Raw genomic sequence first — 57,671 nt, forward strand, 5'->3', positions numbered from 1 at the left:
AGCCAAAGCCATCTTCATCGGGATCCCAGGCAATGTGTCCATAGCAATACTCGCTGTGGATGGGGCCACTTTCCCTACTCCAACCAGGCATGCCCTGTGCGCCAAACGTGGTGTCTCGCATCATCGACTCCCTTCTCGCAACCAAACGGGAGAGCGATGATGACAGCGAGAGCTTGCAAGTATCTGACGATGCGCGGACATCGACCTGGCATGCAGCCGACGGTTCAACGATGCCTCATGAGAGAAGACCAGCTTGCTACCATCGAATTCGCCAGCCTAGGGAAATCCTTCAAAACCAAAGTGCGGAGTGAGATTTTTTCTAGAGAGATTTGTGCTGAGAAATCCTAGAAAAGCGGAGGCGTCTCGAGGAAGTTCCCACAGAACGAAACGCGATGTATGGGAGTAAGGCCATGCGCGCGTATGGCAGCAATGTGCTCGGGAGACCCATAGCCCTTGCACTCGGCAAGATGGTATCCGGGATACTCCTCTGCGAGCGAGACCATCAGGGCGTCTCTTGTCACCTTGGCCACAATGGAGGCAGCCGCAATACACGAGACGCGAGCGTCTCCTTTAACGAGCGTAACCTCCTTGGGGCTCACGTGTACGGGGTTGCCGTCAATGAGTACGGCATCGGCATCAACGCCAGCATCCTCAATCGCGCGCTTCATGGCCATTCGAAGAGCAACTGCCATGCCAACGGCATCGATTGATTCCGGCTCTATGTGCGCGATGCCAATGGCAAGGGCAACGTCTGCAATACGCGCGGCAAGCACCTCACGCTGGGCAGGCGTAAGCTGCTTGGAGTCGTTTATGCCCCAGACGATTGGATCGTCAGGGAGCGCCACCGCAGCCACAGTGAGAGGCCCCGCCAGCGCGCCACGCCCCACCTCGTCCACGCCAAGCACGAGACCCGGCCCGCCGAGCTCACGAGCCTTTGCATACATTCCCAGCACGCGCTCGCGCTCTCTCCGCTCGCGGGCAAGACGCCTCTGGGCAACCTCACGAGCGTGCTGCACCTGCTTGCGAGGGTCATCGGCATATCGCTGGTCAAGGCGGTCAAACTCGTCCTCGTCCGCACAGGCAAACAACGCCGCCACCTCATGTGCCGTCGCCGAAGACCTTGCCATGGGACCCCTCTCAACGAGCGCCCAGCCAATCCAGGAGTAGGACGCACTATGCCTTCATAGCGAAGAGGGGCCACCCGCATTGGGCAGCCCCTCCATACAGAACGATCGTAAAACCTAGCGCTTCTCAGGAATGCGAGCAGCCTTGCCAACTCGATCGCGGAGGTAGTAAAGCTTGGCACGACGCACGTCACCATGACGCACAACCTCGAGCTTGGCAATCTTGGGGCTGTGAAGGGGGAAGGTGCGCTCCACGCCAACGCCAAAGCTGATCTTGCGGACGGTGAAGGTCTCGCGGGACCCGGCACCGCTCATGCGGATGACATCGCCCTGGAAGACCTGCTCGCGGGTGCGGTCACCCTCGATGATGCGATAGTGGACCTTGACGTTGTCGCCAACCAGGACCGTGGGGATGTCCTCACGAATCTGCTGACGCTCGATGGCGCGAATGTAATCCATGTTCTTCCTCATCTCTAGACTAGAGGTGCCGACGCACGTGCGAACGACACATAGGCTTGCACACAAGCGAGAATTATAGAGCACAACGACCTGTCGGACAAGAACTACATAACTTGATGGGAGTCCGACCTTTGCGCATCAATCCCGGCACCTCGTACAGGCATACCCTAGATGCAGAATCCCGCAACTACACCAGACGTCGAATCCGCCTGCCCGACCGAGGAAGGAAATCCTGTCTCGCTAACCCTGAAGAAGTACGAGCTGGAGCTGGAGTCAGCATAGTTCAGGGGATAGGCGGAGCGATACCACCACGAGCGAGCGGACCCTCTGTACGAAAGGGCAAGCGCGCCCCCAGAGCCCCCCGTTTCGTCTGTGACGCCTTCGGAAGCAAAGTACGGGTACTGCGTCCCCTCTGCATTGAGGACGGCATCAAGGCCCGCCGTATAGGAAATCTCGGAGGCAAACTCGTCCTCGAACCATGAGATTTGCCCGCAGACCTCAACTGCAGAGAACGCCCACAGGGAATCAGAGGTCTGGGTCACTGAAGCGGAATCCGCCGTTATGCCCGCATTGTTGGTTGCCTTTGCAACGCTCACGATATGCGTCGCAAGGTCGTCCGGAAGAAGAGCCATGCCGTCACCTGCCAGCCACGACCTCAGGGCGGAAGACTCCCAGCCTCCCTCGTTGGTGTTGGAGGCCTCCATGGGCTGCTCAGAGAGCATTGACACCATGAGCGTCATGCCCGCAATGCCCGAGCCATCGGCGCGCTGGTCATGCCTGAACCCCACGATACGCGCATAGGCAAGGGTATTGTCGTCGAGAACCACCTCACGCATCTCGTTGACAGGCACCCCTGTGGCATCTGCCAGGTTGTACTCGCGCGCAATCTCCAGGCCCTCATTGTCCGTGTCAGCAGCGGCTATCTTGGCAGAAATCTGCGTGAGCTCGTCCCAGCTGTATTCAGAGAAGGACTTGGGTTCCAGCACCTGCGATGTAGCTGTGTCTGAGCTTGCGTCCTGCTGTTGGGTTTGGACGTCTGGCTTCCCCGCTAAGCCAGGAGCCACTTGCTCCACAAACGGGCGAAGCCGACCGGTCACGGCAAGCACGAGCACCCCAACGGCAAGCACCACGAATATGCAGGCAGCGACGAGAAGCCCCCGTCCCGTGCCTGTCTCGGTTTTTCGGCTATGCTTTGGAGCCATACTCCCCTCCCTGCTTTTGAGCAAGACTTCAAAAGCGTAGCAGAGATGCGCACCAAGTAGCCCAAGCTCTCAGCGACCACGCGCCATTACGCCCTTCCAAGATCGGGGCACCATGAGGTCCTCAAAGACGCGAACGGCATAGCGGTCGGTCATGCCAGAGACGTAATCGGCCACCTGCACGTCCGGATGATCGGAGTCATGCTTGAGATACTCCTCCGGAACCTCATCCAGGTGGTTCACCAGGTGGTCGAAGAGAAGCTCGATCATACGCGTGGCCTTGGGTTCCTCCTCCTTGGCGTCTCCCTTGGTGTACAGCGACTCGAAGAGGAACGAACGAAGCTCCATCATGGCGCCCCAAACGTCATCGGACATGCGGATGTCCCCGGCCGCAGCGCTGCCCGCGCAGATGTCCCGGACCATAACGTCTATGCGCTCCGAAGAGCTATCGCCAAGAAGTTCGCGCGGACGTTGGGGCAGGTCATTCTCGGTAAGAAGACCCGCACGCTCGGCATCATCGATGTCATGGCAGACATAGGCAATGCGGTCCGCGCAAGCCACGACCCTGCCCTCAAGAGTCTGAGCACGCTGCGAGCCCGTATGGCAGAAGATGCCGTCACGCACCTCCCAGGTGAGGTTGAGACCACGACCGTCCTTCTCAAGGAACTCCACGAGCCTCACACTCTGCTTGTTGTGGCGAAATAGGTATCGTCCCTGCTCGGACTCAGGGTCGATTCCGCGGTAGCGTGCCATGGCACGCGATAGGGCACGCTCTCCGCAGTGGCCAAAGGGTGTGTGCCCAAGGTCGTGGCCAAGCGCAATTGCCTCAGTCAGGTCCTCGTTCAAGCCAAGCGCACGGGAAATGGTGCGGGCAATCTGCGCCACCTCAAGCGTGTGCGTAAGCCGCGTGCGGTAGTGGTCGCCTTCGGGCGCAAGGAAGACCTGGGTCTTGTTGGCAAGGCGCCTGAAGCTCTTGCAGTGAAGGATGCGGTCACGGTCGCGCTGGTAGCAAGGCCTGAGGAAGTCCTCCTCCTCGGGCATGTCCCTACCCCTTGTCCGCGAGCTCTTTGCCGCCTGCGCAGAGAGGGACTCTTCCTCGCGGGCAATCTGGTCACCTCTGTCGTGAACCCTCATGGACGCCTCCAACAAGACCGGGTCTAAAAACAGGGGGAGAGGCTCAAAGCCCCTCCCCCCTTGTGAGCTAGACGTGCATCAACGCCAGAATGCTAGGCGACCTTAGCAGGACCGCCGTTGGAGTTGATCTTTGCCTGTGCGGCCGCAAGGCGGGCGATGGGCACGCGGTACGGCGAGCAGGACACGTAGTCGAGACCGAGGTCATAGTAGACCTGGATGGACTCGGGGTCGCCACCGGTCTCGCCGCAGACGCCGCAGACGATGTCCGGGTTGGCCTTGTGGCCACCCTCGACGCCCATCTGAACGAGCTTGGCGACGCCGGGGTCGACGGTCGCGAACGGGTTGCGCTTGACGATCTTCTTGTCGAGGTAGAGCGGCATGAACGCGGACTCGACGTCGTCACGGGAGAACCCGAGGCAAGTCTGGGTGAGGTCGTTGGTGCCGAAGGAGAAGAAGTCGGCGTGCTTGCCAATCTCGTCGGCGGTGATGGCAGCGCGAGGAAGCTCGATCATAGTGCCGATGGGGATCTCGAGCTTGACGCCCGTCTCCTCCTCGACCTCCTTCAGGGTCTTCTCGACGCCGGCGCGGACGAGCTCGATCTCGGACTCGAAGGCAACGAGCGGGATCATGATCTCGGGCTTGGGGTCGAAGCCCTCCTTCTTGAGCTCGGCAGCGGCCCCCGCGATGGCACGGACCTGCATGACGTTGAGCTCGGGGTAGACGATACCCAGGCGGCAGCCACGAAGACCGAGCATGGGGTTGGCCTCCTGGAAGGAGTCGAGCTTGGCAAGCAGGGCGCGCTTCTCGGTGCAGTCCTTGCCGGCGCACTCCTCCTTGGTGATCTCGACCTCAAGGTCGCGCGGGTTGTCGAGGAACTCGTGCAGAGGGGGATCGAGCAGGCGCACGATGACGGTCTTGCCGTCCATGGCCTTGAACATGCCAAGGAAGTCACCCTTCTGGGCCTCTCCCAGCTTCTTGAGGGACTCCTGCTTGACGTCGTCCGACTCGGCGAGGATGAAGTTCTGGATGAGCTGCTTGCGCTCGCCCAGGAACATGTGCTCGGTGCGGTCCAGGCCAATGCCCTCGGCGCCGTTGTCGGCGGAGAGCTGCGCGTCGGCCGGGTTGTCGGCGTTGGCGCGGACGCCAATCACGCGGCCGCGGGCGGGATCCTTGCGGACCTCGTCTGCCCAGTCGAGGATGGTCTCGAGGTCGCCGCCGAGCTGCGGACGAACCAGGGGCACCTCGCCCAGGATGACGTCACCCGTGGTGCCGTCGATGGAGATGATGTCACCCTCGTGGAGGACAACGTCGGTGCCGGCAACCTTGCACTCCTTGTTAGGAGCGTCGATGTGGAGCGCCTCGACGCCGCAGACGCAGGGGGCGCCCATGCCACGAGCGATAACGGCCGCGTGGGACGTCTTGCCGCCGTGAGAGGTGAGGATGCCCTCAGCAGCAACCATGCCCTTGAGGTCGTCGGGCGTGGTCTCCCAACGCACGAGGATGGAGGGCTTGCCGGCCTCCTTGAAGGCCTCGGCGTCAGCGGACGAGAACACCACGGCACCGGTGGCAGCACCGGGGGAGGCGTTCAGGCCCTTGGCAAGGACCTCGTACTTGGCCTTGGGGTCGAACTGCGGGTGCAGGAGCTGGTCGAGCTGCTCGGGGGCAACGCGCATGACGGCGGTCTCCCTGGAGATGCGACCCTCCTCGTACATCTGGATGGCAACCTTGAGCGCGGAGAGAGCGGTGCGCTTGCCCACGCGGGTCTGGAGCATCCAGAGCTTGCCCTCCTGGATGGTGAACTCGAGGTCCATCATGTCAGCGTAGTGGTCCTCGAGGATCTCGAAGACGTGGTAAAGCTCCTTGCCCGCCTCCTCAAGGCCCGGGGTCTTGGGCAGATCGGCGATGGGCTGGGTGTTGCGGATGCCGGCCACGACGTCCTCGCCCTGGGCGTTGACCAGGAAGTCGCCGTAACGCTCGTTGGTGCCGTCGGCGGGGTTGCGCGTGAACGCGACGCCGGTGGCCGAGGTGTCACCCATGTTGCCGAAGACCATGCACTGGACGTTGACGGCGGTGCCCAGGTCATCGGGGATCTTGTTCTGCTTGCGGTAGAGAATGGCGCGCGGGGTGTTCCAGGATCCGAAGACCGCCTGCTCGGCAAGGCGCAGCTGGAGGTACGGATCGTGCGGGAACACGGGCTTGCCATCAACGACGACCTCGGGGTACTTCTCGGGGTCAACGTTGTCGGAGAAGATCTGCTTAAACGTGACGACGAGGTCCTTGAGGTCATCAGCGTCAAGCTCGGTGTCGAGCTTCACGCCGCGCTCTGCCTTCTTGGCGTTGATGGCATCCTCGAAGAGCTGGCCATCGACGCCCATAACGACGTCCGAGAACATCTGGACAAAGCGGCGGTAGGAGTCGTAGCCAAAGCGGGGGTTGCCGGTCTTCTTGATGAGGCCCTGGACGGAGTCATCGTTGAGGCCGAGGTTCAGGACCGTGTCCATCATGCCGGGCATGGAGAAGGGGGCGCCGGAGCGGACGGAGACGAGCAGCGGGTCGTCCTTGTCGCCAAGCTTCTTCCCCATGCGCTTCTCAAGGTCCTTGCGGTAGACGTCGATCTCGTCAAGAACGCCGTCGGGCCAGACGTTACCAGCGGACGAGTAAGCGACGCAGGTCTGGCAGGTGATAGAGAATCCCGGAGGAACGGGAAGGCCGATGTTGGCCATCTCCGCCAGGTTGGCGCCCTTGCCGCCGGTGATCCACTTCGCCTCGTCAACGGTAGCGCCGGCAACTTCGGTCACGTTGTTGCCGTTCTCGTCCTTTCCGAAGCGGTACACGTGCTTCTCAGACATTTCACTCCCCTGTTCGAACAACCTGACACGCCTTGCGGCGCGCACTCACATCACGGTCCCAGGTTCATGGCACCGCAACGCCCAATTCTAGACAGACCTATTTTTGGAAGATGCCAAAATCAAGCGGTAACCGGCAGACGGAAAAATACGCCGGCGAACGTAACAAAATTGGGGCCAGACGTAAGTCTGGCCCCCTGAACGGACAAGGAAATTGAACCTATGAGCTACTCGTTGCTAACCGGATGCTCGGAGTACGTAGCGCCAATGGCATGGCTCGGCTCCTCGCCGGTGAGCGTGGAGATGACCGTGACGGCAGGCCCAAGCAGGTCGATAGAGGGAATGCCCCTCCTGTCAAGCTCACGGCGAATCTCGCGGCGGAGCTGGCCGTTGGCAAACGTGTGGAAAACGGCGCTTGGCCTGTCCGGGTCAAAGTTCTTGTCGAAGTAGTCTCGGACCTGCTCGACGCTCTCAACACCGGACACGCGGATGATCTCGACGGAGCCGTCACCAAACTGAGCGGCAGCAGCCTCCACAACGGCCTTGGCGGTCTCGCCGCGAGCGTCGGAGAGCACGTAGATGGCAGGGACAACGTGGCCGAAGACGTCGTCGTCCAGATCAAGTTTCCTCATAGTCAATCCTCCCAAGTAACGCAATAGTGCGGGGACGTTGCTGCAAGTGTAACCGCTCTTACCCTACTTTCGCTTCGAAAGTACACCAATATCGGCGACGTCACCAAAGACGCCAGCGAAACGGTTAAGAAGTCGCAACCTGTTGTCCCTCACCGAGGGGTCCGGATCCATGACGAGAACATCGGTGAAGAAGCGGTCGATTGGCCCGCGAAGGCCAGCGAGAGCCTCGCAAGCGGCATCAAAGTCACCGGAGGCAAGAGCAGCGGAGACGGCCTTCTCGCCCTCCTCGCAAGCAGCGAGAAGCGCCTTCTCCGCGTCTCCCAACATGCTTGCGTCGACGTCCGTACCAAGCGAGGCATCGGCAAGGTGAGCGGCGCGCGCGTAGGCGGTCGCAAGGTCCTCGAAGAGCTCAGGGCTCTCGGAGCGAGCGCGGTCAAGGGCGGAAGCACGGCGGACGAACTCATCGGGGTCGATGACGCCCACGGAGCCCACGGCCTCGATGGCGTCGGGAGCGATTCCCTCGTCCTTGGCGATGGCCGCAAGGCGACCCTGGAAGAAGGAGGCAACCGAGGAGGCAACGCCCTTGGCATCAAACTCGATGCCCTGCTCGGCGTAGGACGCAAGAGCAAGGTCAATGAGCGGGCGCAGGTGGACGGAGGGAAGCGTACGCAGCATGGCGATCACACCGATTGCCGCACGGCGAACGGCAAACGGGTCGGAGGAGCCAGTGGGCGGCTCGTCAATGGCGAAGATGCCACACACGGTGTCGAGCTTGTCGGCAATGGCCACGCACTTGCCAACCAATCCGGACGGAAGCTCGTCGCCAGCAAAGCGCGGACGGTAGTGCTCGCGGATGGCGTCGCAGACCTCTTGGGGCTCGCCCGCCGCCTTGGCGTAGTAGCCGCCCATGACGCCCTGCTGGTTGGTGAATTCGACCACGGCCTGGCTCACAAGGTCTGCCTTCGCAAGGTGAGCCGCACGCCTGGCAAGTTCGCACGTGCGCTCGTCTGCGCCGGCCGCCTTCGCCACGGCCTCGGCGAGCACCTCCATCCGCGTGACCTTCTGGCGGACGGTGCCAAGCTTCTCCTGAAAGACAACGGTGCCCAGGCGCTCAACGAACTCGTCCATGGGGACCTTCAGGTCCTCCTCGTAGAAGAACTTGGCGTCATCGAGACGGGCACGCACGACGCGCTCGTTGCCATCGACCACAGTTGCGGAGACCTTGGGGTCTGCGTTGGAGACCACAACGAACTCGCGCGTGAGGTTGCCCTCGGCGTCATAGACGGGGAAGTAGCGCTGGTTGGAGAGCATGGACTCGCAGATGATCTCGTGCGGGACCTTGAGGAACTCCTCGTCGAAGGTGCCAACCAGGACCGTGGGCCACTCGCAGAGGTTCACGACCTCGTCAAGCGTGCGCTTGGGGGTGTCCACTCGGCAACCGGGACGCTCTGCCTCGACCTGATGAATGCCCTCAAGGATTGCGGCACGGCGCTCGTCCTCGAGCAGCACGCCGTTCTCGCGCAGCACGTCGGCATAGGCGGCAGGGCTCTCAACCTTGTGGTCGCCAGCGCCAAGCACGCGGTGCCCGCGCGTGGTGCCAGCGCTCGTGACGTCGGCGTAGCTCACGGGCACAACGTCAGACCCGAGAAGGGCGCAAATCCAGCGGATGGGGCGCACGAAGGTCTGGTGCTCGGAGCCCCAGCGCTGGCTCCTGTAGTTGGGCCACTCGATGGAGCCGATGACCTGCTCGGAGAGGGCGGAGAGGATCGGCGTTGCGGGGCGAGCGTCAACGTGCTTCTCGGCAAAGACGTACTCTCGGCCGTCAGAGTCCACGCGGCGCGCAAGCTGGGAGGCATCGACGCCAAACTTGCGGGCAAAGCCCTGGGCCGCCTTGGTGGGGGCACCATCAGCATCGAAGGCGATGCTGGCGGCCGGCCCACGCTTGACCTCGTTGAGCTCCTCGGTGGCGAGGGCCACATCATGGACGTAGGCGACGAGCCTTCTCGGCGACTGATGGGTCTCAACCTTGCCGTGCGCGAGGCCGGCATCGTCCAGCCCCTTGCGCACCAGCTCGCCAAGCTGCACAACCGCATGGTTGAGCGGGGCGGACGGCATCTCCTCGCAGCCAATCTCGAGCAGGAAGTCCCTTGTCTCGGCCATCTAGGCCACCTCCCCCTTCGTGGTTGCGGCATCCTTCTTACCAGCGACCTCGGCGAGGTAGGCCTCGCAGCAGTCCTTGGCGACGGTGCGGACGCGCAGGATGTAGTTGGCACGCTCCGTGGCGGAGATGGCGCCGCGGGAGTCGAGCAGGTTGAACGCGTGGCTGCACTTCATCACGCAGTCATAGGCGGGAAGCGGCAGGTGGGCGTCAAGGCAGGAGTGGCACTCCGCCTCGTACTCGTCGAACTTCTCGCGCATGAGGTCAACGTTGGCGACCTCGAAGTTGTACGCAGAGAACTCGCGCTCGTTCTCGAGGAAAACATCCCCGTAGGTCATGGGGGTGCCGTCTGGCAGGTAGCTCCAGACAATGTCGTAGACCGAGTTCACGCCCTGGGCGTACATGGCAATGCGCTCGAGGCCATAGGTGATCTCGACCGGGACGGGGTCTACCTCGATGCCGCCGACCTGCTGGAAGTAGGTGAACTGCGTGACCTCCATGCCGTCCATCCACACCTCCCAGCCAAGGCCCCAGGCGCCCAGCGTGGGGCTCTCCCAGTCGTCCTCGACGAAGCGGACGTCGTGCTCGGCGGGGTCTAGGCCAATGGCGGCAAGCGAGCCCAGGTAGAGGTCCTGGGAATCCACAGGGGAGGGCTTGAGGAGCACCTGGAACTGGTAGTAGTGCTGCAGGCGGTTGGGGTTCTCGCCATAGCGACCGTCAGCGGGACGGCGGCAGGGCTGCGGATAGCAGGTGCGCCAAGCCGCCGGGCCAAGCGAGCGCAGGAGGGTGGCCGTGTGGAACGTACCCGCACCCACCTCGGAGTCGTACGGCTGCATCACGGTGCAGCCCTTGTCGGCCCAGTAGTGCTCAAGGGCAAGAATCATGTCTTGGAACGTAAGCGGACTTTCGCTCATTTCCGTCCTTCCTCCGGGAGGAGACGCCAACGCGGCCGCTAGAGGGCCTTTACGTCGGAAATCGGCCAATAGATGCAGAGTATCTTCGACGTCACCGAGCTCACCCTCACTGGCCCAAAGTAGCGCGAGTCGAGGGAGTTGGTGCGGTTGTCGCCCATGACCCAAATGTAACCGTCTGGGATGGTGTACGGGTAGCTAATCCCCGCCGAACCAGCCTGGTCCGAGAGCGAGTAGCTGGGTTTGCCCAGGGTGTAGGAGGACTCGTCTAGCTGGACGCCATCCACGTAGACGTTGCCATCACGCAGATCGACGGTCTGGCCAGCAACGGCAATGACGCGCTTCACAAGCGTGGTGCCGGGCTCGCGCGGGCTCTCGAACGTCACGACGTTGCCCGCCTTGGGGGACTCCCAGTTAAGGGTGACCTTCTCACCTAGGAGCAGGTCACCCTCCTGAATGGTCTCGAGCATGGAACCCGAGGGGACCTCATAGACTCCCACCACAAAGGTGCGAAGGAGCAGCGCGACGCCAAGTGCCACGAGGATGGTAACAACGACGTCGAGAATGCCGCCCTTCTTCTCCCTATCCGCCTTGCCCTTGGCCATGCTATTCGCCTCCCGTCGCAGAATGCTCGTTGCCGGCTGACCCACGTTCGCGGCTCTGCCCCATCACCTTGCGCGCAAACTCCCACTCCTCAGGAGAAAGACGTGCCCCGTCAAGCAGATCGGGGCGCCAGAGAGCGGTGCGTTCGATGGCACTTCTCCTACGCCATTCGTTAACCGCTCCGTGGTCTCCGGAGAGAAGTACCTCAGGCACACGCTGTCCATCATAGTCCGCCGGCCGCGTGTACTGCGCGTACTCCAGAAGGCCATCCGAGAAAGACTCGTCGCGCGCACTCATCTCGTCCCCAAGCGCACCGGGAAGGAGACGAACCACGGCATCTATGACGACGAGCGCGGGAAGCTCGCCGCCAGTAAGGACGTAGTCGCCCAGGGAGAGAACGTCGTCTGCAAGATCATAGACGCGCTCGTCCATGCCCTCGTAGCGCCCACAGACAAAGAGCAGGCGCTCCTCGTGCGAAAGACGCTCCGCCACGCCCTCGTCAAAGCGATGACCGCAAGGCGAGAAGAACACCACATGCGGGGCACACGCGCCGCGTGTGGAGATGTCACGGATAGCCTCGAAGATGGGGGCTGGCTTCATGAGCATGCCCTGCCCTCCCCCAAAGGGGGCGTCGTCAACCGTGCGGTGCCGGTCGTGCGTCCAGTCACGAAGGTCGTACGCCTCGAACGAGAAGATGCCCTTCGCCTGGGCACGACCCATAATCGATGCGTCGAGGTAAGACGAAAAGACGCCTGGGAATACCGAGAGCGTCTCGACAATCACTGGTCCCCACCCCCGTCGATAAGCCCAGAGGGCAAGCGTACGGCAATGGGGCCATCATCTGGAACTTCGGTGACCACATCTTCAACGACGGGCAGGAGCACCTCGCCAAACGGGCCCTCGACGACCCAGACGTCATTGGCGGGACCAACCATAACTTCCTCGATTGTGCCGAGATAGCCGAGGCTCTCGTCGCTAACCTCGCGACCAAAGAGCGCCTCAGCGTCGTGGAGCGTCACATCATCAGGCAGGTCCTTCTCGCGGGCAAGAAGGTAGCGGCCGCGAAGACCGTCTGCCTGGTCGATACCCGTTACGCCCGAGAGCGAGACCAGTTGCCCGCGAGCGCCCTCGGTGACATGCGTGACCATGAAGGACCTTGGCCCCTTGAGACGCGGAGGCACCACGAAGACCTCGAGGCCCTCGCGAACAAGAGGGGGAAGGCCGTGAACGGCAACCGTCACGACCTCCCCCGTTCTTCCGTGTGACTTCTCGACACGGGCTATGACTCTGTAGCGATCCCGCAAGGTTGCCTAGCCTACGACCTCGACCTCGACAGAGGTCCCCACGCGCTGCCCAAGGGCGCGCGCGAGAGTGCGAATGGCCTTAATGGTGCGGCCCTTACGGCCAATCACGCGGCCGGCATCGGCCTCGGCGCAGCTGACCTCAATGAGCGAGCCCTCGTCGCTATCGGTAACGTCAAGCGATACGGCACCCTCATCGTCGACAAGACCACAGACGATGTACTCGACAAGGTCTGCCACCTTGTCGGAGGGCATCTCCTGCTCCTCGTCGACCTCGTCGTTAATAGTGTCTTCCATAGAGGAGCCCCTACTCGGCAGCAGCCTCAGCAGCCTCCTCGGCCGCCTTGGCAGCCTTGGCAGCGGCCTTCTTGGAGATCTTGGTCTTCTTCTCGACGACGGGCTGGCCGTTGCGGACAACGTCGATGAGGTGAGAGACGGAGTTGGTGGGCTGAGCACCCTTTGAAATCCAGGCATCGACCTTCTCGAGGTCAATCTCGATGGTCTTGGGGTTGGTCAGGGGGTTGTAACGGCCCACCTGCTCGATGTAACGGCCATCGCGAGGCATGCGGCTGTCAGCGACGACGATGCGATAGTACGGACGCTTCTTGGCACCGTGACGGGCCAGACGAATCTTAACTGCCAATGAAAACTCCTCCATACGAGCGGTGCCCTGGTGTAGTGTCATGGCTGCACCGCATAGCCACATAGCAACTAGACATTCTACGCCCACGCGGGATATGCGCAAGTTGCAGATTTTGTGAACCGTGCTGTTATGCGCTGCATCATCTTTGCGTTTAAGCGGGATTTAAGACTCACAACGTACGATTGTGCTGGGAAGACGCAATTAAAGGAGGAACTCTCATGAACGTTCTCGTTGTCGAAGACGAGCGAAACCTCGCCGACGCCATTGTCCGCATACTCTCCGACGCAGGCTACAACGCCGAGGCCGTCTATGATGGCACGTCCGGCCTCACGAGCGCAAAGAGCGGCCTCTATGATGCCATCGTGCTCGACGTGATGCTTCCTGGCATGAACGGCTACGACGTGGTCCACGAGCTGCGCCACGCCAACATCTCGACCCCCGTGCTCATGCTTACGGCGCTCAACTCCACCGAGGACAAGGTCGAGGGCCTTGACTCTGGCGCTGATGACTACATGACGAAGCCCTTCGAGGCCCAGGAGCTTCTCGCCCGCCTGCGCGCCATCACCCGCCGCAAGGGCGAAGTCATGATCGACGAGATCAAGTTTGCCGACCTGACCCTCGACCTCACCACGCACGACCTCTCGTGCGGCGAGAAGAAGATTCACCTCTCCGGCAAGGAGTTCGAGCTCATGCGCATGCTCATGAGTGCATCCTCACGCGTGATCTCTAAGCAGGACCTTCTCACGAGAGTCTGGGGCGCCGACGCCGAGGCCTCCGAGAACTCGGTGGAAGCGTACATCTCGTTCCTGCGCAAGAAGCTCGCACATGTTGGGTCCAAGGTACAAATCACCACGCTCAGGATGCTCGGCTACAGGCTGGAGCTTTTCGAGGACTAGCGGGCACCCGCTGGATCTTGTTGGGGGAGGTGCCCCGGATGCTGCAGAAGCTTCGCAGAGAGTTCGTCGTCATCACCATGGCTCTTGTTGGACTGGTGCTTGTGGTTGCTCTTGGATCTACGCTGGTGAGCAGCTACATGAACCAGTCCAGCATCGTGTATTCGGCCTTGACCCATGGGCTCAAGGAGGACATCGACTTCACGCCGCGCTTTGGTGACCAAGGCGATGGGGATGAGCCCCATGGGCCAAACTGGCTCACGCTCTCTGCGGACGTCTCAACAGACGGAACCATAATTGCGAAGAGCTCCTACTACATCGATCCCGACGTCCTCACGCAGATAATCGCCGAGGTGCTCTCATCGAGCGAAGACTCGGGCCACGATGCGAACTTGCACCTCTCTTGGATGCGAGCCCAAAACGAGACCGGCTGGCGCATCTCGATCGTTGACACGCAATCCGTTGACTCCTCGCTTGCCCGACAGACCATGACGGACGTCGTGATTGTTCTGATGGCCATGGCCGTACTGTTTGCAATTGTCTGGGTGATATCCGCCTGGATCATGAAGCCCATACAGAAGTCTTGGGACTCACAGCGCCGTTTTGTCTCTGATGCATCTCACGAGCTCAAGACGCCTTTGGCGGTTATCCTTGCAAACACCCAGATACTCCTCGAAGACCCAAACGTCCCCCCAGACACTCGTACGTGGGTCGAAAGCACCAACGACGAGGCAAGCCACATGAAGGCGCTTGTCGAGGACCTGCTCACGCTTGCACGAACAGACGAGGCGCAGGCAGACGGAGCCAAGCGGGTTCTTGCCCTCGAGGACATCGACTTCTCGGAGCTTGTTGACGAATGCGCCATCGAGTTTGATGGCGTGGCCTTTGAGCGGGGGTGCTCGATTGAGAGCAAAATCGAACCCAACATACGCCTGCAGGCAGACCGCACGCAGATGGCGCGGGCGGTACGCACCCTTATCGACAACGCAACCAAATACGCAACCAAGGGCACTGCCGTTGACGTGCGTCTCAAGAAGACCGACAAGCACGTGGTGCTTACGGTGCATAATGCCAGCGCTCCCATGGACCCCGAGGACCTCGAGCACATCTTCGACCGCTTCTACCGCTCTGACAAGGCACGCAGCCGCGAGGAGACCGGCGGGTTTGGGCTAGGGCTTGCCATCTGCAAGGGGATCATAGACGCCCACGGTGGCACCATTGTGGCCACAAGCACCGCCGAGGAGGGCACCACCTTCACCGTCACCCTATAATCGGGCCATGGCAAAGAGCACACATGACATCCTCGAGTGGGACGGGCCGGCAATTGGCCTGCTTGACCTTGATGCCTTCTTCGCATCGGTCGAGCAGCTCGATCATCCCGAATGGCGCGGAAAGCCCGTGATTGTAGGCGGCTCTGCCGACCACCGCGGCGTTGTCTCAACCGCATCGTACGAGGCAAGGCGCTATGGCGTGCACTCGGCAATGCCTTCTGCCCAGGCAAGGAGGCTCTGCCCCAACGCCATCTGGACCCATGGCAACTTCACCCGCTACCGCGAGGTAAGCGCCGCAGTCATGGACATCCTCTCCGCCGAGACGCCGCTTGTGGAGCAGGTCTCCATCGACGAGGCCTTCTTCGACGTGACTCCCGGGCGCTTCTCGCGCGAGAACCCCATCGAGATATGCCGCCGCGTTCAGGAGCGCGTTGCCACCCTTGGGGTGAGCTGCTCCATTGGCCTGGGCGTGAACAAGACCGTTGCCAAAATTGCCTCCGAGAGGGACAAGCCACGCGGGCTCACCGTGGTATTCCCTGGAACAGAAGGTACGTTTCTGGCTCCCCTACCCACTGACGCTATGAGTGGCGTTGGCCCAGCAACAGAGAGGCGCCTTGCCGCCATGGGGATTCACACGCTTGGAGACCTGGCGCGGGCGGACGCCCAAGAGCTGCGTACGTCCCTTGGAGTGATGGGCCCCCGGCTTGTGGAGCGCGCAGCTGGCCTCGAGAGGAGCCGCGTGGCCGAGCGCGCCGTACCAGATGAGGTCAAGTCCGTCTCGAACGAGCGGACCTTCGACCACGACCTTACAACCAGTGACGAGGTTCGCGCAGCGGTGCTTCACATAGCCGCAATGACGGGGAGAAGACTGCGCCGCAAAGGCCTTGCGGGGAGCACCGTCACCCTCAAGCTCCGCTACGCAGACCTCCACGCACGCACTGCCCAGCGACAGCTCACCTCGCCCACCAACGACGAGCATGTCTTTGGTCCCGTTGCTGTGGACCTCCTAGGAGGACTCTGGCACGAGGGAACGCCGGTACGCCTTGTGGGCGTGGGAATCTCCGATTTCTCGGACGGCCAAGGCCAGCAGTTGGGGCTCTTCGACGAGACGGCCAACGAGGAAGGCACCCACCGTGACCAGGCAGCCCTCTCGAAGCTCACCGACGCCCTGCGTGACCGCTTCGGCGACGACGTGGTGAGCTATGGGCGAGACCTGCGCTTTCGCGACCACACCACGGGCACCGCGCCCATGGGCAAGAACGACGGATGAGACAAAGGGAAACTCCCTTTGTCTCATCCAAGCGCTAGCGATCTTCTCGGAAGTACGGCAATCCAAGACTTTCCGGAGGTTGGTTCTCTCGCTTGTTGCGCATGCTCGTAATGACGAGCACAACTATGGTAACCACATAGGGGAGCATCTTGTAGAGTTCCTTTACGGCTAGGTCTGTACCCGTGGGGATGAAGAGGTACAGGATGTACAGGCCACCGAAGAGGATCGAGGCGAAGATGCTCACGTTGGGACGCCAGATGGTGAAAATGACCAACGCAATGGCAAGCCACCCGCGATCGCCAAAGGCGTCGTTTGACCATACGCCGTTTGCGTAATCCATCACGTAGTAGAGGCCGCCAAGTCCCGCGATCATGCATCCGATGCAGGTGGCCATGAACTTGTAGCGCGTGATGTCAATGCCTGCGGCGTCGGCGGTAGCAGGATCCTCGCCTACCGCGCGCAGCTGAAGGCCAATGCGAGTCTTCGTGAGCACGTGTGACGAGACCAGCGCAATCACAATCGCCACGTAGGCAAGAAAGCCAAACGAGAGGAACATGCTCCCAAAGTCGCCCAAGGACTCTGCAAAGGGGAGCGTTGTCCTAAACAGGCCAGACGTGGTCGACAACGAGATGGAGGGAACGTCCGAACCCGCAAGCTTGATGAGCGAGCCGCCAAAGAAGTTGCCAAAGCCAACACCAAATGTTGTCATGGCGAGGCCGGTGACGTTCTGGTTGGCGCGCAGCGTGACCGTGAGGAAGCAGTACAGAAGCCCCATCAAAAGCGAGCCGAGCAGGCAGCAAAGCAAGGGAATCAGGATACCGAGAGCGGCGTTCATCTGTGTGGGATCATCAAAGCTCTGCTCATAGAGGAAGGACCCAATGACGCCGCAGATACCTCCCACGTACATGACGCCAGGAATGCCGAGGTTGAGGTTTCCCGACTTCTCGGTAATGATTTCGCCCGTGCTGCCATAGAGAAGCGGAATGCTCTGGGCTATGGCTCGGGGAATGAACGAGACCAAATCAAACATGTGCCTTCTCAACCTCCTCCGTCTTCTTGGTGAAGTTGATCTTGTAGGTAATGAAGAACTCGCTGCCAATGATGAAGAACAGGATGATTCCGGTGAGGATGTCGGCAAAGCTCTGGTTTAGCCCATAGGCGGTGGAAATCTCGCTGGCACCACGCTCCATAAAGACCAGCAGGAACGAGCTGCCAATCATAGAGAACGGGTTGAACTTGGCGAGCCATGCCACCATGACGCCCGTGAAGCCGCGGCCGTTAGCAATGGTGGTGGTGAGAGTATGGTCGGTGCCTCCCACCAGCAGAAGCCCTGCGAACCCACAGATGGCACCCGAAACTATGAGCGTGCGGATGATGACTTTGGGAACGTCGATGCCAACGTAGCGAGCCGTGTTGGTTGACTCCCCCACAACTGATATCTCATATCCGTGCTTGGTGTACTTGAGGTAGACGTACATCAAAACGGTAATGATGGCCACAAGGATGATGTTGAGCAGGTACTTGTAGTTGCCAATCTGCGGGAGCCAGCCAGCCTCGGTGGACTGGTTGATGATGCCGATCTTGCCCGAACCCTTTGGCACCTCCCACACGATGATGAAGTAGGCAACTAGCTGCGTTGCCACATAGTTCATCATGAGCGTGAACAGCGTCTCGTTTGTGTTCCACTTGGCCTTGAAGAGCGCGGGGATAAGCGCCCAAACCGCGCCTGCGGCTATCGAAGACACAACCATGCACGCTATGAGCAGAGGGTTGGGAATCTTGTCTCCAAGGAGAATCATGCAGGCGGCCGTGGCAAGACCACCAACCAGAACCTGGCCCTCGCCTCCCAGGTTCCAGAACTTCATCTTGAACGCCGGCGTGAGCGCAAGCGAGACGCACAGCAGGATGGCAATCTCCTGCAGAAGGATCCAGATCTTGCGCGCAGAGCCAAAGGCACCGTTGAAGAAGGTCGCGTAGACGTCGATGGGGTTGAGTCCAGTAAGAATAGTCGTGATGACGCCGCACACAACCAATGAGAGCACTATCGAGAGCCCCCGAATGGTCATCGACTGCGACAGAGGCATCTCCTTGCGCTTGGTGATATGTATCATGCCGCCTCACCCCCCTTGAGCTTGGTCATCATGAGACCAACCTCGTTCTTTGAGGTGGAACGCGCGTCGACGATGCCGCTTAACTTGCCGCCACACAAGACCAGGATCTTGTCGCACAGCTCGAGAAGAACATCGAGGTCCTCGCCTACGTACACCACAGCCACACCAGACTGCTTCTGCTTGTTGATGAGGTCATAGATGAGATAGGAGGAGTTGACGTCAAGGCCGCGCACGGCGTAGGCGCAAAGCAGCACGCTCGGTGACGAGGAGATCTCGCGTCCCACCAGGACCTTCTGAACGTTTCCACCTGAAAGGCGCCGTACGGGGGTGTCAACGCCCGGGGTGTCTACCTCAAGCTCGTCAACGACCTTCTCGGCAAGCTCCTTTGGCGCCTTGCGCTGGGTAAAGATGGAGCCGCCATCACGGAACGACCGCAGCAGCATGTTGTCGGTAATGCTCATGCTGCCTACGAGCCCCATGCCCAGGCGGTCCTCTGGCACAAACGAGAGCGCCACGCCCATGGAGGCAATCTGATAGGGATCCTTGCCCGTAAGCTCTTGGACCTGTCCGTCATCGCCAACGTACCCTATGGTGCCAGACTCGACGCCTTGAAGGCCTGCGATAGCCTCGAGGAGCTCCTTCTGGCCGCTGTTCGAGACGCCCGCGATGCCCAGCACCTCTCCGCCAAATGCCGAGAAGGACACGTCATCGAGCTTGAGCACTCCCTCGTCGTCCCTCACCGTGAGGCCCTTGACGCGGATGCGCTCGGTGGGATTGACGGGCTTGGGGCGCTCGATGTTGAGCGTCACCTGGTGACCGACCATCATGTTGGTCATCTGCTGCGTGGTGGACTGGGCAGTGACCATCTCGCCCACGTTCTCACCCTTGCGCAGCACCACAACGCGGTCGCTGATCTCCTCCACCTCGTGAAGCTTGTGTGTGATGATGACAATTGCCTTGCCGTCGTTCCGCATGTTGCGGAGAACGACAAAGAGCTTCTCGGTCTCCTGGGGGGTGAGCACAGCGGTTGGCTCGTCGAGAATGAGGATGTCGGCGCCACGGTAGATGAGCTTGACGATCTCGACCGTCTGTTTCTGAGACACGCTCATCTCGTAGACCTTCTGATCTGGGTCAACGTCGAAACCGTACGCATCGCAGATGCCTTTGATCTTCTCGGCCGCAGCCTTAAGGTCGAGCCCCTTGCCCTCGTCGAGACCAAGCACGATGTTCTCGGTAGCCGAGAACACATTCACGAGCCTGAAGTGCTGATGGACCATGCCGATGCCATGCTCGTAGGCATCCTTGGGCGAGGCAATCGTCACGGGGCTGCCCTGTATCTCAATCTGGCCATCATCTGGAAAATAGATGCCAGAGAGCATGTTCATGAGCGTTGTCTTACCGCTGCCATTCTCGCCAAGCAGAGCTAGGATCTCTCCGCCATAGATGTCAAGGTCAACATCGCTGTTGGCCTTGACCTGCCCGAACGACTTGCTGATGTGTCTCATCCGCACGGCTGGTTGTCTATCTGCCACGGGATTTCCCATCACTCGAAGGAATGGAATAGCTAAACCAGAGAAAGACGGCCTCCGAGGCTTCGGAGGCCGTCCACACGTGACCGCGACCGATTAGAACGCGGTATCCAGAAGCTCGATGCCGTCGATCTGAACGTCGAAATACGGTGCCGAACGGTACTCGGACTCGTGGAAGTAGCCGTCAGAGACAACCTCGGTGTCGGGGGTGTAGTCGGGATCGGTGTCAACATCCGCCTTATAGGAGTCGAGCTTGGCACCCTGAACGGTAAAGGTGGAGGTGTCAAAGACGTGGAGGCTCCCAGCCTCAAGCTCCTTGGTGACCTCATCGAGCTTGTCCTGAGTGCCCTTGGCGGCAACGGAGGTGTTGAGGTCCGCAAGCTCAACCGAGCCGGTGGAAAGGGTGCCCGTCCAATCGGTGTCGATGGCAGAGCCGTCCATCACGGCCTGGATTGCATACTTGTAGTACGGGACCCAGTTGATACGGGACGAGATGATGTAGGTGTTGGGGCAGGCGTCCTGGGTGCTGCCGTTGTATGAGACGTCGGGCACGCCCGCATTCTCGCAGGCCGTAGGGGCACCCATGGAGTCAGCGTGCTGGGAGATGAGAACACAACCGTCGTTCATGAGCTTGGTTGCGCCCTCCTTCTCTGCCGTCTCGTCGTACCAGGAGCCCGTGAAGGTGACCTCCATGGTGACGGAGGGGCAGACGGACTTGGCACCAAGGTAGAACGAGGTGTAGCCCGAGATGACCTCGGCGTACGTGTAGGCGCCAACGTAGCCCATCTTCGCCTGGTCGGCTGTGATCTTGCCGGAGTCGATCATCTCGTTGAGCTTCATGCCGGCGGCAACGCCAGCAAGGTAGCGCCCCTCGTAGATGGACGCGAAGGCGTTGTGGTAGTTGTCCAGGCCTTCGGTGTGGGCCTTGGTGCCGGTGGAGTGACAGAACTGGATGTCCGGGAACTCCTTGGCGGCCTGGATCATGTAGTCCTCGTGGCCAAAGGAGTCGGCAAAGATGATGTTGCAGCCGGCGTCCGCAAGCTCGGCCGCGGCGTTGTAGCACTCCTGACCTTCGGGGACGTTGGTCTTGATCATGTAGGTATCCTCGCTGATACCCAGCTCCTTGCATGCCTCCTTGGCGGCGTTGATGAAGTTGAGGTCATACGTGGAGTTTTCATCGTGCAGCGTGATGAAGCCCGGCTTGATGGAGGCGGAATCAGAAGAAGAGCCAGAGTCCGTGCTCGTGCTGGCACCGGAGCTAGCATTGTTCCCGCCGCTTGCGCAGCCGGCAAGGGCCAACGCTATGGCGCTGCCACCCCCAAGCTTGAAAAACTGACGACGGCTGAAGGTGTGCTCGGAAATGCTCTTCATGATACCCATCCCTTCAAGTTAAAACCGCGCTCCGTGCCAATCACCGCGCTTGCGGTTTCTCGAATAATAGCACGGACGTTCAAACAAGAAGGGGTGACGCCGGCATCGAACACACAGCGGACCCAAGCGTTAACGTTAAGGAAATGATGGGCTATGCAGGGTTATCCTCAAGGCCCATGTCGACTTCCGGGGCATCACCCCAGAGCTTCTCAAGGCGGTAGAAATCGCGCGTCTCGGGCTTGAAGACGTGCACCACAACGCTGCCAAAGTCGATGAGCACCCAGTTCCTGCCCTCGCGTCCCTCGGTCGAGAGAGCGGTGACGCCGCAGTTGGTGCGAACCTTCTCGCGCACCTCGTCAACGATGGCGTCGGTCTGAGGGTTGCTGGTTGCCGAGCAAATAACGAAGTAGTCGCAGACGTCAGTCTTGGCCGTGAGGTCGAGAACGACGATGTCCTGGGCCTTCTTGGAGTCTGCCGCCATACTGGCTACTCGAGCGATCTCATACGGTGTGATTGCCATGTTCTCCCCTATCGTGCTGCGGAGTCCTTGCGCGCCGCAGCCAGCTTGTTGTATGTATCGATGGTACCCGGCCAGAGGTACCTGGAGCCTTTGAGCACGTAGATAATGCCGCCGACAAAAGATTCCCAGAACAGGTCGGGAAGCGTGGCCTCCCCCACAAGCGAGCGCGACTCCTCGATGCCAGGCGTCTTAGGTCGCAGCGGCTCTATGCCATCGGCCACAAAGAGCACCATGTCGAGAGGGCTCATCTGGGAAGCGGCCGTGGTGTGAACCTCAACGGCATGCCACACCTCAGGGGGAACCTCGGGGTAGCGCGACGGGAGCTCGCGCGCGGCCACGATTCCGTGGAGCAAGGGTGCGACTAGCTCGAGGTCAACGCCCATGTCAATCTCAAGCTCGCGTGCACGCGCAATGATCTTCTCGCCGCTGAGGGCTTTCTCCCAGTCGTGAAGGATTCCCGCCAAGCGCGCCTCAAACGGGTCCACCCCGTAGAGGAGGGCAAGTCCCTCTGCACAGGACGCTACCGAGAGCGAGTGAGCGAGCCGGTGCTGCTTCTGGGCAAGCTGCATCCGGAGGTCCGCCTCCAGCCGCGCGATGAGCGCGCGCTGCTCGATGCTGTAGTCCGGCTCGTCGTGGCAAATGACGCCCTTGTAACCCGTCACGCGACCACCTCGGAGGTGTGTCCATATCGGTTGGTCGAGGTGCCGTAGAGGCCGTGCTTGTGGAGGTATCCCGTAACCGGGTCGGGCGTGAGATAGCGCAGGCTTTGTCCCGCCTTTATGCGCTCCCTGAGGTGGCTCGATGATATGGCCAGCGCTGGCACCGAGAGATACGTGACGTCAAAGGCGAGCCCGGAAGCATCAATGGCATCCCATGCGCGGTCCAAGTCGTAGCCCGGTCGCGTCGCCGCAACCAAATGGGCAAGGCGCGCGATGTCTTGGGCGTCGCGCCACTTGACGATCTCGGTTATGGCATCGGCCCCCGTGATGAAGTAGAACTCGACGTTTTCCGGATACAGCTCCCTCAGAAGGCGGAGGGTGTCTGCCGTATAGGTAACGCCCTCCCTATCTACCTCGAAGCGAGAGGCAACAAAATGCGGGTTGTCCGCCGTGGCCAAAAGCGTCATGGCATAGCGGTCTTCGCCAGAGCTTACATTGCGGTCCTGCTTAAAGGCAGGGCGCCCCGCAGGCATGAAAACCACGAGGTCTAGGTCAAGGTCGTCGAAGGCCTGCTCGGCGGCAACAAGGTGACCGTTGTGGATTGGGTCGAAGGTACCGCCCATGATGCCCAAACGGTAGGTCCGGCTGTCATCGGTGCCAAGCACCGGCAGGTCGCGCTCCCTGAGGGCGCCCACATCCACGCTCATCGTACCTGACCATCCCCCCGCACAACATACTTGGTGGTGGTGAGGGCGGAGGCGCCCATGGGACCACGCGCATGCAGCTTCTGCGTGGAGATGCCAATCTCGCCGCCCAGGCCAAAGACGCCGCCATCAGTGAAGCGGGTCGACGCGTTGGCGTAGACCACAGCAGCGTCAACACCGGCGAGAAATGCCTCGCACGCCGCGTAAGAGTCGCTCACAATAGCCTCAGAGTGGCCAGTGCCATAACGGTTGACGTGCTCGATTGCCTGGGCCACGTCCTCGACGCACTTCACGCTCATCTTGAGGTCCAAATACTCCCTGCCCCAGTCGTCCTCGGTTGCCGCCCCCATGGGTACCTGCACTCCGGCGGCAACCTTGCGCGCAAGCTCGTCTCCCACAAGCTCCACGCCATGCGCGTGAAGGGCTACAAGCACGGGCGGAAGGAGCTTCTCGGCAGCGCAAGAATCAACGAGAAGCGACTCAGCGGCGTTGCAGACGCCGGGCCTCGAGCACTTGGCGTTGACAACAATGTTCACGGCCTTCTCGGCGTTGGCATCGCGGTGCAGGTAGATGTGGCAGTTGCCAGTACCGGTCTCGATAACGGGAACCGTAGCGTTCTCAACGCAGTAGCGGATGAGCGAGGCACCGCCGCGCGGGATGAGCACATCAATGAGGCCGGTCGCGTGCACAAGCTCAGAGGTCTGGGTATGCTCGGCATCGTCGTCCACATACTGAACGGCATCCGCAGGAAGGTCAGTCTCGACAAGCGCGTCCCTGCAGCAGGCGGCAAGTGCCATGCATGACTCACGTGCCGCTGAGCCGCCCTTGAGAACGCAGGCATTGCCCGACCGTACGCAGAGGCCAAAGGCATCGGCCGTGACATTGGGCCTTGCCTCGTAGATCATCGCAACAACGCCCATGGGTACCGAGATGCGCTCAACACGCACGCCGGAGTCAAGGGTGCGGCCCCAGCTCACACGGCCAAGGGGATCTTCCTGTCGAGAGATCTCCTCAAGCGAGGACGCAATGCCATCCAGCCGCTTGGCGTCGAGCATGAGCCTGTCGAGAAGGGGGCCAGGCATGCCGGCCTTGCGCGAACGCTCCATGTCGCGGCCGTTGGCAGCCACGATGGCGTCAGTCCGCTCGCGGATGAGCCGCGCGGCGGCCCGTATAGCAGCAGACCTCTTGGCTGCCGCGGCCTGCCCTAGCGCATGCGATGCCGCACGAGCGAGCCCCGCCTTGGTACGTGCCTCAGACATTGGAAGCCCCCTTCGAAGACCAGTCAAGTACGCCTATCCTAGCAGCCCACGGTTAGTTTGTGACAACCCGTAACCAGCTACAAGACCAACAACTCATCACGGTGTATGGCGGGCTGTGCCGCATCCTCGCCCAGGAAGCGGGCGATTACGTCCAGCTTAAGACCACGCACACGTGACATGTCCTCCGAGGAGTAGCGAACTGCCCCCCTTCCCAAGAGCGTTCCGGAAAGGTCACGGACATCTACCACGTCTCCGGATGCATAGGTGCCACGGGTCTCGACCACGCCAACGGGAAGCACCGAAGCGCCACGCTCCGTGACGGCACGTGCCGCACCGTCATCTACAACGAGCGTTCCGCGAACAACTTCAGCAAGGCCAATCCAGAGTTTGCGCCCCAGCTCGTGCGGGGTATCCTTTGCGCTTGCCTCGAAGCGCGTGCCAACGCTCACGCCATGGGCAGCGTCCACGAGCACGCGTTCGCGCCGTCCCCGGCAGATAACCGTGGGAATGCCTGCGGCGAGCATGGCGCGGGCAGCCCGCACCTTCGATGCCATGCCGCCCGTACCGTAGCTGGTACCCGCTCCTCCCGCCATGGAAGAGACCCTTCCGTCTACCTCGCTCACGCGATCGATGAGCTTGGCGGTGGGGTCTGTCTGCGGGTTTGCCGTGTAGAGCCCATCCACGTCCGAGAGAATCACATAGAGGTCTGCCGAGACAAGCCCCGCCACAATGGCACCGAGCATGTCGTTGTCGCCAAAGGCGAACTCCGCAACCGAGACGGTGTCGTTCTCGTTGACCACCGGCATGGCACCAAGCTCGATGAGGCGCATCAGAGTGTTGCGCGCGTTGAGGTACGCCTCGCGGTCGACGACATCGCGGCGCGTGAGCAGGACCTGCCCGCAGGGGATGCCGCGCTCGGCAAGGACGTCAGCGTACGCCTCGGTGAGCTTTGCCTGGCCTGCGGCTGCACACGCCTGGAGCGTCATGATGTCCGAGGGGCGCTCGGCAAGCCCAAGCTCGTCGCGCCCAGCGGCGGCGGCACCAGACGAGACGAGAACAACGTGCGTGCCCTCGTGCGCAAGCTCGACCACCTGGTCGCAGAGCGAGCGGATGAAGGCGCGGTCAAGCGCGCCGTTCTCGTCCACAAGCGTGGAGGACCCCACCTTGGCAACGACGAGCAAAGGTGCCTTCGCCATTACTCCTCGCCCCCGTCGTCACGCACGTCCGGCTCGTCCTCAGCAAGCTCAGCGTAATCATCCTCCGAAGGCTCGCCCTCGTAGGTAAAGGCAAGCTCGAGGATGCGCACCTCGTCTCCGGGAACACAGCCGGCCTTCTCAAGGCGGTCGTCCAGGCCCGCGCGGTCAAAGCGGTGCTGCAGGTACGCCACAGCCTCGTCGTTGTCCCAGTCGGTCTGGATGACCATTCGCTCGATTGCCGCGCCGCTCACGCGCCACACGTGCGCGCCCTCCCGCTTGATCGACATCGTGCGGTCGCGCTGCTGGCGGCGACGCTCCCACTGGGCGGATGCCTCGTCCGCCTCGCCCGTCGGCGCAGGCGCCTCGGCGCGGAGCTTGGCCACGGCATCTGCCGTGTCGCTCACCAGGGCGTCGATGCCCTCGCCCGTAACTGCCGAGATGGCGTGGAACGTGTGTCCGTCTGCCTCTGCGACCTCGCGGAGCGCCTTGACGGCATCCTCGGTACCGGGCATGTCGCACTTGTTGGCAACCACAATCTGGGGCCGCTCGGCAAGCTCGGAAGCATAGGCCGCAAGCTCTGCGTTGATGGTGTGATAGTCCTCGACGGCATCTCTGCCCTCGAAGCCACCTGTTACGTCAACCACATGCAGGATGAGTGCCGTGCGCTCGATGTGGCGCAGGAACTCGTGGCCCAGGCCTTTGCCCTCGGAGGCGCCCTCGATGAGTCCAGGGACGTCGGCGCAGACAAAGGAGCGACTGTCACGAGCGCGAGCCACGCCCAGGTTGGGGACGAGCGTGGTGAAGGGATACTCGGCGATCTTGGGGCGTGCTGCCGAGATTCGCGCGATGATGGAGCTCTTCCCCACCGACGGCATGCCCACGAGAGCGGCGTCGGCCATAAGCTTCATCTCGAGCTCAATCCAGTGCTCCTGGGCCGGCTCGCCCTTCTCGGCAAATGCGGGCGCGCGGCGCACGGAGGTCACAAAGTGCGTATTCCCAAGGCCGCCCATGCCTCCAGGGGCCACAACCACGCGCTCGCCGGGGCGGGTGAGGTCGGCAATCTGGTAGACGGGCTTTTGCGTTGCCGGGTCTAGCTCGCGCACCACGGTTCCCAACGGAACGCGAAGCACGAGGTCCGCGCCGTCCTTGCCGTGCATACGCTTTCCCTGGCCGTGGGTGCCGCGCTCGGCCTTGAAGTGGTGCTTGTAGCGGTAGTCGATAAGGGATGAGAGCTGCGGGTCTGCCTCAACAATAACGTCGCCGCCATGCCCGCCGTCGCCACCGTCCGGGCCTCCCTTGGGGACGTAGGCCTCGCGGCGGAACGACATGCATCCCGCGCCGCCGTCGCCACCCTTGACGTTGATATGAGACAGGTCTGTGAATGTGACCATGGTTTCCTCCTTGGTTGCCCCTGATGGTACGGCAACTCACAGGGGACGTGCGCATGGCGCGATATGAAACGGGCCCCGCCGAAGCAGGGCCCACCTAAAACATATGACGCACGCCGTTACTCGGTAACGACGTTGACGACGTGCTTCGTGCCCTTCTTGAACTGCACGACGCCGTCAGCGAGTGCGAACAGGGTGTCATCCTTGCCGCGGCCAACGTTCTCGCCGGGGGTGATGTGAGTGCCACGCTGACGAACGATGATCTGGCCGGTCTTGATGGCCTGACCGCCGTAAATCTTCACGCCAAGACGCTGCGCGTGGGAGTCGCGGCCGTTGCGAGACGAGCCGAGGCCTTTCTTGTGTGCCATAGTGCTACCTGCCTATCTGAAGTGGACGGAGTGAGTGAGGCTACGCGGTGGGGAGCTCGGAAATCCTCAGCTTGGTGAGGTTCTGGCGGTGACCCTTGGTGCGGTGGTAGCGCTTACGCTTCTTGAACTTGAAGACGAGGACCTTCTCGCCCTTGTGCTGGTCGACAACCTCGGCGGTGACCTTCTTGTCCTCGAGGGCGGCAGGGTCAACGATGGTCTTCTCGCCGTCGTTCAGGAGGAGAACGTCGAGCTGGACCGAATCGCCAGGCTGCGCGTCGAGCTTCTCGACGTCGAGGACGTCGCCCTTGGCAACCTTATACTGCTTGCCACCAGTTGCTACGATTGCGTACATGTGTGTAACCCTTCATTGCTGGCGTGAGTGCAACAGTAAGTAATCTTACTAGCCGCACGGAAAACCGTCAACGAAAAATCGTCTTGACCTGCGGTGCCGCAAGGGAAACTGAATCGGGTGGCCGAGGCCTGACGCTTTTCCGCACAACCTTGATAAGTCTAGCCTGCTAGAAGCCTAAGGTGAGACCCGCTACATTGGCTCCACAAGACTCCCATCTTCATCCTCGTGCCACTGGGCGACCCTGCACACAGAAAGCGCCGGCATGGCAAGTCCCTCCTCCCGAGCGGCAGCGGCGATGAGAATTGCCGGCCTGAGGGAGCCCTCCTCGGTGGAGCGGCAGTCGAGGAGAAAGCCGTTGCCACTGGGGCGCATCTCGCAAGAGACAAGCGTGCGCCCAAGGTCCACGTGCTTTTCCTTCTCGCCGCGTAGGTACGTGAGGCTTCCCTTTGCGCGCAACGAATCGATGCCCCGGGAGAGAGCCTCCACGCTGGTTTCGTCGATCACGTTAACGCTCCAGGTGGAAAAAGTAAGCCACGCCTCGAGAGCGGGCAGGCCGTAGGGGACATAGTCCGCTGCCATTGGTGCCAAAAGCGTTGGGCTCGACGCGGCAAGCCGTTCGAGCGCTGCCTTGGGGTCCATCTCCTCTGTGAGGAAGAGGTCGAAGTACTCCCCCATCGAAGCAGCGCCCACGGGGAGGGCCTGCGAGAACTGCAGGCGCATGCGCCGTGCGAAGCCGTTGCCAACCGCAAAGGGGAGCTGCGAGCGACGCACGCTGCGGTTGATGGTGTTGATGACCTCGAGGTGCCCCAGGTGCGCGAGCCTGCCGTCCTTGCGGTAGCGCACGCGAAGCCGGTACTGGTTGAGCTTGCTGTTGGTGATGGCGGCGGTGTTGATCATGCGCGCTCACCCCAAACCACGTTGTCCACACCAAGCGTGGGGCACACACCACAGCCCACGCAGGAGTCGCGCGTGCAATCCGGCGTGGTGACCCCTTGGGCGGCACGTCGCCACTCTCGCTGGAGGAAGCCCTTGGAGACGCCGGGCGAGGTGTGGTCCCACGGGAGCCTCGCGTCAAGCGGGAAGCCCTCGGAGGCAATAGAGGGCAGGTCGTAGCCAAGCTCTTTCGCAGCGGCCTCCCAAGCGTCGTAGTTAAACTCGCTAGTCCACGCGTCAAAACGGCAGCCACGGCGCCAGGCGGCAAGCACCAGGTCAAAGCCGGCGCGTCCCATCTTGGAGAGAGCTCCCTCCACGAGCGAGGTCCTGGGGTCATGATAGGAGATCTTCACGTCACGGTCGGTATTGGCACCCAGAAGCAGATAGGCACGACGCTCGACCTCCCCTACCTCGAGCTGACCCGCCCACTGGAAGGGCGTATACGCCTTGGGCACAAAGACGGCAACTGATGCCGAGACCTGCACCTTGCTCTTCTTGCCACGCCCAACGACCTCGCGGCCAATCTCGAGCACGCGGTGCGTGGCAGCGGGAATCGCCAGGATGTCATCGTCGGTCTCGGTGGGAAGCCCCATCATGAAGTACAGCTTGACGCGGCGCCAGCCGTGCTCGAAGGCGTTTCTCGCCGCGCGCTCGAGGTCCTCCTCGGTCACGTTCTTGTTGATGACGTCACGCAGGCGCTGGGTGCCAGCCTCGGGCGCAAAGGTGAGGCCGCCGCGCTTGGAGCCAGAAGCGGCATTTGCCATGTCAACGCCAAAAGAGTCAAGGCGCTGAGAGGGAATTGAGACGCGGATACCACGACCAGAGAGGCGCTCGTCCAGCTGGTTGAGCATGGGAGCGCACTGCGAGTGGTCTGTGGTCGAGAGGGACGTAAGAGAGAGCTCGTCGTAGCCCGTCTCGGCAAGGCCCTGCTCGCTTGCCTTGACAACCTGCTCCATGGGACGCTCACGCACAGGGCGGTACGTCATGCCCGCCTGGCAGAAGCGGCAGCCCCGGGCGCAGCCACGCAGCACCTCGATGGCAAGGCGGTCCTGGACGATGCTCATGTAGGGCACAATATGCTCTGCGCAGGCCGGAGTGGACGCAAAGTCTGCAACGCAGCGCTTGAGCACAACCTCCGGCGCGCCGGTACCGGCCTTGGGCACGGCATAGCCCCAGCGCGTCGAGGTGTCATCAACAACCACGTCGTAGAGTGACGGAACGTAGACGCCTTGGATGCGTGAGAGGGCGAGAAGGATGTCCGCTCGAGATGCCCCGACCGCGCGGGCGTCACGCACGCAGGCAGCCATCTCGACGATGGCTTCCTCGCCGTCACCAAGGAGAATGGCATCGAACATGGGGGCAAGCGGCTCCGCGTTCCACACGGAGGGACCGCCGGCGATGACAATCGCATCGTCTTCGGCACGCTCTGCCGCACGAACGGGGATGCCGGCAAGGTCAAGCGTCTCAACGATGTTCGTGGCCACAAGCTCATGGGCAAGGGTAAAGCCCACAAGGTCGAACGAGGCAACGGGAGCGGCGGACTCAAGCGCAAGGAGCGGCACATGGCGCTCACGCATGAGGTCTGCCATGTCATGCCACGGAAGGTAGCAGCGCTCGCACGAGATGCCTTCGGCGGCGTTAAGGGCATCGTAGAGAATCGAAATGCCAAGGTTAGGCTGGCCAACCTCATACGCATCTGGATAGATGAGGCAGGCGTGGAAAGGACCGGGCTGGTCTTCGACGGCACCCCACTCGTGGTCAAGGTAGCGCGAGGGCTTCTCGACAAGCGGAAGCAGCGGCTCAATGAGCCTAAAGAGGTCCTCTCGGGCTAGTCGCACTGCTACTCACCCCTACCCACGGAACCGTCGGGGCAAAGAACCACATACGAGGGAGCGGCTGTGCGAGGTGGACGCACGCGGTGAGAATCCCTCTTCTTACCAGCGTGGTCGCCAGCCTTTTTGGGGAGCTCGAGGTGACGGGCCGGGGCCTGGCGGGAGATCTCCTCGCCGTGGGGGCGAAGCGAGCCGTCCTCGAAGTCAAAGCGAACCTGGAGAGCACGGGCCGTCGCAACGGTTCCGGCATAGCCTATGGCACCCTTGAAGGCCCATCCAAGCCCGGGGACAAGTCGAGAGACAGCACGGGCGAGTGCTCGGTAGCCAAAGCCGGCGCCCACCACGCCCGCAAGCTCGAGGGCACGCGAGGGGTCAAGACCACGCCCGTAGGCAACGGCGATGTCGAGGGCGAGCTTTGCCTGGTTTGCCGTCATGACGGCCATGTCAGAGCCAGGAATGAGCGTAACGGCACCAACGGCGGCGTTCTCCATTGCACAACGCCTCACCAGGGCATCGACCTCGGCCGGCCGGCAGAAGGGGAAGTTAGCGGCAAGAGCCAGGCCCTTGTCGGTTGCTCCCACAAGCCAGGTGCCAAGACGCGGGACAAGCGCGAGTGCATCGGCGCAGGCCAGAACTTCAAGAAACGGCGCCGCCTCCTCCGGGAGCTCAACGTCGGGAACCTCAACCGCCGACTCGGCGACAAGGGCTACCGGCACGCCACGGCGGGCGGCATCGCGGGCAAGCGCGGCCTCAACGTCAACCTGGCCACCGCAGACTACGATGACGGCGTCAGGTGCAACGTCATCCTGCGCCGGCGCGTCAACGGGCCTAACGTCTACGATTCCGGAAGCCTCACGGGCGACAAGCGCCTCCTTGACGGCGAGGACAAGTCCGCGAGGCGCATCGGAAGAAATGCGCACCCAGAGGCGCACCGTTTGAGAGCCGCCCTCGCGGGCGTCCTTGCCCGCTCCAGCAACCTCGAGGATCTTTCCCCATGGAATCTTGCGCGACATAATCCTCCTTACGACAGGCCGCCGCTAGGCGGACTTCTGCCGGTGTCTCCATACAGACTGTACCATCCCCACAGCCATGAGCTGCGCAATCATCGACGTGGCACCATAGCTAATGAAGGGCAGCGGAATACCCGTGATAGGCATGATGCCCATGCACATGCCAACTTCCTCAAGCACCTGGAACGTCCACATGGCCGCGCACCCCACGCACACAAGCTTGCCAAACATAGACTCGCAACGCATGGCAAGCAATATGGTCGAGAGGATCATCCACGCAAAGAGCCCCAGCAGGACGACGCCACCCACAAACCCAAACTCCTCGGCGAGAAGCGCAAAGACGAAGTCGGTCTGCGCCTCGGGGAGAAAGCCGTTGCCCGCCTGCGTGGCACCGCCAATCCCCTTGCCAAGAAGCCCGCCAGAGCCCACGGCGATCTTTGCCTGTTGGAGGTTGTACCCGTTGTTTGTTGGGTCAACAGATGGATCTACAAAGACGATGAGGCGGTTAAGCTGATACGTCTTCAAAAGGTGCGGGAAGCCATCGAGCATTGACGTCACTATGATTGCCGTGGCGCCGGCAACAATGAGCGCAATGGTCACAAGCACCCAGCTCCGCTTGGCTCCTGCACAGATAATGATGGTTGCGCCAAAGACAAGAAGAACAAGACCGGTGCCAAGGTCCGGCTGAAGAAGAATAAGGCCGAATGGAATGAGAAGGATGGCACACAGGCGCACGTAGTCGCGAAGCGACTCGATCTTTCCGTTGTACTGAGCACCAAGCGCGGCCATGAGGTAGATGACCACGAGCTTGGCAAGCTCAGATGGCTGGAACGTGATGCCTATTCCAGGAATCTTGACCCAGCCCGTGATGCCCTTCGCCGAGTAGCTAAGGCCAGGAATCTTGGGTGCGATCATGAGGATGCACGCGATGATGAGCAGCGTCCGCGTCATCCCCTGAAGGTTGCGGTAGTCGTAGCGCCAAACAAGGACAGCGCCCACAAGTCCCATGGCAATGCCCAAAAGATGCCGGGGAAAGTTTGCCTCGGGTATGGTGAGCGATGCAGACCAGATGACGACCACGCCATAGACAACGAGCAGGAGCGCGGGTATGAGCTGGGACAAGTACAGGCCGCCCAAGCTCTTGCCAAGGCGCCCCGACCGAGAGGAAGAGGCCCTTGATGAGCCCTTGTTGAGGTGGTTGCTCGCAGAGTTGAGAAGCCCCTGTCGCCTTGCCATGTTGGCCATGAGCCTTCCTCCTCCCTATCGGTCGACGTTCGACGAATCGAGCGATTGGTCATCTGGCTGCCCATAGATGGCGCCGATGATGTCGCGAACCACATACATTGCCGAGGTGGCTCCGGAAAGGACGCTGTCAACGTTGGCACCAACAACATACTGTGGGTTTTCTGCTGGTACAAAGGCCATGAACCAACCTACCGGCTCGCCAACCGACGTCTGCTCCGCCGTGCCCGTCTTGCCGCAGACGGCCACGTCCAGGTTTGTCCAGTGGGTAGCCTGCGTTGCTGACTCCTTGTAAATGACACCCGAAAGGCCCTGGTCCACGATATCCAAGTTAGCCGAGTCCTCATCCGCGTTGATGATGACCTCGGGGCTGTAGTCAATTACCGATCCAGTACCAGTTGCGCTCTTGACGCTCTTAAGCACATGCGGCTTGTAGATGGGCCCACGGTTAGCGATGCCCGCATAGGCGTCGACCATCTGCATGCAGGTGACAAGCAGGTCTCCCTGGCCAATGGCAAGGTTGCAGTTATCGCCACCCTGCCAGGTGCGCTGCTCGTCGGTGGCACTAGACCAATAGTTCCACTTCCAGTCTGCGTCGGGGACGCGCCCCTCAACCTCGCTGGGGAGGTCGATGCCGGTGATCGAGCCAAGCCCAAACTTCTTGAAGGTCTCCTGCATACCATCGGGGTTGTTCTGGTCGTAGAAAAAGCCCTTGCCAATCTCGTAGAAGACAACGTCGCAGGAGTAGGTGATGCCCGTGACAAGGTTCATCTCCCCGTGACCCGAGGTCCACCAGCACTTCATGCCGTAGGCCTCGCCAAAGCCCGTCCACCAACCTGTGCAGTACCAGGAGGAACTGGCCGTGGCTATGCCGTAACTCAGCGCGGCAAGCGTGGTGAGCGCCTTGATGATGGAACCCGAGGGGTACTGGCCGGCAATGGCGCGGTTCATGAGCGGATAGTGTGCATTCTCGGACGACAGCGATTCCCAGTCGCTCGTAGAGATACCGCCGACAAAGATGCTCGGATTGTACGTAGGGTAGCTCGCCATGGCGATGACCTCGCCGTTTGTGCAGTCGATGGCAACGGCGCAGGCACCGGTTGCGGAGTAGCCAATCTGCTGCTGGTACTCCACGACCTTGACGATGGACTCCTCCGCTGCCTTCTGTACGTTAATGTCGAGCGTGAGCACCACGTCAGAGCCGCTCCTGGGCTCAACGTACGTGGAGTAGTCAAGGACGTTCCCGTCGGCATCAACGTAGACGGTCTGCTCGCCCGCAACCCCCTGAAGAACGCTCTCGTACTGGAGCTCGACGCCCGCCTGGCCCACCGTATCACCCGAGCTATAGTGAACGGCTCCCTCATCAGAGGAATCGGTTGAGTTGAGCTGGTCGGAGGTTACCGTTCCCGTATAGCCAACAACATGTGCCGCAAGCGAGCCATACGGATAAGAGCGCTGCGTGCGCTGCGCGACAGAGACGCCAGAGAAAACCGTGGGGTGCTCCCCCAGAAAGGCCACCACGCGACGGGACACGTCAACGGCAACAGAGCGCAGGTTCTGGGCACCGGCAGAGGAGTCCTCAACCTTGCGCTTTACGGCCAACGCCGGCATGCCGATGAGGTTTCCTATGAGCGTGACCTCGATGTCATCGTTGGCAACGTCTGCCTCGGCAAGCACCGTGAGGCTCGAACGGTTAGTGACTATCTCGTTGCCGTTGCGGTCCAGAATTCTGCCGCGAGGCGCTGGCACCGCGACGGTACGTGTTCGGTTGGACTCCGCCTGCTGCGTGTACTCGCCGGACGAGAGAAGCTGCATCGACCAGAGCTTGGCGAGAAGAACCGCAAAGATTCCGCCTGAGACGGCTGCCTGCCCCACAAGACGACCCTGCATGGTTGTCTCGGCAGACGTATCCGAGCCGCCCGATGCCTTCGGGCCGTTCCCGCCGATATCAAACTTGAAGTTTGTCTCCGACCGCCCAAAGACGAGAAAAACGGCAACGAGTGCCGCCGCAACTGCGACGCAGACGATGATGATTATGACCGTAAAGCTCATGGCGCGTCCCTAAAGACCCCTGGTGCTGAGGTGGGAGCCGCCACCACGGTGCCTTCCGCCCATGGAAAGGCTCGGCCCGCCTCCAGTGGAGCGCGAGTAGAACCAGGCAAACGGCAGAAAGGCAATGATGGTGAGAAGCGCCGTGGGAAGCGTGCGCAAGACAAGTACGTCGAGCAAGGAAGAGGACTGCCCAACCACAAGCATGGCAAAGTGGTAGATGAGCGACACCACAAGCGTGGCAACAGAGAACTCTGCAACGGTGGCGCCAAACTCACCCGCCATGCGGTTTCTGCCCTCCTGGCCCATGAGGTAGGCTGCAGCGGCACAGCAGCCGGCCATGAGACCAACAGGCCCCGTGGTTGAAAGGTCAAAGAAGAGGCCAGCAAAGAAGCCCGCAAGGACTCCCCTTCTGCCGCCAACGTTAAAGGCAACGCAGGCGGTGAAGATAAGGGCGAAGTTCGCGCGCCCGTTGCCAATGCCTATGTTGGGGGCAAGCGCAAGCTGGCAGACAGCGCACACAATGGCAAGGATGAGGGTGCCCCGACGGTCTCTGTTTTTGTCAGCAACCTGCATGGCGACCCCCCTAGTTTCCTGTAGCGGCGGTTGACGATGTGGTGGATGTCGAGGTAGATGACGTGCCTGAGGTAGTCGTACTCGAGCTTGAGCTCGATCCGCTCGAGTCCGAATTGCTGGTGCTCGAGGAGTCCGCACTCGAGGTGTCCGAATTGCTCGTGGTGCTCGACGAGGTCTCCTGCGCGTCCGCAGCCGCAACGTCCTCTGAGGTTGCAACCTGGGAATCGGTGAGCGAGGTGATGACGAGAACCTCCTCGGCGTTCTCGGTATGTGCGTACGGCTCAACCACAATGGTGTAGTACATCGAGCCTGGGTTCTTCTCGACACTTGTGACCTTGCCAAGCGGGAGGCCCTTGGGGAAAACGCCGCCAAGGCCGCTTGTGACCACGATGTCGCCCACCTCGACGGTCTGGTCGGTGCGAATCATGTCGAGACGAACCTCACCAGCCGCAGAGCCATTGAGCATGCCCTGCGCCCTGCTCGACTGGACCATAGCGGAGATGCTCGAGGACTCGTCGGTCACAAGAAGAACAGTGGATGACGTTGCACCACACTCGACAATCTGCCCAATTACGCCAGAAGAGGAGGTCACCGCCATGCCCACGGAGAGCCCTGATGTTGTGCCCTTGTCAATGGTGACCGTCGATGACCAAGAGTCGCTCGAACCGGAGATGATGTGGGCAGCCGTTGACTGAAGGTCATAGGTGTTCTGGAGGTCGAGAAGCCCCTGTAGGCGCGTAGCCGTCTGCTCCGCCTCTTCGAGCTCGGCGTTCCTGCTGCGAAGCTGGTCGTTCTCGGCCTCAAGCTCGGAGAGCGTAGCCTGGTCAGCGGTAAGGTTGGAGAAGATGTTGCCCAGGCCTTGGAAGGGCAGCGAGATGGCAGACCCAACGAGCCTCACGGGCGTGGTTAGGGTCTGGAAGGCGCCACGAACAGCCCCCAGAGGACCAGAGTCACCCGTGCGGACCCCCACCGTGAAGAGCACGATCGAGATGATGAGGCACACGACAAGCTCGCGCCCGCCCGTGCCTTGGTTGTTGTTCCCAAGCCCCGAGGATGGGGCCCTGTTGCTTCCGAGCGGCACGCCTACTGTCCCGTACTCTGGACAAAGCCACCGGAGAGCGCGTTGGCCTCAAGGACCTTGGCGCAGCCGGTAACGACGTTTTCGAGAGCCGTAGGACTCACGTTCACGGGAACGCCAGTCTCTTCGCGAAGACGCTGGTCAAGACCGCGGAGAAGGCCACCGCCGCCAGTGAGAAGAATGCCATAGAACATGAGGTCCGAGGCAAGATCGGGCGGCGTCACGTCAAGCGCATCCTTGACGGCCTTGGTGACCTCGTCGAGCGGGCGATCCAGGGCGCGGCGGATCTCTTCGCTCTCAATGCGGACCGTCTTGGGAAGGCCGCTCATGACGTCTCTACCGTTGACCTCAACGTCAAGCTCCTCCGCAAGCGGGGCTGCCGAGCCAACCTTGATCTTGATGTCTTCGGCAGTGCGCTCGCCGATGGAGAGGTTGTATGCGTCACGCACGTGCTCGAGGATGGTTTGGTCAAACTCGTCACCCGCAGTGCGGATGGACTGAGAGACAACTATGCCTCCCATTGAGATGACGGCGACCTCGGTGGTGCCGCCACCAATGTCGACAACCATCGAGCCGGTTGGGTCCTCGATGGGCAGGTCTGCGCCAATGGCGGCAGCCATGGGCTCCTCGATGAGGTATGCCTGGCGTGCGCCAGCCTGGATTGTCGCCTCAAATACCGCGCGCTTTTCGACGGAGGTAACGCCTGACGGGACGCACACAACCACCCGAGGACGAGGAGACCACGGGTAGCGACGCTCACGGGCCTTCTCGATGAAGTACCGAAGCATGACTTCGGTAACGTCGAAGTCGGCAATGACGCCGTCCTTGAGAGGCCTCTCGGCGATGATGGACCCAGGCGTACGACCAATCATGCGCTTGGCGTCGGCGCCAACGGCAAGGACGCGACTCTCGCTCTTGTCGATGGCGACGACCGAGGGCTCGTTGATGACGATGCCCTGGCCACGCACGGCCACGAGCGTATTGGCAGTGCCCAGGTCGATAGCCAGGTCGCCGCCATATTCGCCGAACAGTGAGTCGAAGATCGACATAGCTTCCTTATCCCGTCTGCGCACCCGAGAGGCGCGCACGTTGCATGGTGCGAGTTACTAGCCCTGCGAGGCAGTCCCCGTGGTGGTAGTGGTCGTGGTTGCCGTAGAGGTCGATGTGGTGCCGTCCGTCGATGAGGTGGTAGCCACGTCGCTCGTCACGTTGGTCACCTTCCAGGATATGCCATCGCGCACGAGAGCGATGGTGTAGGTCTGGGTGTCACCAGTGGGAAGCGCAGCCGTAACCGTCACCGTTGACTCGGTCATGCTCCGCTCAACCTGGGTTGACTTGATGGAGGCGCCAGAGGGAACGGTGGCCTCGATGGTCTCGGCCTCGGAGGCGGGCACAGAGGCGGACAGGAAGCTGCCCAGATCTTGCCCAGAGGTCTTGGCGTCGAAGAGCTGCTCCACCACGGTCTCCTGCGTAGGCCAACCATACCCACGGTAGTAGGCATAGCCAGCAGCGCCAAGCGCCACCACAAGGATAATGAGGATGGTGATGAAGACCTTGAGGCCGCGATGGTTGTGCTTGCGGCGAATCTTACGCTCCTTCTTGTCCTGCTCGACAAGGTCCTCCTCGGACACGGAGAAGAAGCCCGTGTCGTCCGCCGAGGGCATGAGCTCGCCAGATGCGCCGGTGGGATCGAGCGGATCGTAGCCACCGCCATAGCCGGCCGCTGCAAGGAGCGCATCGGTGTCGGAGGGGCGCTGCTTGCCGGCAATGGCAGCCATCGCTTTGCGGGCGGCATCGTAGGACGCCTGTGCCTCGGGCGAGAGCACCAGCGTGCCGTCCGCAGTAGCGTGATCGAATGCGTCAACTGCCTCGGACATGCGGTTGGCGGCCACATAGGCCAGGCCGAGGTCGCAGTAGACCTGGTTCTGGCTCTGAAGAGGTGCCGAGAAGTCAAGGGCGGTGCGGTAGGCCTCGACTGCGTCAACCGGACGTCCAAGCTGCATGAAGCAGCCGCCAAGATCGCACAGGGCAGAAGACGGATTGGGGTTGGACTCGTCGATTGCTGCATTCCTGTACGCAATGCCCGCGTTGCGAGGGTCACCAAGGCGCTCGTAGGCGGTGCCTAGCGCCATGTGGGCCTTGTACGGAGTTGCGTAGGAAGTGTCAGCAAGGGCCTGCGTGAGAGCGGTAACCGCCTCTGCGGGATGGCCAGCGGCGAGAAGGGCGCGCCCACGGTTGCAAGAGAGCGGCCCCACCTTGCCATAGGAGGTGTCACGCAGGGCGCTCTCGTATGCAGCAGCGGCAGCTTCATACTGGCCGAGCTTCATGTAGGAGTTCCCCACAAGGTGGTCGACGGGACCAGAGACCTCGCCAGGATTCTTAGCCTGGGAGAGCCTGTCAACCGCAGTGAGCCAGTCCCCCTGCTGATAGGCGGCTTTGCCCGCCTCGTATGCCTGTTGATTCACGTGAGACCCCCTCGCTTAGGCACCGACGAAACGCTACGCGCGGTGCTCGATCGTAATCGAGTTGATGACGTCACCCTTGCGCAGGGCGGCGATGGTGTCGAGGCCCTCGATGGTCTGCCCGAACACGGTGTAGCCCTTGTCCAGGAAGTGCTGCGGGCCAAGGCAGAAGTAGAACTGGGACCCCGCGGAGTTGGGGTCGGAGGCACGTGCCATGGCAAGCGCCCCATCCTCATGGCTATTGTGCGGGTTGGTGGTGTACTCCTCGTGGATGCAGTACCCGGGACCACCTGTGCCGTTGCCAGCAGGGTCTCCTCCCTGGATCACAAAGCCGGGCTCGTAGCGGTGGAACGTGAGTCCATTGTAGAAGCCCTTTTCGGCAAGCTCGCAGAAGTTGGCAACGTGGATGGGCGCGCCCTCGCCGTCAAGCCGCACCACGATGGTGCCCTTGCTGGTGTCGAACACCGCTACCTCATCGCCCTGTACCTTATACGAGGGAGTGTAGAGCGGTTTAGAACCAAAGAGACCCATGTCCCCTCCAAAGTGTCAAGCGCACGACGCCCCTGCGATGCTGGCAGAGTCGTGGCAATCATCTATCCATACGATAGTACCAGCAAGCGGCCGCCTGCACGCAATCGTCAGACTGGCCGCTTGCCCCTTGCCTACTGTTCGACGGGCTTCCACGCGTCGTAGTTCTCCTCGAAGAGCGTCTTGTAGTTGTCGGTTCCCGAGGAGTAGCCAATCTTCTTGAGTGGTGCCAGAATCTTCTCCTCTGTTGCCATCGTAACCGAGGAGTCCCACGCCTCGCAGATTGCGTCGGAACGGTTGCGCAGCCAGTTCCCCAAGGTTGTCAGGTTGGCAATATCGTTGGCATACGTGCCGTCGCCATCGTTGAGCGATGCAATGTCATCGATGAGGTTTGAGATGTCGATGGCGGTCTGCTCTGCCGTGGACTGACCGTCCTGGCGCTCGGCAGCGGTACCGCTGACGCCTGTTGACGTCAGATCCGACACGCTCTGGTCAAGCTGGTCTGCATAGGTGCCCAGCTTGTTGTAATCGTCGAGAATTGCCTGGTAAGCGGTGGAGCTACTCGAGTCTGAGCCATCCGTGGAGGAGTCGCTCGAGGTATCTGTTGCAGAAGATGACCCGTCCTGGCCGGTAAGTGCCGAAAGATAGCCTGGGTAGCCTGCCATCGACGTATCCGCGTCGGTCTGCGAGTGGGTGATGTAGAGGTTGGGATCCCACGGATGCGTGATCCAGAGGGCCATGCCACCTGCAAGGGCAATGGCGGCCGCCGCAGCTACCATGAGCACACGCGTGCGTGGCATGCGATCGTGGCGCACCGTAGCAGACTCCGGACCAGGCTCCGAAGGTATGGCGCTCTCGATACGCGGCATGGCTCGCGTGGCATCCGCACCGCCCTCGTCGGCATCTGCGCCCTCCGCGTCTCCGGGTCCCTCGATGGTTGGGATGGCAAGATCTCTCACGGCGTGGCCGCTCCTCGAGCGAGCCGGCGCGCCGACAGGAGCGCCGCACTTAGGACACGAGTGAGCGTCTGGTGGAACTAGGGCTCCACAAGAAGGACACCACGCCACCTTGGTGACAGGAATCCGCTGCGTAAGGCCAAGATCATAGTGACAGGCGGGGCAGGCAGCGGTGCCAGCAGGCACCTCCGCACCACAATTTGGACATCTCATGCAAATCCCTCCCGTCTGACTCTTACCCAGCCGAGCAAACCCAGGCGCACATTCTCGCCGTTCCGTCGTTCGCGCACAATACCGTCAAGCAAGCTCTCACAAGGCTTATGAAATCTCGTCCAGGACGTATGGCAGGATGCCGCCCTTCGCGAGGAAGCGCCCCTCCATGGGCGTGTCAACGCGCACGATGCAGGCAAAGGCCATTGCCGTGCCATCGGGACGCGTGGCCGTGACCTCGACCTCGCGCGGGCTCGGTAGTCCCTCGGCAAGGCTCACGGGAGCGACGTCGAAGGTCTCTTCGCCCGTGAGGCCCAGCGTGGCGGCATTCTCGCCCTCCTTGAACTGCAGCGGGAGCACGCCCATCTGCACCAGGTTGGAGCGGTGGATGCGCTCGAAGCTCTCGGCGATGACGGCCCGCACGCCAAGGAGCAGCGGCCCCTTGCCAGCCCAGTCGCGGCTGGAGCCAGAGCCGTAAAGCTTGCCCGCGACCACCACCAGGGGCACGTCATGCTTGGCGTAGTCCACCGCGGCGTCGTAGATGCTCTTGACCTCGCCATCGATAAAATCGCGGGTCCAGCCGCCCACGCGACCATCTGCCAGCACGTTCTTGAGCTTGACGTTGGCAAAGGTGCCACGGGCCATGACCTCGTGGTTGCCCCTGCGGCTACCGTAGGTGTTGAAGTCCTGCTGCGCCACGCCATGCTCGATGAGATAACGCGCCGCCGGGGAGTCCGGGGCAATGGCACCCGCGGGCGAGATGTGGTCCGTTGTCACAAAATCGCCGAGAAGTGCCAAGGCGCGGGCGCCCGACACCTCAACGGTCTCGCGCTGACGCGCGATGTCGAAGTAGGGCGCACGGCGCACGTACGTAGACGACTCGTCCCACGGGAAGGTCGAGGAGGAAGAGGACTCGATGGTCTGCCAGGATGCCGAGCCCTCCTTGAGCGAGCTCTGGGCATCGGCGAAGAGCGACGGCGTAAGGACGCGCGAGAGGACCTCGGCGACCTCGGCATTGGAGGGAACCAGATCCGCAAGCATCACGGGCTCGCCGTTAGCACCCGTTCCGACGGGCTCCTTGGTGAGGTCCACGTCCATGGTGCCCACAAGCGAGTAGGCAACCACGTAAGCAGGCTGGCAGAGGTAGTTCTGGCTCACGTAGGGCGAGATGCGGCCCTCGAAGTTGCGGTTGCCGGAGAGGACGCTCGTGAGCTCCATCTCGTCCGCGCGCTCGCGCAGCGCCGGATGGATGTCACCAGAGTTGCCAATGCAGCTCATGCAGCCAAAGCCACAGGTGAAAAAGCCGAGCTTGGCAAGAGGTGCGGTAAGACCAGCGCGCTCGAGCAGGAGCTGCGTGGCGTGGCTGCCAGGGGCGAGGATCTTCTTCACCCAGGGCTTGGGCGCAAGGCCGCGCTCGACGGCGCTCTTGGCGAGAAGCCCCGCGGCAACCATCATTGACGGGTCAGTCGCAGTGGTGCAGCTGGTGATGGCGGCAATGGCCAGCGCGCCGTGGTGCAGGTCATAGGCGTTGTTTCCGCACGTAACCGAGAAGGACTGGTCCAGGTCGCCGTGCCCGTTCTTCTCGGCACTCTGCTCGAAGCGCTCGCGCAGGCCTGCGATGGTCACGCGGTCGTGCGGGCGCGAGGGGCCGGCAAGGCTCGGCTCGACCGTGGAGAGGTCAAGCGTGACGGTGCGCGAGTAGGTGCGCCCAGTGGTGGCACCAAAGGTGCCCTGGAGCTCCAGGTAGGCCTGGGCAAAGGCAACGTCATCGGCATTGCGGCCGGTGAGCCTAAGGTAGTCGAGGGTCTTCTCGTCCACGGGGAAGAGCGTGGTGGTGGCACCGTACTCCGGCGTCATGTTGGCGACACAGGAGCGCTGCGTGGCGGTGAGGGTTGCCACGCCCTCGCCCGTCACCTCGACGAGGCAGCCGACGACGCCAGCCGCGCGCATGAGCTGCGCAACCGTGAGGGCAAGGTCCATGCCGGAGACGCCCTCGCGCAGGGCGCCGGTGAGACGAAGCTCCACCACCGGCGGCACGAGCATCGAGATGGGCTGTCCCAGCGCCGCGGCCTCAGCCTCGATGCCGCCAACGCCCCAGCCCATGACGCCAACGCCGTTTGCCGTGGTGGTGTGCGAGTCGGTGCCCACAAGCGTGTCAAAGCAGGCCACGGGCTCATTAAGCGAAGAAAGCGCGTCGGTGGTCACCACGCGGCAGAAGCGCTCGATGTTGAGCTGGTGGCAGATGCCGCCGCCGGGCGGAACGATCTCGACGTTGCCAAAGGACTGGCCGGCCCACTTGAGGAAGGCAAAGCGCTCGTGGTTGCGCTTGGCCTCGAGCTCTTGGTTCTTCTCGCACGCGTCCTTCTCGCCAGCGACGTCGGCAATGACCGAGTGGTCGACCACGAGGGTGCAGGGGATGTGCGGGTTGACGCGCGAGGGGTCACCGCCACGGGTCACCATGGCGTCGCGCATGGAGGCAAAGTCGACAAAGACGGGCACGCCGGTGAAGTCCTGGAAGAGGACGCGGGCAGGCATGAACTCGATTTCAGTGCCCTGCTCGCCAGCAAGCCCGGCCTCGACCACCGCCAGGGCCTGACGCACGGCGTCGTCGTCGGTGGCGGAGCGGCGAACGACGTTCTCGAGAAGCTCGACGAGGGCACGGGGCAGCCGGTCTGCTCCGGGAATACCAGAGACGTCAAAGGCAAGCGCCTCTCGGCCGGCCGCAGAAACGCGGACGGGATGACGAGCGGCGAGAACGGCGTCCCTAAACTCCCCGGTACTTGGCGTTGCTTCTGTGCGTGACATGGGTCTCCTCCAGTCTGTCCGCAAGGCGGGCGATGCCCCCGCCGTCCTTGGCAAGGGCAATAGATCGGTTGAAGAGCGTATCGAAGAGGACGCACGAGAGCGCGCCCGTAACGACAACCAAGACACACATACTAAACGTGAGAGGGGCCACCTTGAAGAAGGCACCAAATACCGTACACCCGACGGCAACAATTGCGGCGACTGTCACAAGAAGCGCAGTGCGCAGAGGCGTGAGGGGCTGCGAGATGCGCCAGATAAGGCGTATGCCCACAATAGCGACAAGCAGCATGCAGACGGTTGAGGTCTCGGAGAAGGTCATGGGCATGATGCGCTCGGCGGCAAGCGCCACGATGAGCGCCACGGTGATGCCTGCCGAGGCAGGAAGCGACCGCGCCAGCACGTGACCGAGGAAGCCGCCGCTCACCCGGTCATGGTTTGGCTCGAGGGCAAGCACGAACGATGGTAGGCCAATGATGGCAGACGAGATGAGCGACATCTGTATGGGGATGAAGGGATAGGGCGGAAAGAAGATGCACACCAGTGCGAGAAGAGCCGTGTAGACAGTCTTGACGAGAAAGAGCGAGGCAGATCGCTGCAGGTTGTTGATCGAGCGGCGCCCCTCGGCAACCACCTCGGGCATGTGGGAGAAGTCATTGTCGGCAAGGACGATCTCCGAGACGTTGCGAGCCGCGGCCGAGCCCGACGCAACCGAGATCGAGCAGTCGGCCTCGCGCAGAGCCAGCACGTCGTTCACACCGTCGCCCGTCATGGCAACAACGTGGCCGTCCGCGCGAAGGGCGCGCACGAGCGAGCGCTTCTGCTCGGGCGTGACGCGACCAAAGACGTGGTAGCGGCGAGCCGCATCAACGAGGTCCGCCTCGGTCTTGAGGGTCGAGGCGTCAACGGCTTGCTCCGCGTGGGGCACGCCCGCTCTTGCCGCGATGGCCGAGACGGTCGTAGGATCGTCGCCAGAGATGACGCGCAGGTCAACGCCCTGCTCGATGAAGTAGCGCATGGTCTGTGGAGCCGTCGCGCGAAGCTCATCCCGGATGCCAACAACGCCGAGAAGAGACGCCGTCCCCTGGGGTGCGCCCTCGGCGTCGAAGCCCTCGACCTCGCAGACAACGAGCACGCGCTCACAGGGGTCGAAACCGGCTGCAAGGTCTGCCGCCTGAGCCACGCCACTCTCGTCCAGGACAAAGCGCGCAGCGCCCAGGACGAGGGCGCGTCCGTCTGCCGTCACGCAGCCAGAGCACTTGCGCCGCGAGGTAAAAGGGACCACGCGCAGCGGAGCCCCTCCCCTCTCGACGCCAGCCTTGTTTGCGTAGTCGAGAAGCGCCTGCGCCGTGTCGTTTGCGTCGCCCTCGGACGCGCGGACGACCTCTGCCAGTGCCTTGTCGACCTCTGACAGCGTGTGGCCAGGCGCTGGCTCGACGCGCGAGACCTCCATGCGGCCTGTGGTGATGGTCCCCGTCTTGTCGAGGCACAGCGTGTCGACGCGCGCAAGCGTCTCCACGCAATAGGTCTGCTGCACGAGGACCTTGCGCGATGCCAGCCGCGTAGTGGCAATGGCAAGGATGCTCGAGGTGAGCAGCACGAGCCCCTGCGGAATCATGCCCACCACGGCAGCGACGGCGGAGAGAATGGCGTCGTTGAGCGTCGCGCTGTCCATGAAGAGCGTGCGCAGGAAAAGACCAATGCCCAGCGGGAAGAGCGCATAGGTGCCCAGCCGGATGATTGCCCTCAGCGAGTCGAGGATCTGGGAGTGCACGGGCTTCACGTACTTGGCCTCGGCGTTGAGACGCGCGGCGTAGCCTTCCTGCCCCACCTTGGTCACGCGGGCGAGAAGGTCGCCGGAGTCAATGAAGCTGCCACTCAAGAGTGTGTCGCCGGGACCCTTGGGAACGGGGCGGCTCTCGCCCGTGAGCAGGGACTCGTCCATCTGGACCTGGCCCCTGAGCACCACGGAGTCCGCAGGGACCTGCTCGCCGTGTGCCAGGAGGATGCAGTCGTCGAGCACCAGCTCGGAAGGGAGCAGCTCCACTACCTGGCCGTCACGCTTCACGCGGACGCGCTTCTCGGTAAGGATGGAGAGCTTGTCGACCATGCGCTTGGCCCGGATCTCCTGAAAGACGCCGATGACCAGGTTGCAGATGACCACGCCCATGAAAAGCAGGTTTCGCCACTGGCCCGTTATGGCAACGAGGATTGCCATGCCAACGTTGACACCGTTGAAGAGCGTGAACGTATGCTCGGCCAGGATCTGGCGCACGGTCTTGGTCTTGACGTCGGTGTTGGCGTTGGTCTTCCCGGCAGCGATGCGCTCCTCGACCTCGGCGGAAGAGAGGCCCTCGATGTTGTTCGCGGGCATGTCGTCGGTGGCAGGTGTGGTGTTGCGCGTCATGGTCTCCCCTCGCTTGAGCTGCCGGCATGGCAGCAGGTGCCGAATGCCCATTGTATGCGAGCCGCCCAAACGGGCGGCGGGTCGACTTAGGTGTTGTGGGCGAGTCGTGACGATGGCAATCTACGCTGACGGTAGCCAAGTTGAGAAGTTTGCCTATAATCAAAGGCCGTTGGCCCCGTAGCTCAGTGGATTAGAGCGTTCGCCTCCGGAGCGAAAGGTCGTGGGTTCGAACCCCACCGGGGTCACCAGGTGTTTGCGCAGCCCAGGGTGCTTATCGTCCTGGGCTTTTTTGTAGCGCAACGAGGTCCTTCTCGGCTGTCTCTCTTCACTGTCCCTCTCGCCAGCCTCGCTGCGGTCTCTCTCGTCAGCCTCGCTGCGGTCTCTCTCGTCAGCCTCGCTGTTGTCACTCTCGTCAGCCTCGCTGTTGTCACTCTCGGCGGAGTTTAGCTCCTTTTCTTAAAAACGTCATGAGTTACCTGGGCAAACGTCAATTCGTTTTAAGAAAAGGAGCTAATCTCCGTAGTGGGAGCTCCAAAAAACCACCTTGGAGTACGAGTCGCGGTTGCATACGCATGTGTACAGACCAAAACGCGCACGAGAACAACCGCCGCAGCGATGTTTACCGCAGAGATTAGCTTCATTTCTTAAACGACCCCGACGTTTGCCCAGTTGCCACGAAGAAGTTTTAAGAAAAGGAGCTAATCTCCGAGAAGAGAGCGAGGAGTGGCCGAGAAACGCCTCGAGCGCGGGCAAGCAAGCCCCTTAGAAAGCCCCGGTAAGCGACACGGTAATAGTTCGCCTTTGTTAACGCCGCAGGCACAAGCCCTGCAAAGGGACTCCTCCGTGGTAGCATTCCAATCCCTATGCGACAAGACGGCCGCTGCCCACACGCGGCCTCGGAAAGGCATGCCACCATGATTGCAGTAGTTAAAGAGACGGCCACCCAAGACCAGCTTGACCACTTCGTCAAGTGGATCGAAGGGCGCGGCTTCAAGACCAACGTATCCCAGGGCGACAACGAAACCATCGTCGGCATCATTGGCGACACCACCCAGATTGACCCCTTCCTCCTCGAGTCGATGGACATCATCGAGCGCGTCCAGCGCGTCTCGGAGCCCTTCAAGAAGGCCAACCGCAAGTTCCACCCCGAGGATACGGTGGTTGACTGCGGCCACGGCGTGAAGATCGGCGGCGGCAACTTCCAGGTCATCGCCGGCCCCTGCTCCGTGGAAGGCAAGAACCTCTTCGAAATAGCGCGCGCCGTCAAGGCCTCCGGGGCAACCATGCTCCGCGGCGGCGCCTACAAGCCCCGTACCAGCCCATACTCCTACCAGGGCATGGGCGAGAGGGGCCTCGACCTTCTCGTCGAGGCGTCCGCCGAGCTTGACATGCCCATCGTGACCGAGGTCATGGACCCGCGCGACGTCCAGCTCTTCCTCGACAAGGGCATCGACGTCATGCAGATTGGCGCCCGCAACGCCCAGAACTTCCCCCTGCTGCGTGAGGTTGGCAAGACCCAGGTGCCAGTGCTTCTCAAGCGCGGCCTCTCCGAGACCATCGACGAGCTCCTCATGGGCGCCGAGTACATCATGAGCGAGGGCAACCCCAACGTAATCCTGTGCGAGCGCGGCATTCGCACGTTCGAGACGCGCACGAGAAACACCTTTGACGTGAACGCGATCCCCGTCCTGCACCACCTGTCTCACCTGCCGGTTGTTGGCGACCCCAGCCACGCCACGGGCTACACCCGCTACGTGCGGTCGGCGGCATACGCCGCAACGGCCGCAGGCGCAGACGGCCTGGAGATCGAGGTCCACGACAACCCCAGCGAGGCCTGGTCCGACGGCGCGCAGGCGCTCACTCCCACGCAGTTCGACGACGCCATGCGCCGCATCCGCCTCATTCGCGAGGCCGTGACCGCGCCCGTCGAGGAGGCAGAGTAGATGGCTGAGAAAGACCAGCGTGCCAGCTCCCCCACCTTTGTTCCAGACCGCGTGGGCGTTGTGGGCCTGGGCCTCATGGGCGGCTCCTTCGCCAAGGCGCTCGCGGCTGCGGGGCGCGAGGTGTACGGATGGAACCGCACGCACTCCGTCACCGAGATGGCAGAGATAGAGACCATTGCCGGCGAGCTCACCGACAAGACGATCCCCACCTGCGAGCTCATCATCCTCGCGGGCTACCCCCAGGTGAGCATAGACTGGCTAGGAGAGATGGCCAACCTCATCTCGCCGGGTGCCATCGTCATCGACACCGTAGGCGTCAAGCGCATCATCTGCGAGCGCTGCGGCAAGATCTCCGAGGGCCAGCCCTGGACCTTCGTGGGCTGCCACCCCATGGCAGGCACCCAGTACTCCGGATTTGCGCACGCCCGCGCGAACATGTTCCACAACGCGCCCATGGTCGTGGTGCCACCTCAGATGGACGACTTCGAGCGCGTGGCCATCCTGGAGCGCCTGAAGCGCCTGCTCGAGCCATGCGGCTTTGGCTCGTTCACGCTCTCAACCGCCGAGAACCACGACCGCATGATTGCCTACACCTCGCAGCTCGCACACGTGGTTTCCAATGCCTACGTCAAGAGCCCCACGGCACAGGAGCATAAGGGCTTCTCGGCCGGCTCGTACAAGGACCTCACGCGTGTGGCGCGCCTCAACGCCCCCATGTGGACCGAACTCTTCCTTGACAACGCCGACAACCTCTCGCGCGAGGTAGGTACCATCATCGAGAATCTCCAAGCCTACAAGGACGCCATCGACGCCCGCGATGCCGAGAAACTCCAGACGCTACTCGCGGAGGGCGACCGCCTCAAGAGGGAGGCCGAGGCCCGATGAGCGAGACCCACGTCACCCCCGTACACACGCCCTCCCGCTCGTACGAGGTCCACGTTGGCCGCGGGCTTCTTGGTACAGTGGGCTCTCTTGTCGCCAAGGCATGCCCCACGGTCACGCATGTTGCCCTCATCTTGGACTCGAACGTGGCGCCGCTCTACGCGAAGCCAGTCGAGGAGTCACTTGGGGCAGCAGGCATTGCGGTCTCGACCATCAACTTCCCCGCAGGCGAGGAGCACAAGCGCCTCTCGACTTTGGGGGACATCCTCGAGCGCATGGCACAGGCGGGCCTCACGCGCTCCGATGCCGTCGTGGCCGTGGGTGGAGGCGTTACTGGTGACATGGCCGGCCTTGCCGCAGCCCTTTACCAGCGCGGCATTCAGGTGGTCCAGGTGCCCACGTCGCTTCTCGCGATGGTCGACTCGTCCGTGGGCGGCAAGACCGCCGTGGACCTGGAGGCCGGCAAGAACCTTGCCGGCGCCTTCCTGCAGCCGTCGCTGGTTGTTGCCGACATCGACTGCCTGGCCACCGTCTCGCCCGAGCTGTTGCGCGACTCGTGCGGCGAGATGATCAAGCACGGTGTGCTTGCAGATGAGAAGCTCTTTGACCAGCTGCGTGAGGACCCCGTGTGTGCGCCTGGCTTTGACCCCGACAGGCTCGTGGGCATCGTTGCAAGAAACGTCCAGATCAAGCGCGACGTAGTCGACGCGGACGAGCAGGAGCACGGCCGTCGGCAAACGCTCAACCTGGGCCACACCATCGGACACGCCATTGAGGCGGCAAGCGACTTCACGCTGGGCCACGGGAGCTGCGTCGCTGCAGGCCTCTGCTGCGTTGCCCGGGCCTCCGCACGCCTTGGCTGGTGTGAGCAGGACGTCGCGGACCGCATCGTGGCCTGCGTCGAGGCCTACGGGCTTCCCACCAACACGGACATCGACCACGACACGCTCCTCGACTATGCGGCACGCGACAAGAAGCGCCGCGCAGACGGCGTGACCCTCGTGGTGCCCACGCGCATTGGCGCAGTCGAGCTGCGCAAGGTCTCGCTTGAGGAGCTTCGCCACGTGATCGACCTCGGCTGCGGGGAGTAGCACATGGACGTGACCATCCACCCTGCACCGCTTCACGGCACCATTCCTGCCATCGCCTCGAAGTCGATGGCACACAGGCTGCTCATCATGGCAGCGCTCTGCCCTGGGACCACAGACATCAACTGCAACGCGACCTCCAAGGACATCGAGGCCACCGTCAGTTGCCTGGAGGCGCTCGGCGCACGCATCGCGAGCACGCGCCTGGGCTTTAGGGTGAACCCCCTTCCCGGCACGAGTGCCACGGACAACATCCGTCAGGCCACGCCAGGGGCGCACCTCGACTGCGGCGAGTCTGGCTCCACCCTCCGCTTCATGCTGCCGATCGTCGCCGCGCTAGGGCGCGGGGGCAGCCTCGATGGTCACGGCCGCCTGGCCGAGCGTCCCCTCTCCCCCCTCTACGAGGAGCTCGTCTGCCATGGCGTCACGCTCTCCACGCGCGGGAGGCTCCCCCTCGAGGTCTCGGGCACGCTCCTGCCGGGCCGCTTCTCCATCCCCGGGAATGTCTCGTCCCAGTTCGTGAGCGGCCTGCTCATGGCAGCCCCGCTCCTCTCGGCGCCCAGCGAGATCGTAGTCACGGAGCCCGTTGAGTCGCGTTCCTACATCCGCCTCACCACGCGCGCGCTCGCCGAGTTTGGCGTTGACGTGGGCGTGACGCACGAGACCGTGGACGGCGACCGCGCCACGGTCCTCTCGGTCTCTCCTGCCCGCGGCACCGTCTCGCCGGGCACCGTGACGGTCGAGGGCGACTGGTCCAACGCCGCCTTCTGGCTTGCGGCGGGCGCCGTTGCCGGGGGCGTCTCGGTGAGCGGGCTGGACCTTTCGAGCGCACAGGGCGACCGTGCCATCATGGCCTGCGCCGCCGCGTTTGGCGCACGCGTTGGACGCTCGGGCAACGTTGCCTCCACGACCCCTGACGCACTGCGTGGCCGCACCATCGACGTGCGAGACACGCCGGACCTCGTGCCCCCGCTTGCCGCCATCGCCGCAAATGCCACGGGCACTACGGTCATCGCCAATGCCGGCCGCCTTCGCCTCAAGGAGTCAGACCGCCTGAAGACCGTGCGGGAGGCTCTCTCGGCCATGGGCGCCCGCGTCGAGGAAGAGCCAGACGCCCTTGTCATCCATGGCAACGGGCCGCTATCCGGTGGCACGGTGGACGCGGCGAATGACCACCGCATCGCCATGATGGCGGCAATTGCCGGCGCCAACGCACTCGGCCCCACAACCATCCGCGGCGCCGAGTGCGTCGCCAAGTCGTACCCACGCTTCTTCGAGGACTTCCGCACCCTCGGAGGCATTGCAGAGGAAGGCTAGACATGCCCTCGAGCTTTGGACAGACGCTCCGTGTCACCGTGTTTGGACAGTCTCACTCCCCCGCCATTGGCTGCGTGGTCGAGGGCTTGCCCTCGGGCATCGTTGTTGACCAGGACGCCCTTGCTGCCTTCATGGCACGTCGCGCGCCCGGCCAGGGCAGCTGGACCACGCCCCGCCGCGAGGAGGACCGCCCCCGCATCGTGAGCGGCCTGAACGTCCATGGCGCCACTTGCGGGGCTCCCCTTGCCGCCGTCATCGAGAACACTAACACGCGCTCGGGCGACTACGACAACCTCCTCAAGGTGCCGCGTCCCGGCCACGCCGACCTCACCGCGTGGGAGAAGTGGCACGGCAACCAGGATGTCCCCGGCGGTGGGCACTTCTCCGGCCGTCTCACCGCGCCCCTGTGCGTAGCGGGCGGCATCGCCCTCCAGGCGCTCGCGGCGCGCGGTGTGCGCATTGGCGCCCACCTGCTCTCCGTTGCCAACGTCGAGGACGAGCGCTTCGACGCCCTGGACAACTCCCCTGCTGCCCAGGCGCACCTCGCCGAGCAGCTCGACACGCTCGCGTCCGGCCCGCGTTTCCCCACGATCGACGCGGATGCCGGCACGCGCATGCTCGCAGCCATCGACGACGCACGCCGCAGCCTCGACTCCGTTGGCGGCGTCATCGAGTGCGTTGCCTGCGGCATGCCTGCGGGCGCGGGCTCGCCCATGTTCGACGGCATCGAGAACATGCTGGCCCGTGCCGCGTTTGGCATCCCTGCCGTCAAGGGCATCGAGTTTGGCCGCGGCTTCGAAGCTGCACGCCTCCATGGCAGCGAGAACAACGACCCCTACGAGATGCGCGATGGCGTGCCCACGCCCAAGACCAACAACGCTGGTGGCATCCTCGGCGGCATCACCACCGGTGCGCCCGTGCTCTTTAGAATCGCCCTGAAGCCCACCTCGTCCATCGCGCGCGAGCAGGACTCCGTCGACCTCGAGAGCGGCTCCAACGCCAAGCTCAGCGTGCACGGCCGCCACGACCCGTGCGTGGCCACGCGTGCTGTGCCCGTTGCCGAGGCCGTCTGCGCCCTCGTGCTTCTCGACGCCCTGCTCAGCTACCCCGCGGAGTAGCCGCCGAACCCAAAGCCCCCACCAAAGCGAACCGGAGATACGCCCCATGGAAGACCTCTCGGACATCCGTCATGAGATCGATGACATAGATAACGCCATCCTCGACCTGTTCCAGCAGCGCATGGACTGCGCGGAGCGCGTGGCCGCCTACAAGCGCGCCAACAACCTCCCCGTGCTCGACCGCTCTCGCGAGCGCGCCCACATGGCGGCGCTCGCGGATAAGGCTCCCGAGGACCTGAGGACCTACACCGAGGTCCTGTTCCAGCTCCTCATGGAGGCCTCGCGCGCCCGCCAGGGCCAGCGCCTTGCGGCGGAGCACGCGCCCAAAACCCTTGCTGCCATCGACCAGGCGCGCGAGACGACCCCGGACCTCTTCCCTCGCGAGGCCTACGTTGCCTGCCAGGGCGTCGAGGGCGCCTACTCTCAGTTTGCGGCAGACCGCATCTTCAAGCACCCGCTCATCTCGTACTTCGAGTCCTTCGAGGGCGTGTTCCGCGCCGTCGAGACGGACTTCTCGCGCTATGGCGTGCTGCCAATCGAGAACTCCACGGCAGGATCTGTGAACAAGGTCTACGACCTCATGATGCAGCACAACTTCCATGTGGTGCGCACCACGCGCGTCAAGATCGACCACAACCTCCTTGCCAAGCCGGGCACCGCGATCGAGCAGATCCATGACGTCTATAGCCACGAGCAGGCCATCAACCAGTGCGCCGGCTTCATCGAGCGCATGGGGCTCACGCCGCACGTGGTCGAGAACACCGCCATGGCTGCAAAGAGCGTGGCAGACAGCGACCGCACGGACGTGGCGGCCCTCTCGAGCCGCGCATGTGCCCAGCTCTACGGCCTCGACGTGCTCATGCGCGACGTCCAGGATCGAGACGACAACTACACGCGCTTTGCCTGCATCTCCAAGTCCCTCGAGGTCTACCCGGGCGCGGACCGCACCTCCCTCATGATCGTGGTGGACCACCGCCCGGGCACGCTCTTCAAAGTGCTCGCGAAGTTCTACGCCCTCGACATCAACATCATCAAGCTCGAGAGCCGCCCCATTCCCGGTCGCGACTTCGAGTTCATGTTCTACTTCGACGTGGAGTGCCCGGTCACGGCGCCGGAGTTCCGCACGCTCATGGCGACCATTGGGGACGCCTGCGAGGAGTGCCGCTACCTTGGCAGCTACTCGGAGGTGCTCTAGATGACCAGCACGCCTGCCCAGCAGCCGCAAGCCACTACGGCGCCCTTCGGCCTTCTCGGCCGAAAGCTCGGCCACAGCTGGTCGCCGCGCATCCACACCACCCTGGGAAGCATCCCCTACGAGCTCTTTGAGCGAGAGCCCAGCGAGGTGGAGCCGTTCGTCCACGAAGGCTCGTGGCGCGGCATCAACGTGACCATCCCCTACAAGCGAGACGCCGCGCGCCTGGCAGACGAGCGCTCGCCCCGCGTGGAGCGCCTGGGAGCAGCCAACACCCTGGTCCGCCGCCCCGATGGCAGCATCTACGCCGAGAACACCGACGTCCTGGGCTTCTCGCTCATGCTCCAACGCTTCTGCAAGCGCAAGCTGGGCACAACCGCAGAGGCGCTGCTCTCCGGCAAGCCCGCCCTCGTGCTGGGAAGCGGCGGCGCCAGCGCGGCCGTCCAGGCGGCTCTCGAGGACGCGGGGGCGAAGGTCTCTATCATCTCTCGCTCGGGAGAGGACACATACCAGACGCTGACCGAGCGCCACGCGGACGCGGTTCTCGTAGTCAACGCAACGCCCGTGGGGATGTATCCCAACTGCCCCGCGACGCCTGTGCCCGAGAAGGACCTCGCGCAGCTCAAGAGCCTCGCCGGCGTGCTCGACGTGATCTACAACCCCACGCGCACGGGCATCGTGCTTGCGGCAGAGTGCCTGGGCATTCCCGCCGAGACGGGCCTTTCCATGCTGGTAGCACAGGCACTGCGGTCGAGCGAGCTCTTCCAGGGCCGCCAGCTGGACGTCTCCCTCGTAGACCAGATCGAGGCCCAGATCCTCTCAGAGACGGGCAACGTCATTCTCATAGGCATGCCGGGCTGCGGCAAGACCACCACAGGCAAGCGCCTGGCGCGCATGCTGGGGAGGCCCTTCGTCGACATCGACGACGCCATCGAGGCAGGTACGGGAGAGAGCGCCGCACACATCATAAGCACCAGGGGCGAGCAGGAGTTCAGGCGTGTCGAGTCCAAGGTCACGGGCGAGTACGGCGCGCGCTCGGGGCTGGTGATTGCCTGCGGCGGTGGCGTGGTCACGGTGCCTGCCAACTACGACCTCCTCCACCAGAACGGCACCATCGTTTTCATCGACCGCCCCATAGCGGAACTCGAGACTGCAGGACGTCCCGTCTCTGCCACCAAAGGCGTTGAGAAGCTCGCCCGTGAGCGCATGGATATCTATCGTGCCTGGTCAGACATCACAATCTCCTCGATGGGGTCTCCTGCCGGAAACGCCCACGCGATAAGGGACCAGCTTGGCCTCTAGCGCAATTCGCAACGTCAGCCGAAAATGGGCAACGTCTACGGAGTCACAACCAACCAAACACCGTGACGTGCCTGCGATAGCCCTATACTCTGCTCAACACATTTAAACAAGTGGGGCAGCGATGGAAGACCTTGGGGAGAAGGCCTTTTTGAGCAGTGCGCCGCAGGAAGAAAGGGTTTGGCGCAAATGGCAAAGACGGATGTCGCCGAGCAGGTCCTCGACGCCCTTGGTGGCAAGGACAACGTAAAGGCAAACGACATCTGCATGACGAGGCTCAGGATTCTCACCGAGGAACCAGACCTTATCGACCTCAACAGGCTCCGCTCCATCAAGGGCGTCCTTGGCACCGTGCGTCGCGGCTCAAACGGTGTCGAGATCGTCTTTGGCCCTGGCTCCATCAACGAGGTCAGCAATGACATCGTGCGGCTCACGGGCATCGAGCCCAGCTACTCCGCCTTCCGCGGCTCCTCCTCCGCTCCGGAGGACTCAATCAGCGTGCAGATCAACGGTCACGCGCCCATCCCCAAGGCGGTGCGCGCGGCTGTTGCCGCAAAGAAAACGCTGGCCTCAGCACACGTCGATACCCCCGCAAACGACGATGACGACGCGGATGACATTGAGGAGCTGGCCTCGCTCCTCGAGGCAACGGATCCCGGCAGCACCTACCGCCTCCTAGTGGTAAACGGTCCCAACATCAACATGCTCGGCGTGCGCGAGCCCAAGATTTACGGCCGCAAGACCTATGCCGACCTCGTGCGCCTTTGCCGTACGGCCGCCCGTGAAGCGGGCTTTGCCGAGTGCCGCTGCTTCCAGTCCAACCACGAGGGGGACCTCGTCGACGTGATCCAGGCCGCCTACGGCGAGTTCGACGGTATTGTCATCAACCCTGCCGCCTATACGCACACATCGGTGGCGCTGCTCGACGCGCTCAAGTCCGTAGCGCTCCCCACAATCGAGGTCCACATCTCAAAGGTCGACGAGCGTGAGGACTTCCGCCAGGTCTCCTACGTGCGTGCGGCATGCTTCGAGACCATCGTTGGCATGGGACTCGACGGCTATCGCAAGGCAATCAAGGACATGGCCGCCTACCTCCGCGAGCACAAGGGTGCCGAGAAAGACTAGCTAGGCGCACACAAAAGCGCAGCTGCTATCGCACCATGGGGTTGCAGCACCACGTCCCGGACTCGCTTACCAGCCAGTCCACGGGCACGTCATGCTCGTCTCTTGGCAGTGGGTTCCCCGAGAGCTGCCGCGAGCGTACCAGCGCGACCTTCTCGCCAGGGTAGAACGCAAGGAACCTGTCGTAGTAGCCGCCACCGTAGCCAATGCGGTAGCCATCGGCGTCAAACACAAGGCCAGGAACAATGCACAGCGAGCCCACCATCTGCGGTGGCGTGAGGGGACGTCCGCAGTCCGGCGAAGGCTCCATGAGCCCGCGAAGACCTGGCTCGAGGTCATCCTCAGAGGAGATCACGTAGAAGTCAAGCGAATGGGAGCGGCGACAGCGCGGGACGGCAACCTGTTTGCCAGCTGCCCAGGCGGCCTGCATGAGCGCGTGGGTGTCTACCTCGCTCCCAAACGAGACATAGGTGAGGATAAGACGCGCATTCTTCCAAGCAGAAAGTTCCTCAAGCCCAAGCAGAATGCGTGCGTCTGTGGCAGCACGAACTGAAGCGCCCATACGGGTGCGGATGCGCACGTACTCCGCACGGAGAGCGGTCTTGCCAGCGTCTGATCCTTGGGAACTCGCCACCGCATCCTCCTTCTCCCGTAGGCACCACTTTACCTCATTATGCTTCTCACCTTGGCATCATTGCCAATCTCGCAACCATGCAGCAAGCGAGTGGTCTTAAATGCCAGCTGTACAGGTACTTATTTTTCGCAAAGCCCGCAAGGAGAAAGCGGCCGGTTGCCGTAAGATTGACATTTGCGAACATACGCGCCGCCCGGCGGCACTAACACGCGAAGGACCAGGAGAGACATCATGCCCAACGAGGGAAGCTACGAAGCCGCGCTCAAGCGCAGCGACCAGATTCAGGCCGACCTGCCCCAGCACCCGGAGAACTACACCATGCTCACGGGTGACAGGCCCACTGGCCGCCTGCACCTAGGCCACTACTTTGGCACCATCAAGGAGCGTGTGCGCCTCCAGGACCTGGGCGTCAACACCAACATCATCATTGCAGACTACCAGGTGATCACGGACCGTGACACCACCGAGCACATCCGCGACAACGTGTACAACATGGTCATCGACTACCTTGCCTGTGGCATCGACCCAGAGAAGACCATGATCTTCACCCACTCCGCCGTCCCGGAGGAGAACCAGCTCATGCTGCCGTTCCTCTCGCTGGTGACCGAGGCCGAGATGGAGCGCAACCCCACCGTGAAGGCAGAGCAGGCAGCCTCTGGCCACGCACTCACGGGCTTGCTCCTCACCTACCCCGTGCACCAGGCATGCGACATCCTCTTCTGCAAGGGCAACATCGTGCCCGTGGGACGAGACCAGCTCCCCCACATCGAGATCACCTCGAAGATCGCCCGTCGCTTCAACGAGCGCTACGGCAAGGTCTTTCCCGAGGTTGCAGGGCTTCTCACCTCCACGCCGCTCCTGCCGGGCCTTGACGGCCGCAAGATGAGCAAGTCCTACGGCAACGCCATCTCGCTCTCGATGACCGCCGAGGAAACCGCCAAGCTTATCAAGAAGTCGAAGACCGACTCCGAGCGCAACATCACGTTTGACCCCGAGGGACGCCCCGGCGTCTCGGCGCTGCTCACCACGGCCGGCATCTGCAGCGGCCGCGACCCCAAGGAGATCGCAGACGAGATTGGCATGGGCGGCG

Annotated in this window: 52 protein-coding genes, 1 tRNA gene and 1 pseudogene (2 of these 54 running past the window's edge); 13 read left to right on the forward strand and 41 right to left on the reverse strand. The window is 62.4% G+C overall.

Annotated features, from left to right (window positions below; all coding sequences use genetic code 11):
- The 14 genes from BT122_RS04185 to rpsP all read right to left on the reverse strand — a co-directional run.
- On the reverse strand, nt 1-124 hold the start of the coding sequence (locus BT122_RS04185; RefSeq protein ID WP_083432300.1) for a YraN family protein. It extends 485 nt beyond the left edge of the window; only the first 124 of its 609 coding nucleotides appear in the window; it begins with the start codon at nt 122-124; its stop codon lies beyond the left edge, outside the window.
- Between the two features lie 220 nt (nt 125-344).
- Nucleotides 345-1,127, reverse strand: a complete 783-nt coding sequence (rnhB, locus tag BT122_RS04190; protein WP_072354730.1) for a ribonuclease HII — start codon at nt 1,125-1,127, stop codon at nt 345-347.
- Between the two features lie 114 nt (nt 1,128-1,241).
- Nucleotides 1,242-1,583 (reverse strand): 50S ribosomal protein L19, encoded by a 342-nt coding sequence (rplS, locus tag BT122_RS04195; RefSeq protein WP_059054451.1) that lies wholly within the window; start codon nt 1,581-1,583, stop codon nt 1,242-1,244.
- A gap of 167 nt (nt 1,584-1,750) precedes the next feature.
- On the reverse strand, nt 1,751-2,785 hold the full coding sequence (locus tag BT122_RS04200) for a DUF6273 domain-containing protein (RefSeq protein WP_072354731.1): 1,035 nt from the start codon (nt 2,783-2,785) through the stop codon (nt 1,751-1,753).
- Nucleotides 2,786-2,854: 69 nt separating this feature from the next.
- Nucleotides 2,855-3,916 (reverse strand): deoxyguanosinetriphosphate triphosphohydrolase, encoded by a 1,062-nt coding sequence (locus BT122_RS04205; RefSeq protein WP_072354732.1) that lies wholly within the window; start codon nt 3,914-3,916, stop codon nt 2,855-2,857.
- Between the two features lie 92 nt (nt 3,917-4,008).
- Nucleotides 4,009-6,765, reverse strand: coding sequence for a pyruvate, phosphate dikinase (ppdK, locus tag BT122_RS04210; RefSeq protein ID WP_072354733.1), 2,757 nt, complete (start codon nt 6,763-6,765; stop codon nt 4,009-4,011).
- A 224-nt stretch (nt 6,766-6,989) separates the two neighbouring features.
- On the reverse strand, nt 6,990-7,394 hold the full coding sequence (locus BT122_RS04215) for a kinase/pyrophosphorylase (RefSeq protein ID WP_072354734.1): 405 nt from the start codon (nt 7,392-7,394) through the stop codon (nt 6,990-6,992).
- 63 nt (nt 7,395-7,457) lie between these two features.
- On the reverse strand, nt 7,458-9,554 hold the full coding sequence (gene glyS, locus BT122_RS04220; RefSeq protein WP_072354735.1) for a glycine--tRNA ligase subunit beta: 2,097 nt from the start codon (nt 9,552-9,554) through the stop codon (nt 7,458-7,460).
- Nucleotides 9,555-10,466, reverse strand: coding sequence for a glycine--tRNA ligase subunit alpha (locus BT122_RS04225; protein ID WP_059054464.1), 912 nt, complete (start codon nt 10,464-10,466; stop codon nt 9,555-9,557).
- 38 nt (nt 10,467-10,504) lie between these two features.
- Nucleotides 10,505-11,068 (reverse strand): signal peptidase I, encoded by a 564-nt coding sequence (gene lepB / locus BT122_RS04230; RefSeq protein WP_072354736.1) that lies wholly within the window; start codon nt 11,066-11,068, stop codon nt 10,505-10,507.
- A gap of 1 nt (nt 11,069) precedes the next feature.
- The gene (trmD, locus tag BT122_RS04235; RefSeq protein ID WP_072354737.1) at nt 11,070-11,849 is read right to left on the reverse strand and encodes a tRNA (guanosine(37)-N1)-methyltransferase TrmD; all 780 of its coding nucleotides are present in this window, start codon (nt 11,847-11,849) and stop codon (nt 11,070-11,072) included.
- Nucleotides 11,846-12,370, reverse strand: coding sequence for a ribosome maturation factor RimM (locus BT122_RS04240; RefSeq protein ID WP_072354738.1), 525 nt, complete (start codon nt 12,368-12,370; stop codon nt 11,846-11,848). Before BT122_RS04240 ends, trmD begins: the two co-directional genes overlap by 4 nt.
- A gap of 6 nt (nt 12,371-12,376) precedes the next feature.
- Nucleotides 12,377-12,664 carry a KH domain-containing protein gene (locus BT122_RS04245; protein WP_072354739.1) on the reverse strand — a complete coding sequence of 96 codons (288 nt, stop codon included), beginning with the start codon at nt 12,662-12,664 and terminating at the stop codon, nt 12,377-12,379.
- A gap of 10 nt (nt 12,665-12,674) precedes the next feature.
- The gene (rpsP, locus tag BT122_RS04250) at nt 12,675-13,010 is read right to left on the reverse strand and encodes a 30S ribosomal protein S16 (RefSeq protein WP_072354740.1); all 336 of its coding nucleotides are present in this window, start codon (nt 13,008-13,010) and stop codon (nt 12,675-12,677) included.
- 218 nt (nt 13,011-13,228) lie between these two features.
- Between rpsP and BT122_RS04255 the strand changes: the two genes are divergently transcribed.
- The 3 genes from BT122_RS04255 to dinB are packed head-to-tail and all read left to right on the forward strand — an operon-like array spanning nt 13,229 to nt 16,444.
- The gene (locus tag BT122_RS04255; RefSeq protein ID WP_072354741.1) at nt 13,229-13,906 is read left to right on the forward strand and encodes a response regulator transcription factor; all 678 of its coding nucleotides are present in this window, start codon (nt 13,229-13,231) and stop codon (nt 13,904-13,906) included.
- Between the two features lie 38 nt (nt 13,907-13,944).
- Nucleotides 13,945-15,174 (forward strand): sensor histidine kinase, encoded by a 1,230-nt coding sequence (locus BT122_RS04260; protein WP_072354742.1) that lies wholly within the window; start codon nt 13,945-13,947, stop codon nt 15,172-15,174.
- Between the two features lie 7 nt (nt 15,175-15,181).
- Nucleotides 15,182-16,444, forward strand: coding sequence for a DNA polymerase IV (dinB, locus tag BT122_RS04265; protein WP_072354743.1), 1,263 nt, complete (start codon nt 15,182-15,184; stop codon nt 16,442-16,444).
- A 34-nt stretch (nt 16,445-16,478) separates the two neighbouring features.
- Here the strand turns inward: dinB and BT122_RS04270 are convergent, their stop codons facing one another.
- The 26 genes and pseudogenes from BT122_RS04270 to BT122_RS04390 all read right to left on the reverse strand — a co-directional run bounded on the left by BT122_RS04270 (nt 16,479) and on the right by BT122_RS04390 (nt 45,986).
- The gene (locus BT122_RS04270; RefSeq protein ID WP_072354744.1) at nt 16,479-17,474 is read right to left on the reverse strand and encodes an ABC transporter permease; all 996 of its coding nucleotides are present in this window, start codon (nt 17,472-17,474) and stop codon (nt 16,479-16,481) included.
- Nucleotides 17,467-18,555, reverse strand: a complete 1,089-nt coding sequence (locus tag BT122_RS04275; protein WP_072354745.1) for an ABC transporter permease — start codon at nt 18,553-18,555, stop codon at nt 17,467-17,469. The genes BT122_RS04270 and BT122_RS04275 overlap by 8 nt, the downstream gene beginning before the upstream one ends.
- The gene (locus tag BT122_RS04280; RefSeq protein ID WP_218161956.1) at nt 18,552-20,087 is read right to left on the reverse strand and encodes an ABC transporter ATP-binding protein; all 1,536 of its coding nucleotides are present in this window, start codon (nt 20,085-20,087) and stop codon (nt 18,552-18,554) included. Before BT122_RS04280 ends, BT122_RS04275 begins: the two co-directional genes overlap by 4 nt.
- Nucleotides 20,088-20,180: 93 nt before the next feature.
- A complete protein-coding gene (locus BT122_RS04285) occupies nt 20,181-21,455 on the reverse strand; it encodes a BMP family ABC transporter substrate-binding protein (protein ID WP_083432301.1) in 1,275 nt (424 codons plus the stop codon).
- A gap of 151 nt (nt 21,456-21,606) precedes the next feature.
- On the reverse strand, nt 21,607-21,975 hold the full coding sequence (rsfS, locus tag BT122_RS04290) for a ribosome silencing factor (protein ID WP_059054482.1): 369 nt from the start codon (nt 21,973-21,975) through the stop codon (nt 21,607-21,609).
- Nucleotides 21,976-21,983: 8 nt separating this feature from the next.
- Nucleotides 21,984-22,637: a bis(5'-nucleosyl)-tetraphosphatase (symmetrical) YqeK gene (gene yqeK, locus BT122_RS04295; protein ID WP_286130304.1), complete on the reverse strand. Its 654-nt coding sequence runs from the start codon at nt 22,635-22,637 to the stop codon at nt 21,984-21,986.
- The gene (nadD, locus tag BT122_RS04300) at nt 22,634-23,341 is read right to left on the reverse strand and encodes a nicotinate-nucleotide adenylyltransferase (protein WP_059054484.1); all 708 of its coding nucleotides are present in this window, start codon (nt 23,339-23,341) and stop codon (nt 22,634-22,636) included. Before nadD ends, yqeK begins: the two co-directional genes overlap by 4 nt.
- Nucleotides 23,338-24,597, reverse strand: a complete 1,260-nt coding sequence (locus BT122_RS04305; RefSeq protein ID WP_072354747.1) for a glutamate-5-semialdehyde dehydrogenase — start codon at nt 24,595-24,597, stop codon at nt 23,338-23,340. Before BT122_RS04305 ends, nadD begins: the two co-directional genes overlap by 4 nt.
- Nucleotides 24,598-24,674: 77 nt before the next feature.
- Entirely contained in the window at nt 24,675-25,793 is a 1,119-nt protein-coding gene (gene proB / locus BT122_RS04310; protein ID WP_072354748.1) for a glutamate 5-kinase, read from the reverse strand.
- Nucleotides 25,793-27,184 carry a GTPase ObgE gene (gene obgE / locus BT122_RS04315; protein WP_072354749.1) on the reverse strand — a complete coding sequence of 464 codons (1,392 nt, stop codon included), beginning with the start codon at nt 27,182-27,184 and terminating at the stop codon, nt 25,793-25,795. Before obgE ends, proB begins: the two co-directional genes overlap by 1 nt.
- Before the next feature lie 116 nt (nt 27,185-27,300).
- A complete protein-coding gene (gene rpmA, locus BT122_RS04320) occupies nt 27,301-27,549 on the reverse strand; it encodes a 50S ribosomal protein L27 (RefSeq protein ID WP_059054493.1) in 249 nt (82 codons plus the stop codon).
- Nucleotides 27,550-27,589: 40 nt separating this feature from the next.
- A complete protein-coding gene (rplU, locus tag BT122_RS04325; protein ID WP_042089376.1) occupies nt 27,590-27,901 on the reverse strand; it encodes a 50S ribosomal protein L21 in 312 nt (103 codons plus the stop codon).
- 189 nt (nt 27,902-28,090) lie between these two features.
- Nucleotides 28,091-28,798, reverse strand: a complete 708-nt coding sequence (locus tag BT122_RS04330) for a TIGR03936 family radical SAM-associated protein (RefSeq protein WP_072354750.1) — start codon at nt 28,796-28,798, stop codon at nt 28,091-28,093.
- Nucleotides 28,795-30,672 carry a TIGR03960 family B12-binding radical SAM protein gene (locus BT122_RS04335; protein WP_072354751.1) on the reverse strand — a complete coding sequence of 626 codons (1,878 nt, stop codon included), beginning with the start codon at nt 30,670-30,672 and terminating at the stop codon, nt 28,795-28,797. Before BT122_RS04335 ends, BT122_RS04330 begins: the two co-directional genes overlap by 4 nt.
- 2 nt (nt 30,673-30,674) lie before the next feature.
- Nucleotides 30,675-31,679, reverse strand: coding sequence for a DUF697 domain-containing protein (locus tag BT122_RS04340; RefSeq protein WP_072354752.1), 1,005 nt, complete (start codon nt 31,677-31,679; stop codon nt 30,675-30,677).
- A 24-nt stretch (nt 31,680-31,703) separates the two neighbouring features.
- Nucleotides 31,704-32,921, reverse strand: coding sequence for an FtsW/RodA/SpoVE family cell cycle protein (locus tag BT122_RS04345; protein WP_083432302.1), 1,218 nt, complete (start codon nt 32,919-32,921; stop codon nt 31,704-31,706).
- A gap of 15 nt (nt 32,922-32,936) precedes the next feature.
- Nucleotides 32,937-34,970, reverse strand: coding sequence for a penicillin-binding protein 2 (gene mrdA / locus BT122_RS04350; RefSeq protein ID WP_072354753.1), 2,034 nt, complete (start codon nt 34,968-34,970; stop codon nt 32,937-32,939).
- Between the two features lie 9 nt (nt 34,971-34,979).
- Nucleotides 34,980-35,543 carry a rod shape-determining protein MreD gene (gene mreD / locus BT122_RS04355; protein ID WP_072354754.1) on the reverse strand — a complete coding sequence of 188 codons (564 nt, stop codon included), beginning with the start codon at nt 35,541-35,543 and terminating at the stop codon, nt 34,980-34,982.
- Nucleotides 35,544-35,553: 10 nt separating this feature from the next.
- On the reverse strand, nt 35,554-36,624 hold the full coding sequence (gene mreC, locus BT122_RS04360; RefSeq protein ID WP_072354755.1) for a rod shape-determining protein MreC: 1,071 nt from the start codon (nt 36,622-36,624) through the stop codon (nt 35,554-35,556).
- A 2-nt stretch (nt 36,625-36,626) separates the two neighbouring features.
- Nucleotides 36,627-37,670 (reverse strand): rod shape-determining protein, encoded by a 1,044-nt coding sequence (locus BT122_RS04365; protein WP_032111833.1) that lies wholly within the window; start codon nt 37,668-37,670, stop codon nt 36,627-36,629.
- 57 nt (nt 37,671-37,727) lie between these two features.
- On the reverse strand, nt 37,728-39,086 hold the full coding sequence (locus BT122_RS04370) for a tetratricopeptide repeat protein (RefSeq protein WP_072354756.1): 1,359 nt from the start codon (nt 39,084-39,086) through the stop codon (nt 37,728-37,730).
- Nucleotides 39,087-39,119: 33 nt separating this feature from the next.
- A complete protein-coding gene (locus BT122_RS04375; RefSeq protein WP_059054510.1) occupies nt 39,120-39,614 on the reverse strand; it encodes a peptidylprolyl isomerase in 495 nt (164 codons plus the stop codon).
- 131 nt (nt 39,615-39,745) lie between these two features.
- Nucleotides 39,746-40,570 (reverse strand): hypothetical protein, encoded by an 825-nt coding sequence (locus BT122_RS04380; RefSeq protein WP_059054512.1) that lies wholly within the window; start codon nt 40,568-40,570, stop codon nt 39,746-39,748.
- A 39-nt stretch (nt 40,571-40,609) separates the two neighbouring features.
- Nucleotides 40,610-40,780: pseudogene (locus BT122_RS11250) on the reverse strand (zinc-ribbon domain-containing protein); the annotation flags it as partial.
- A gap of 105 nt (nt 40,781-40,885) precedes the next feature.
- Nucleotides 40,886-43,582: an aconitate hydratase AcnA gene (gene acnA / locus BT122_RS04385; protein WP_072354758.1), complete on the reverse strand. Its 2,697-nt coding sequence runs from the start codon at nt 43,580-43,582 to the stop codon at nt 40,886-40,888.
- On the reverse strand, nt 43,542-45,986 hold the full coding sequence (locus tag BT122_RS04390; protein ID WP_072354759.1) for an HAD-IC family P-type ATPase: 2,445 nt from the start codon (nt 45,984-45,986) through the stop codon (nt 43,542-43,544). Before BT122_RS04390 ends, acnA begins: the two co-directional genes overlap by 41 nt.
- Nucleotides 45,987-46,157: 171 nt before the next feature.
- Between BT122_RS04390 and BT122_RS04395 the strand changes: the two genes are divergently transcribed.
- The 9 genes from BT122_RS04395 to aroQ all read left to right on the forward strand — a co-directional run bounded on the left by BT122_RS04395 (nt 46,158) and on the right by aroQ (nt 55,950).
- Nucleotides 46,158-46,234, forward strand: a tRNA-Arg gene (locus tag BT122_RS04395).
- 666 nt (nt 46,235-46,900) lie between these two features.
- A complete protein-coding gene (aroF, locus tag BT122_RS04400) occupies nt 46,901-47,929 on the forward strand; it encodes a 3-deoxy-7-phosphoheptulonate synthase (protein ID WP_072354760.1) in 1,029 nt (342 codons plus the stop codon).
- On the forward strand, nt 47,930-48,814 hold the full coding sequence (locus tag BT122_RS04405) for a prephenate dehydrogenase (RefSeq protein WP_072354761.1): 885 nt from the start codon (nt 47,930-47,932) through the stop codon (nt 48,812-48,814).
- Entirely contained in the window at nt 48,811-49,902 is a 1,092-nt protein-coding gene (aroB, locus tag BT122_RS04410) for a 3-dehydroquinate synthase (RefSeq protein WP_072354762.1), read from the forward strand. Before BT122_RS04405 ends, aroB begins: the two co-directional genes overlap by 4 nt.
- A 3-nt stretch (nt 49,903-49,905) precedes the next feature.
- Nucleotides 49,906-51,216: a 3-phosphoshikimate 1-carboxyvinyltransferase gene (aroA, locus tag BT122_RS04415; protein WP_072354763.1), complete on the forward strand. Its 1,311-nt coding sequence runs from the start codon at nt 49,906-49,908 to the stop codon at nt 51,214-51,216.
- 2 nt (nt 51,217-51,218) lie between these two features.
- Nucleotides 51,219-52,334: a chorismate synthase gene (aroC, locus tag BT122_RS04420; protein ID WP_072354764.1), complete on the forward strand. Its 1,116-nt coding sequence runs from the start codon at nt 51,219-51,221 to the stop codon at nt 52,332-52,334.
- Between the two features lie 46 nt (nt 52,335-52,380).
- Nucleotides 52,381-53,529, forward strand: a complete 1,149-nt coding sequence (locus BT122_RS04425) for a bifunctional chorismate mutase/prephenate dehydratase (RefSeq protein WP_072354765.1) — start codon at nt 52,381-52,383, stop codon at nt 53,527-53,529.
- A complete protein-coding gene (locus tag BT122_RS04430) occupies nt 53,530-54,828 on the forward strand; it encodes a shikimate kinase (RefSeq protein WP_072354766.1) in 1,299 nt (432 codons plus the stop codon).
- Nucleotides 54,829-55,014: 186 nt separating this feature from the next.
- Complete coding sequence (gene aroQ / locus BT122_RS04435) at nt 55,015-55,950, forward strand: type II 3-dehydroquinate dehydratase (protein WP_072354767.1); 936 nt, start codon at nt 55,015-55,017, stop codon at nt 55,948-55,950.
- 25 nt (nt 55,951-55,975) lie between these two features.
- On the opposite strand, the gene BT122_RS04440 is transcribed toward aroQ, so the two are convergent.
- A complete protein-coding gene (locus BT122_RS04440; protein WP_072354768.1) occupies nt 55,976-56,581 on the reverse strand; it encodes a 5-formyltetrahydrofolate cyclo-ligase in 606 nt (201 codons plus the stop codon).
- Nucleotides 56,582-56,812: 231 nt separating this feature from the next.
- Between BT122_RS04440 and trpS the strand changes: the two genes are divergently transcribed.
- A protein-coding gene (trpS, locus tag BT122_RS04445) for a tryptophan--tRNA ligase (protein ID WP_032111843.1) crosses the window boundary here: on the forward strand, nt 56,813-57,671 show its 5' portion. It continues 191 nt past the right edge of the window; 859 of the gene's 1,050 nt are visible here — the first part of the coding sequence; its start codon is at nt 56,813-56,815; its stop codon lies off the right edge, out of view.

The organism is Olsenella sp. kh2p3 (assembly GCA_900119625.1).
In the GTDB taxonomy this organism is placed as follows: Bacteria; Actinomycetota; Coriobacteriia; order Coriobacteriales; family Atopobiaceae; genus Tractidigestivibacter.

Coding starts and splice junctions, on each gene's coding strand:
- BT122_RS04200 (WP_072354731.1), bottom strand. CDS start 2,785: ATGGCTCCAAAGCATAGCCGAAAAACCGAGACAGGCACGGGACGGGGG.
- aroC (WP_072354764.1), top strand. CDS start 51,219: ATGCCCTCGAGCTTTGGACAGACGCTCCGTGTCACCGTGTTTGGACAG.
- mreD (WP_072354754.1), bottom strand. CDS start 35,543: ATGCAGGTTGCTGACAAAAACAGAGACCGTCGGGGCACCCTCATCCTT.
- rplU (WP_042089376.1), bottom strand. CDS start 27,901: ATGTACGCAATCGTAGCAACTGGTGGCAAGCAGTATAAGGTTGCCAAG.
- glyS (WP_072354735.1), bottom strand. CDS start 9,554: ATGGCCGAGACAAGGGACTTCCTGCTCGAGATTGGCTGCGAGGAGATG.
- BT122_RS04215 (WP_072354734.1), bottom strand. CDS start 7,394: ATGAGGAAACTTGATCTGGACGACGACGTCTTCGGCCACGTTGTCCCT.
- aroA (WP_072354763.1), top strand. CDS start 49,906: ATGGACGTGACCATCCACCCTGCACCGCTTCACGGCACCATTCCTGCC.
- BT122_RS04345 (WP_083432302.1), bottom strand. CDS start 32,921: ATGGCCAACATGGCAAGGCGACAGGGGCTTCTCAACTCTGCGAGCAAC.
- aroF (WP_072354760.1), top strand. CDS start 46,901: ATGATTGCAGTAGTTAAAGAGACGGCCACCCAAGACCAGCTTGACCAC.
- BT122_RS04365 (WP_032111833.1), bottom strand. CDS start 37,670: ATGTCGATCTTCGACTCACTGTTCGGCGAATATGGCGGCGACCTGGCT.
- rpmA (WP_059054493.1), bottom strand. CDS start 27,549: ATGGCACACAAGAAAGGCCTCGGCTCGTCTCGCAACGGCCGCGACTCC.
- BT122_RS04285 (WP_083432301.1), bottom strand. CDS start 21,455: ATGAAGAGCATTTCCGAGCACACCTTCAGCCGTCGTCAGTTTTTCAAG.
- nadD (WP_059054484.1), bottom strand. CDS start 23,341: ATGAGCGTGGATGTGGGCGCCCTCAGGGAGCGCGACCTGCCGGTGCTT.
- BT122_RS04375 (WP_059054510.1), bottom strand. CDS start 39,614: ATGGGTCTCTTTGGTTCTAAACCGCTCTACACTCCCTCGTATAAGGTA.
- BT122_RS04225 (WP_059054464.1), bottom strand. CDS start 10,466: ATGAGCGAAAGTCCGCTTACGTTCCAAGACATGATTCTTGCCCTTGAG.
- BT122_RS04245 (WP_072354739.1), bottom strand. CDS start 12,664: ATGGAAGACACTATTAACGACGAGGTCGACGAGGAGCAGGAGATGCCC.
- BT122_RS04340 (WP_072354752.1), bottom strand. CDS start 31,679: ATGTCGCGCAAGATTCCATGGGGAAAGATCCTCGAGGTTGCTGGAGCG.
- proB (WP_072354748.1), bottom strand. CDS start 25,793: ATGGCGAAGGCACCTTTGCTCGTCGTTGCCAAGGTGGGGTCCTCCACG.
- BT122_RS04390 (WP_072354759.1), bottom strand. CDS start 45,986: ATGACGCGCAACACCACACCTGCCACCGACGACATGCCCGCGAACAAC.
- BT122_RS04205 (WP_072354732.1), bottom strand. CDS start 3,916: ATGAGGGTTCACGACAGAGGTGACCAGATTGCCCGCGAGGAAGAGTCC.
- acnA (WP_072354758.1), bottom strand. CDS start 43,582: ATGTCACGCACAGAAGCAACGCCAAGTACCGGGGAGTTTAGGGACGCC.
- BT122_RS04255 (WP_072354741.1), top strand. CDS start 13,229: ATGAACGTTCTCGTTGTCGAAGACGAGCGAAACCTCGCCGACGCCATT.
- aroQ (WP_072354767.1), top strand. CDS start 55,015: ATGGCAAAGACGGATGTCGCCGAGCAGGTCCTCGACGCCCTTGGTGGC.
- BT122_RS04270 (WP_072354744.1), bottom strand. CDS start 17,474: ATGTTTGATTTGGTCTCGTTCATTCCCCGAGCCATAGCCCAGAGCATT.
- lepB (WP_072354736.1), bottom strand. CDS start 11,068: ATGGCCAAGGGCAAGGCGGATAGGGAGAAGAAGGGCGGCATTCTCGAC.
- BT122_RS04305 (WP_072354747.1), bottom strand. CDS start 24,597: ATGTCTGAGGCACGTACCAAGGCGGGGCTCGCTCGTGCGGCATCGCAT.
- BT122_RS04430 (WP_072354766.1), top strand. CDS start 53,530: ATGACCAGCACGCCTGCCCAGCAGCCGCAAGCCACTACGGCGCCCTTC.
- BT122_RS04330 (WP_072354750.1), bottom strand. CDS start 28,798: ATGATCAACACCGCCGCCATCACCAACAGCAAGCTCAACCAGTACCGG.
- aroB (WP_072354762.1), top strand. CDS start 48,811: ATGAGCGAGACCCACGTCACCCCCGTACACACGCCCTCCCGCTCGTAC.
- BT122_RS04275 (WP_072354745.1), bottom strand. CDS start 18,555: ATGATACATATCACCAAGCGCAAGGAGATGCCTCTGTCGCAGTCGATG.
- rplS (WP_059054451.1), bottom strand. CDS start 1,583: ATGGATTACATTCGCGCCATCGAGCGTCAGCAGATTCGTGAGGACATC.
- rsfS (WP_059054482.1), bottom strand. CDS start 21,975: ATGGCAATCACACCGTATGAGATCGCTCGAGTAGCCAGTATGGCGGCA.
- BT122_RS04405 (WP_072354761.1), top strand. CDS start 47,930: ATGGCTGAGAAAGACCAGCGTGCCAGCTCCCCCACCTTTGTTCCAGAC.
- BT122_RS04425 (WP_072354765.1), top strand. CDS start 52,381: ATGGAAGACCTCTCGGACATCCGTCATGAGATCGATGACATAGATAAC.
- dinB (WP_072354743.1), top strand. CDS start 15,182: ATGGCAAAGAGCACACATGACATCCTCGAGTGGGACGGGCCGGCAATT.
- ppdK (WP_072354733.1), bottom strand. CDS start 6,765: ATGTCTGAGAAGCACGTGTACCGCTTCGGAAAGGACGAGAACGGCAAC.
- rnhB (WP_072354730.1), bottom strand. CDS start 1,127: ATGGCAAGGTCTTCGGCGACGGCACATGAGGTGGCGGCGTTGTTTGCC.
- mrdA (WP_072354753.1), bottom strand. CDS start 34,970: ATGAGCTTTACGGTCATAATCATCATCGTCTGCGTCGCAGTTGCGGCG.
- obgE (WP_072354749.1), bottom strand. CDS start 27,184: ATGGTCACATTCACAGACCTGTCTCATATCAACGTCAAGGGTGGCGAC.
- BT122_RS04260 (WP_072354742.1), top strand. CDS start 13,945: ATGCTGCAGAAGCTTCGCAGAGAGTTCGTCGTCATCACCATGGCTCTT.